At 71.7% G+C, this 55,943-nt stretch carries 49 protein-coding genes and 4 pseudogenes (1 of these 53 cut by a window edge); 31 read left to right on the top strand and 22 right to left on the bottom strand.

The features are described 5' to 3' along the window. Window positions 1-174 precede the first annotated feature (174 nt). The 6 genes and pseudogenes from paaA (at window position 175) to ACQEV8_RS02385 (ending at window position 4,199) form a co-directional block, all read left to right on the top strand. Entirely contained in the window at window positions 175-1,161 is a 987-nt protein-coding gene (gene paaA / locus ACQEV8_RS02410; protein ID WP_432956929.1) for a 1,2-phenylacetyl-CoA epoxidase subunit PaaA, read from the top strand. Further along, window positions 1,158-1,487, top strand: a complete 330-nt coding sequence (gene paaB, locus ACQEV8_RS02405) for a 1,2-phenylacetyl-CoA epoxidase subunit PaaB (protein WP_432956928.1) — start codon at window positions 1,158-1,160, stop codon at window positions 1,485-1,487. Before paaA ends, paaB begins: the two co-directional genes overlap by 4 nt. Before the next feature lie 11 nt (window positions 1,488-1,498). Then, window positions 1,499-2,326: a 1,2-phenylacetyl-CoA epoxidase subunit PaaC gene (paaC, locus tag ACQEV8_RS02400; RefSeq protein WP_432956926.1), complete on the top strand. Its 828-nt coding sequence runs from the start codon at window positions 1,499-1,501 to the stop codon at window positions 2,324-2,326. Then, entirely contained in the window at window positions 2,320-2,835 is a 516-nt protein-coding gene (gene paaD / locus ACQEV8_RS02395) for a 1,2-phenylacetyl-CoA epoxidase subunit PaaD (RefSeq protein WP_432956925.1), read from the top strand. The genes paaC and paaD overlap by 7 nt, the downstream gene beginning before the upstream one ends. Continuing rightward, a pseudogene (paaE, locus tag ACQEV8_RS02390) lies at window positions 2,835-3,949 on the top strand (1,2-phenylacetyl-CoA epoxidase subunit PaaE). Before paaD ends, paaE begins: the two are co-directional and overlap by 1 nt. Window positions 3,950-3,971: 22 nt before the next feature. After that, the gene (locus ACQEV8_RS02385; RefSeq protein WP_432956923.1) at window positions 3,972-4,199 is read left to right on the top strand and encodes a hypothetical protein; all 228 of its coding nucleotides are present in this window, start codon (window positions 3,972-3,974) and stop codon (window positions 4,197-4,199) included. 165 nt (window positions 4,200-4,364) lie between these two features. On the opposite strand, the gene ACQEV8_RS02380 is transcribed toward ACQEV8_RS02385, so the two are convergent. Further along, window positions 4,365-5,990 carry a PucR family transcriptional regulator gene (locus tag ACQEV8_RS02380; RefSeq protein WP_432956921.1) on the bottom strand — a complete coding sequence of 542 codons (1,626 nt, stop codon included), beginning with the start codon at window positions 5,988-5,990 and terminating at the stop codon, window positions 4,365-4,367. Window positions 5,991-6,223: 233 nt separating this feature from the next. Between ACQEV8_RS02380 and ACQEV8_RS02375 the strand changes: the two genes are divergently transcribed. Genes ACQEV8_RS02375 through ACQEV8_RS02365 form a run of 3 tightly spaced genes read left to right on the top strand, consistent with a single transcriptional unit; the run spans window position 6,224 to window position 11,792 of the window. Continuing rightward, window positions 6,224-7,492: an aspartate aminotransferase family protein gene (locus ACQEV8_RS02375; RefSeq protein ID WP_432956919.1), complete on the top strand. Its 1,269-nt coding sequence runs from the start codon at window positions 6,224-6,226 to the stop codon at window positions 7,490-7,492. After that, window positions 7,489-10,356 carry an FAD-binding and (Fe-S)-binding domain-containing protein gene (locus ACQEV8_RS02370; protein WP_432956918.1) on the top strand — a complete coding sequence of 956 codons (2,868 nt, stop codon included), beginning with the start codon at window positions 7,489-7,491 and terminating at the stop codon, window positions 10,354-10,356. The genes ACQEV8_RS02375 and ACQEV8_RS02370 overlap by 4 nt, the downstream gene beginning before the upstream one ends. Further along, window positions 10,353-11,792 carry an NAD-dependent succinate-semialdehyde dehydrogenase gene (locus tag ACQEV8_RS02365; protein WP_432956916.1) on the top strand — a complete coding sequence of 480 codons (1,440 nt, stop codon included), beginning with the start codon at window positions 10,353-10,355 and terminating at the stop codon, window positions 11,790-11,792. Before ACQEV8_RS02370 ends, ACQEV8_RS02365 begins: the two co-directional genes overlap by 4 nt. A 108-nt stretch (window positions 11,793-11,900) precedes the next feature. Here the strand turns inward: ACQEV8_RS02365 and ACQEV8_RS02360 are convergent, their stop codons facing one another. Further along, window positions 11,901-12,647: an IclR family transcriptional regulator gene (locus tag ACQEV8_RS02360; protein ID WP_432972341.1), complete on the bottom strand. Its 747-nt coding sequence runs from the start codon at window positions 12,645-12,647 to the stop codon at window positions 11,901-11,903. A gap of 245 nt (window positions 12,648-12,892) precedes the next feature. Here ACQEV8_RS02360 and ACQEV8_RS02355 point away from each other — a divergent pair, with 245 nt between their 5' ends. Next, the gene (locus tag ACQEV8_RS02355; RefSeq protein ID WP_432956914.1) at window positions 12,893-14,860 is read left to right on the top strand and encodes a heavy metal translocating P-type ATPase; all 1,968 of its coding nucleotides are present in this window, start codon (window positions 12,893-12,895) and stop codon (window positions 14,858-14,860) included. A gap of 5 nt (window positions 14,861-14,865) precedes the next feature. On the opposite strand, the gene ACQEV8_RS02350 is transcribed toward ACQEV8_RS02355, so the two are convergent. The 3 genes from ACQEV8_RS02350 to ACQEV8_RS02340 form a co-directional block, all read right to left on the bottom strand. After that, on the bottom strand, window positions 14,866-15,933 hold the full coding sequence (locus ACQEV8_RS02350; RefSeq protein ID WP_432956912.1) for a LacI family DNA-binding transcriptional regulator: 1,068 nt from the start codon (window positions 15,931-15,933) through the stop codon (window positions 14,866-14,868). An 87-nt stretch (window positions 15,934-16,020) separates the two neighbouring features. After that, window positions 16,021-18,411 (bottom strand): beta-galactosidase, encoded by a 2,391-nt coding sequence (locus ACQEV8_RS02345; RefSeq protein ID WP_432972338.1) that lies wholly within the window; start codon window positions 18,409-18,411, stop codon window positions 16,021-16,023. After that, complete coding sequence (locus tag ACQEV8_RS02340; protein WP_432956910.1) at window positions 18,405-20,171, bottom strand: beta-galactosidase; 1,767 nt, start codon at window positions 20,169-20,171, stop codon at window positions 18,405-18,407. The genes ACQEV8_RS02345 and ACQEV8_RS02340 overlap by 7 nt, the downstream gene beginning before the upstream one ends. Before the next feature lie 287 nt (window positions 20,172-20,458). Between ACQEV8_RS02340 and ACQEV8_RS02335 the strand changes: the two are divergent. The 3 genes and pseudogenes from ACQEV8_RS02335 to ACQEV8_RS02325 all read left to right on the top strand — a co-directional run. After that, a pseudogene (locus tag ACQEV8_RS02335) lies at window positions 20,459-21,094 on the top strand (maltokinase N-terminal cap-like domain-containing protein); the annotation flags it as partial. A 111-nt stretch (window positions 21,095-21,205) separates the two neighbouring features. Continuing rightward, complete coding sequence (locus tag ACQEV8_RS02330) at window positions 21,206-21,913, top strand: Type 1 glutamine amidotransferase-like domain-containing protein (protein ID WP_432972335.1); 708 nt, start codon at window positions 21,206-21,208, stop codon at window positions 21,911-21,913. Between the two features lie 418 nt (window positions 21,914-22,331). Further along, window positions 22,332-22,733: an SseB family protein gene (locus ACQEV8_RS02325; RefSeq protein WP_432956908.1), complete on the top strand. Its 402-nt coding sequence runs from the start codon at window positions 22,332-22,334 to the stop codon at window positions 22,731-22,733. A gap of 30 nt (window positions 22,734-22,763) precedes the next feature. Here ACQEV8_RS02325 and ACQEV8_RS02320 read toward each other — a convergent pair whose 3' ends face one another. The 5 genes from ACQEV8_RS02320 to ACQEV8_RS02300 form a co-directional block, all read right to left on the bottom strand. Continuing rightward, window positions 22,764-23,153 (bottom strand): MarR family winged helix-turn-helix transcriptional regulator, encoded by a 390-nt coding sequence (locus tag ACQEV8_RS02320; protein ID WP_432956906.1) that lies wholly within the window; start codon window positions 23,151-23,153, stop codon window positions 22,764-22,766. A gap of 104 nt (window positions 23,154-23,257) precedes the next feature. Then, entirely contained in the window at window positions 23,258-24,289 is a 1,032-nt protein-coding gene (locus tag ACQEV8_RS02315; RefSeq protein ID WP_432956904.1) for a LacI family DNA-binding transcriptional regulator, read from the bottom strand. Next, complete coding sequence (locus tag ACQEV8_RS02310; protein ID WP_432956902.1) at window positions 24,286-25,194, bottom strand: carbohydrate ABC transporter permease; 909 nt, start codon at window positions 25,192-25,194, stop codon at window positions 24,286-24,288. The genes ACQEV8_RS02315 and ACQEV8_RS02310 overlap by 4 nt, the downstream gene beginning before the upstream one ends. After that, window positions 25,191-26,117, bottom strand: coding sequence for a carbohydrate ABC transporter permease (locus ACQEV8_RS02305; RefSeq protein WP_432956900.1), 927 nt, complete (start codon window positions 26,115-26,117; stop codon window positions 25,191-25,193). Before ACQEV8_RS02305 ends, ACQEV8_RS02310 begins: the two co-directional genes overlap by 4 nt. After that, window positions 26,114-27,433 carry an ABC transporter substrate-binding protein gene (locus tag ACQEV8_RS02300; protein ID WP_432956897.1) on the bottom strand — a complete coding sequence of 440 codons (1,320 nt, stop codon included), beginning with the start codon at window positions 27,431-27,433 and terminating at the stop codon, window positions 26,114-26,116. The genes ACQEV8_RS02305 and ACQEV8_RS02300 overlap by 4 nt, the downstream gene beginning before the upstream one ends. A gap of 184 nt (window positions 27,434-27,617) precedes the next feature. Between ACQEV8_RS02300 and ACQEV8_RS02295 the strand changes: the two genes are divergently transcribed. The 15 genes from ACQEV8_RS02295 to ACQEV8_RS02225 all read left to right on the top strand — a co-directional run bounded on the left by ACQEV8_RS02295 (window position 27,618) and on the right by ACQEV8_RS02225 (window position 43,795). Continuing rightward, a complete protein-coding gene (locus tag ACQEV8_RS02295) occupies window positions 27,618-29,639 on the top strand; it encodes a beta-galactosidase (RefSeq protein ID WP_432956895.1) in 2,022 nt (673 codons plus the stop codon). Between the two features lie 113 nt (window positions 29,640-29,752). Continuing rightward, the gene (locus ACQEV8_RS02290; protein ID WP_432956893.1) at window positions 29,753-31,312 is read left to right on the top strand and encodes a glycoside hydrolase family 53 protein; all 1,560 of its coding nucleotides are present in this window, start codon (window positions 29,753-29,755) and stop codon (window positions 31,310-31,312) included. Window positions 31,313-31,473: 161 nt separating this feature from the next. Then, window positions 31,474-31,731, top strand: coding sequence for an ArsR/SmtB family transcription factor (locus ACQEV8_RS02285; protein WP_432956891.1), 258 nt, complete (start codon window positions 31,474-31,476; stop codon window positions 31,729-31,731). Window positions 31,732-31,779: 48 nt separating this feature from the next. Next, window positions 31,780-32,739, top strand: coding sequence for an SMP-30/gluconolactonase/LRE family protein (locus ACQEV8_RS02280; RefSeq protein ID WP_432956888.1), 960 nt, complete (start codon window positions 31,780-31,782; stop codon window positions 32,737-32,739). 169 nt (window positions 32,740-32,908) lie between these two features. Beyond that, entirely contained in the window at window positions 32,909-33,364 is a 456-nt protein-coding gene (crcB, locus tag ACQEV8_RS02275) for a fluoride efflux transporter CrcB (RefSeq protein ID WP_432956885.1), read from the top strand. Beyond that, window positions 33,361-33,741, top strand: coding sequence for a DUF190 domain-containing protein (locus ACQEV8_RS02270; RefSeq protein ID WP_432956884.1), 381 nt, complete (start codon window positions 33,361-33,363; stop codon window positions 33,739-33,741). The genes crcB (ACQEV8_RS02275) and ACQEV8_RS02270 overlap by 4 nt, the downstream gene beginning before the upstream one ends. Continuing rightward, entirely contained in the window at window positions 33,738-34,085 is a 348-nt protein-coding gene (gene crcB / locus ACQEV8_RS02265) for a fluoride efflux transporter CrcB (protein ID WP_432956882.1), read from the top strand. The genes ACQEV8_RS02270 and crcB (ACQEV8_RS02265) overlap by 4 nt, the downstream gene beginning before the upstream one ends. Window positions 34,086-34,169: 84 nt before the next feature. Beyond that, window positions 34,170-35,006, top strand: coding sequence for an undecaprenyl-diphosphate phosphatase (locus ACQEV8_RS02260; RefSeq protein WP_432956881.1), 837 nt, complete (start codon window positions 34,170-34,172; stop codon window positions 35,004-35,006). A gap of 175 nt (window positions 35,007-35,181) precedes the next feature. Further along, the gene (locus tag ACQEV8_RS02255) at window positions 35,182-35,859 is read left to right on the top strand and encodes a FadR/GntR family transcriptional regulator (RefSeq protein WP_432956879.1); all 678 of its coding nucleotides are present in this window, start codon (window positions 35,182-35,184) and stop codon (window positions 35,857-35,859) included. Beyond that, on the top strand, window positions 35,856-37,298 hold the full coding sequence (locus ACQEV8_RS02250; RefSeq protein ID WP_432956877.1) for an amino acid permease: 1,443 nt from the start codon (window positions 35,856-35,858) through the stop codon (window positions 37,296-37,298). The genes ACQEV8_RS02255 and ACQEV8_RS02250 overlap by 4 nt, the downstream gene beginning before the upstream one ends. Window positions 37,299-37,330: 32 nt before the next feature. Continuing rightward, on the top strand, window positions 37,331-38,347 hold the full coding sequence (locus ACQEV8_RS02245; protein WP_432972332.1) for an asparaginase: 1,017 nt from the start codon (window positions 37,331-37,333) through the stop codon (window positions 38,345-38,347). 130 nt (window positions 38,348-38,477) lie between these two features. After that, window positions 38,478-39,890, top strand: coding sequence for an aspartate ammonia-lyase (aspA, locus tag ACQEV8_RS02240; protein WP_432956875.1), 1,413 nt, complete (start codon window positions 38,478-38,480; stop codon window positions 39,888-39,890). Window positions 39,891-39,926: 36 nt separating this feature from the next. Further along, on the top strand, window positions 39,927-40,859 hold the full coding sequence (locus ACQEV8_RS02235; protein WP_432956873.1) for a glutaminase: 933 nt from the start codon (window positions 39,927-39,929) through the stop codon (window positions 40,857-40,859). Window positions 40,860-41,036: 177 nt separating this feature from the next. Continuing rightward, window positions 41,037-42,431 (top strand): polyprenol phosphomannose-dependent alpha 1,6 mannosyltransferase MptB, encoded by a 1,395-nt coding sequence (gene mptB / locus ACQEV8_RS02230; protein WP_432956872.1) that lies wholly within the window; start codon window positions 41,037-41,039, stop codon window positions 42,429-42,431. After that, window positions 42,428-43,795: a glycosyltransferase 87 family protein gene (locus ACQEV8_RS02225; RefSeq protein WP_432956870.1), complete on the top strand. Its 1,368-nt coding sequence runs from the start codon at window positions 42,428-42,430 to the stop codon at window positions 43,793-43,795. The genes mptB and ACQEV8_RS02225 overlap by 4 nt, the downstream gene beginning before the upstream one ends. A gap of 83 nt (window positions 43,796-43,878) precedes the next feature. Here ACQEV8_RS02225 and ACQEV8_RS02220 read toward each other — a convergent pair. From ACQEV8_RS02220 to ACQEV8_RS02205, 4 genes and pseudogenes are all read right to left on the bottom strand, one after another. After that, window positions 43,879-44,691: pseudogene (locus ACQEV8_RS02220) on the bottom strand (D-alanyl-D-alanine carboxypeptidase family protein); the annotation flags it as partial. A 144-nt stretch (window positions 44,692-44,835) separates the two neighbouring features. Beyond that, window positions 44,836-45,978 carry a transcription termination factor Rho gene (gene rho / locus ACQEV8_RS02215; protein ID WP_432956868.1) on the bottom strand — a complete coding sequence of 381 codons (1,143 nt, stop codon included), beginning with the start codon at window positions 45,976-45,978 and terminating at the stop codon, window positions 44,836-44,838. A 275-nt stretch (window positions 45,979-46,253) separates the two neighbouring features. Beyond that, window positions 46,254-47,081, bottom strand: a complete 828-nt coding sequence (locus tag ACQEV8_RS02210) for a class I SAM-dependent methyltransferase (protein WP_432956867.1) — start codon at window positions 47,079-47,081, stop codon at window positions 46,254-46,256. 25 nt (window positions 47,082-47,106) lie between these two features. Beyond that, on the bottom strand, window positions 47,107-47,505 hold the full coding sequence (locus tag ACQEV8_RS02205) for a nuclear transport factor 2 family protein (RefSeq protein WP_432956865.1): 399 nt from the start codon (window positions 47,503-47,505) through the stop codon (window positions 47,107-47,109). A 69-nt stretch (window positions 47,506-47,574) separates the two neighbouring features. Here ACQEV8_RS02205 and ACQEV8_RS02200 point away from each other — a divergent pair, with 69 nt between their 5' ends. Next, entirely contained in the window at window positions 47,575-48,138 is a 564-nt protein-coding gene (locus tag ACQEV8_RS02200; RefSeq protein ID WP_432956863.1) for a PadR family transcriptional regulator, read from the top strand. 4 nt (window positions 48,139-48,142) lie between these two features. Continuing rightward, complete coding sequence (locus tag ACQEV8_RS02195; protein WP_432956861.1) at window positions 48,143-48,868, top strand: class I SAM-dependent methyltransferase; 726 nt, start codon at window positions 48,143-48,145, stop codon at window positions 48,866-48,868. On the opposite strand, the gene ACQEV8_RS02190 is transcribed toward ACQEV8_RS02195, so the two are convergent. The 7 genes and pseudogenes from ACQEV8_RS02190 to ACQEV8_RS02160 form a co-directional block, all read right to left on the bottom strand. After that, window positions 48,865-49,611 carry a GntR family transcriptional regulator gene (locus tag ACQEV8_RS02190; protein ID WP_432956858.1) on the bottom strand — a complete coding sequence of 249 codons (747 nt, stop codon included), beginning with the start codon at window positions 49,609-49,611 and terminating at the stop codon, window positions 48,865-48,867. The genes ACQEV8_RS02195 and ACQEV8_RS02190 overlap by 4 nt on opposite strands. Before the next feature lie 130 nt (window positions 49,612-49,741). Continuing rightward, complete coding sequence (locus tag ACQEV8_RS02185; protein ID WP_432956857.1) at window positions 49,742-50,908, bottom strand: serine hydrolase domain-containing protein; 1,167 nt, start codon at window positions 50,906-50,908, stop codon at window positions 49,742-49,744. 112 nt (window positions 50,909-51,020) lie between these two features. Next, entirely contained in the window at window positions 51,021-51,989 is a 969-nt protein-coding gene (locus tag ACQEV8_RS02180; RefSeq protein ID WP_432956854.1) for an acetylxylan esterase, read from the bottom strand. 113 nt (window positions 51,990-52,102) lie between these two features. Further along, window positions 52,103-52,686, bottom strand: a pseudogene (locus ACQEV8_RS02175) (Rv1733c family protein). Between the two features lie 179 nt (window positions 52,687-52,865). Next, on the bottom strand, window positions 52,866-53,621 hold the full coding sequence (locus tag ACQEV8_RS02170; RefSeq protein ID WP_432956853.1) for a ferredoxin reductase: 756 nt from the start codon (window positions 53,619-53,621) through the stop codon (window positions 52,866-52,868). After that, a complete protein-coding gene (locus tag ACQEV8_RS02165; RefSeq protein ID WP_432956851.1) occupies window positions 53,614-54,219 on the bottom strand; it encodes a sulfite oxidase-like oxidoreductase in 606 nt (201 codons plus the stop codon). Before ACQEV8_RS02165 ends, ACQEV8_RS02170 begins: the two co-directional genes overlap by 8 nt. 74 nt (window positions 54,220-54,293) lie before the next feature. Further along, a complete protein-coding gene (locus tag ACQEV8_RS02160) occupies window positions 54,294-54,731 on the bottom strand; it encodes a MarR family winged helix-turn-helix transcriptional regulator (protein WP_432956848.1) in 438 nt (145 codons plus the stop codon). Window positions 54,732-55,020: 289 nt separating this feature from the next. Here ACQEV8_RS02160 and ACQEV8_RS02155 point away from each other — a divergent pair, with 289 nt between their 5' ends. Then, window positions 55,021-55,824, top strand: coding sequence for a putative protein N(5)-glutamine methyltransferase (locus ACQEV8_RS02155; RefSeq protein WP_432956846.1), 804 nt, complete (start codon window positions 55,021-55,023; stop codon window positions 55,822-55,824). Here ACQEV8_RS02155 and ACQEV8_RS02150 read toward each other — a convergent pair. Beyond that, window positions 55,814-55,943, bottom strand: partial view of a SpoIIE family protein phosphatase gene (locus ACQEV8_RS02150; protein WP_432956844.1) — the 3' portion only. It continues 1,967 nt past the right edge of the window; only the last 130 of its 2,097 coding nucleotides appear in the window; its start codon lies beyond the right edge, outside the window; its stop codon occupies window positions 55,814-55,816. The two genes, ACQEV8_RS02155 and ACQEV8_RS02150, sit on opposite strands and share 11 nt — an antisense overlap.

Below are 55,943 nucleotides of genomic sequence, written 5' to 3'. Positions count from 1 at the left end.
AGCGGTATGGGTCACCTCTCGCACCACCTTGTCTACCGACCGAACATTCGGTTAGCTTCGGCGTTGTCAAGTAATCCCATCCGCTCCGCGCATGTCAAGGGTCGGGGGCTTACCAAGGCGCCCGGGCCTGTCCTATCATGGACCGAACGAATGGTCGGTTGGGAAGTGGGACGGATGGATACGACACGCTCCAGCCCCGCTGGGACGGACGGCGCCGAGCCGGTTCTCCAGCAGCACTTCGACGCGACGATCGCGCGGGACCAGCGGATCGAGCCGCGCGACTGGATGCCGGAGGGCTACCGCAAGACACTGATCCGTCAGATCGCGCAGCACGCGCACTCGGAGATCATCGGCATGCAGCCGGAGGGCGAGTGGATCACCCGCGCGCCGTCGCTGCGCCGCAAGGCCATTCTCTTCGCGAAGGTCCAGGACGAGGCCGGGCACGGGCTGTACCTGTACTCGGCGGCGGAGACGCTGGGCGCGGACCGCGCGGATCTCACGGAGCGGCTGATCGAGGGCCGCCAGAAGTACTCGTCGATCTTCAACTACCCCACGCTGAGCTTCGCGGACGTCGGGGTGATCGGCTGGTTCGTGGACGGTGCCGCGATCTGCAACCAGGTGCCGCTGTGCAGGTCGTCGTACGGGCCGTACGCGCGCGCGATGGTGCGGATCTGCAAGGAGGAGTCGTTCCACCAGCGGCAGGGCTACGAGCTGCTGATGACGATGATGGGCGGCACCGCGGCGCAGCGGGAGATGGTGCAGGACGCGGTGGACCGCTGGTGGTGGCCGTCGCTGATGATGTTCGGCCCGCCCGACGATGCCTCGCCCAACTCGGCGCAGTCGATGGCCTGGAAGATTAAGCGGCACAGCAACGACGAACTGCGCCAGCGTTTCGTCGACATGACCGTCCCGCAGGCCGAGAAGCTCGGCGTGACGCTCCCGGACCCGGAGCTGCGCTGGAACGACGAGCGGGGACGCCACGACTTCGGCACTCCCGACTGGGACGAGCTGATGCGGGTCATCAAGGGTGACGGCCCCTGCAACGCCCAGCGGACGGAACGACGCCGCACGGCCCACGAGGAGGGCGCCTGGGTGCGCGAGGCGGCCACCGCCCACGCCGCCAAACAGGCGGCCCGCGCACAGAAGGGAGCGGTGGCATGACCCCCGAGAAGCCGTCCGAGGAACCGTCCGTGAAGCCGTCCGGCAAGCAGGGCTGGCCGCTGTACGAGGTGTTCGTGCGCGGCAAGCGCGGCCTGAACCACGTCCACGTGGGCTCGCTGCACGCCGCCGACGACCGCATGGCGCTCACCCACGGCCGCGACCTGTACACGCGGCGCAACGAGGGCGTCAGCATCTGGGTGGTGCGGTCCGAGCACATCACCGCCTCGACCCGGGACGAGAAGGACCCGTTCTTCGAGCCCAGCGCCGACAAGGTCTACCGCCACCCGACCTTCTACGACATCCCCGACGACGTCCCGCACATCTGAAGGAGAGGGGCATGAGTGACGACCACGTCTATCTGACCCTCGCCGAGGGACACGAGGACGACACCCGCTGGGCCTACGGCACCGGCTTCGAGGACCCCTTGCACGGCGTCGACACGGCCGTGCCCGACGGCGTCGACGCCGGTGAACTGGCCGCTCTCTGCGTCACCCTGGCCGACGACGCCCTGGTCTCGGCCCAGCGGCTCGCCGAGTGGACCACCCTGGCACCCGAGCTGGAGGAGGAGGTGGCCCTGGCCAACATCGGACTCGATCTGCTCGGCCAGGCCCGTCTGCTCTACGCCCGCGCGGGCCAGGTCGACGGCACCGGCCGCGGCGAGGACGCCTACGCCTACTTCCGGGACGCCGGCGACTTCCGCAACGTACGCCTGGCCGAACTGCCGGGCGGCGACTTCGCGTTCTCGACCGTACGGCTGCTGCTGTTCGCCAGTTGGCGCCTCGCGTGCTTCGAGCGGCTCACCGCCCACCGGGACCCGGTGCTCGCGGCGATCGCCGCCAAGGGCGTGAAGGAGCTGGCGTACCACCGGCAGTACGCGGCAGAGTGGGTGGTGCGCCTCGGCGACGGCACCGAGGAGTCGCACCGCCGGACGCGCCGGGCCCTGGAACAGGTGGCACCGTATCTGGGCGAGCTGTTCACGGCGTACGACGTACGGGACGAGGTCGTCGCCGTGATGCGCCAGGTCACCGAGGCGGCCGGACTGCCCATGCCTGTCTACCGGCCGCTCCCCGGCTCGGGCCGCACCGGGGAGCACACCGAGCATCTCGCTCCGCTGCTGGCCGAGTTGCAGGGCATCGCCCGCGCCCACCCGGAGGCGGCATGGTGACGACGCTCCTGGACGCGCGGCGGGCCCGGCGCATCGCCGAGGAGGTGCCCGACCCCGAGCTGCCCATGCTCACCCTGGCCGACCTCGGAGTGCTGCGCGACGTGTCCCTGAACCCGGACGGCACGGTGGTCGCGAGCCTCACTCCGACCTATTCGGGCTGCCCGGCGATGGCGGAGATGCGCGCCGCGGTGGCCGCCCGGCTCCGGGACGCGGGCTACGCGCGCGTGGAGATCCGCACCGTCCTCGACCCGCCCTGGACCAGCGACTGGATCACCCCGGCCGGCCGGCGCAAGCTCACCGAGCACGGCATCGCCCCGCCCGGTCCCGCGCCCGCCCGCACCACCGGCCCGGTCCCGCTCGTACTGTCGCCGGCCCGCCGCTCGGTGCCCTGCCCCCGCTGCGGTTTCCACGACACCGAGGAGACCTCCCGCTTCGCCGCCACGTCCTGCAAGTCCCTGTGGCGCTGCCTCGCCTGCCGCGAGCCGTTCGAGTACGTCAAGGAGATCTGATGGACGACCTGATGGAGCCGGCCCCCGCCCCGGCGGCACGCGCGCGTGCCCGCCGACGTCCGGTCTTCCACCCCCTGCGGGTCGCCGACGTGCGGCCGCTGTGCGAGGACGCGGCCGCCGTCAGCTTCGACATCCCGGCCGAGCTGGCCGAGGAGTTCGCCTTCGAGCCCGGCCAGTCGCTCACCCTGCGGCGCGACATCGACGGCCGGGACGAGCGCCGCTCGTACTCGATCTGCTCACCCGCCGGCACCGCCCCGCACATCGGCGTCCGGGTCGTACCGGGCGGACTGTTCTCCTCCTGGCTGGTGCGCGACGTACGCCCCGGCGACACCGTCGAGGTGATGGCACCCACCGGCGCCTTCACGCCCGACCTCACCGCCCCCGGCCACCACGTCCTGATCGCGGCCGGTTCCGGCATCACGCCCATGGTCTCCATCGCCGAGTCCGTCCTGGCCGCCGACTCCCGCTCGACGGTCACCCTCCTCTACGGCAACCGCCGCACCGGCACCGTGATGTTCGCCGACGAGCTCGCCGACCTGAAGGACCTGTATCCGACGCGGTTCCAGCTCGCCCATGTCCTCTCCCGCGAGCCCCGCGAGGCCGAGGTGCTCTCCGGCCGCCTCGACGCCGACCGGCTGTCGGCCCTCGTCGACGCGCTGGTGGACGTGGACTCCGCCGACCACTGGTGGCTGTGCGGCCCGCACGGCATGGTGCGCGCCGCCCAGCAGGTCCTGACCGGCCTCGGCGTGCCCGCCGACCGCGTCCACCAGGAGCTGTTCTACGCCGACGACGAGCCCGTGCGCGAGGTCCACCACGCCGAGACCGGCCCGACCGGCCCGGTCAGCCAGGTCACCGTCACCCTCGACGGCCGCTCCACGACCTCCGCCCTCCCCGGGAACGGAGCATCCTCGAAGGCGCCCAGCAGACCCGCCCGGACCTGCCGTTCGCCTGCAAGGGCGGCGTCTGCGGCACCTGCCGCGCCCTCGTCACCGACGGCAAGGCCGACATGCGGCGCAACTTCGCCCTCGAACCGGCCGAAGTCGACGCGGGCTACGTCCTCACCTGCCAGTCGTTCCCGGTCTCCGAAACCCTGACGGTGGACTTCGACACCTGAGCCGCCCGTCGCCTTCTCACACGTGGGTGCTTCTCAGCGGGACTCCACTTCGCCCGAACACTCCTGCGGCACAGCCACGCTCCCGACGACGACCGACTGGTACGAGACGTCCGGCGAGGCGTCGATCATGTCCTGCTGCTCGCGCCTGGCCTCGGCCCGGGCCTGCTCGATGGAGTCGTGGATCTCCTGGCAGTCCTACGCACCGGTCGGTGTGGCCTCCCGGGCCGGGGAGTTCGAATCAGCCGTGTAGGAAGCGGAGTTGAGAGTGGCGGTGGCGGCGAGCCCGGCCAGGCACGCCCCCGCCCAGACGGTGATGATCCGCCGGCGGGTATTCAAGTGCTGCCCCTTCCACCGCGCTCGACCTTCATCGAACCCCCCTCGAGAGATGATGCCGACGCCTTGGCAGAGGCATCTTTCACCCGGCGCGCAGAACGCGCAACGCCGTGAGCGCCACGTGGAGTTCGGTCCGCCGCTCCCCGGATTCCAGGTCGGAGTCGAGGAGGCGTTCGATGGTGCGCAGGCGCTGGTACATGGTCTCCCTGGACAGGCCGCCGCGACGGGCCGCTGTGGTCTTGTTGCCGGCGGCGTCGAGGTAGTGGCCCAGCGTCGTGAGCAGGTCGGTGCCGTGCCGGGTGTCGTGGTCGATGAGCCGGCCGAGGCGGCGCTCCGTGTAGTCCTGGACGCGCGTGTCCTCGCGCAGGGCGTACAGCAGGCGGCGCAGATCGATGTCCGGCAGCTCGTGGAAGGAACGGTCCGGGGGGAGGGGCTGGCCGGGCGGGGTGGCCTCTATGACACGGGCTGCCTCGCGGAAGGAGCGTGCCGTGCCGGCGAGGTCCGCCACCTCCGAGCCCACACCGACGATCGCCCCCGGGGCCAGACCCAGCGCGGTACGGCACAGCCGTTCCGCCACGGGGCGCCAGGGCCGGTCGGGGCGCAGGGCGGGCAGGATGCCGAGACGCCCGGGGGCGAGCTCGCCGACGAGGGCCGGAATCCCCGCCGACCGGAGCTCGCCGTGCAGCCGGGCCTCCAGCTCACCTCCCTCGGCACCCGGGCCCAGGTCGACGAGGATCGCCAGAAAGGCGACGCCTTCCGTGGGCAGGCCCAGCGCGGCGCAGCGGGCACGGGCGTCCTCGGGGGAGTGGTGGCGCTGCTCCGCCAGCTCCCGCAGGGCGGTGCGGTGAGCCGTGTGCTCCCAGGGCGTGGCGTGGATGAGCCGGGCGACGGTCAGGGCCATGGCCGTCCGCTCCAGGACGGTGATGTGCTCCGGCCCGAAGGCCGGTTGGCCGTCGGCGGGGGCCTGGAGCATGGCCAGGCGGCCCCAGCGTTCGCCCTGGTAGGAGACGGGCGCGGTGAGCCAGCCCTCCGGGCCGCCCGCCCCGGTGTGGTCGTCGGGCCCGGTGGCCCGGGAGCGCTGTTCCCAGTCGCCGAGCGCCTCCTCCACCGTGGTCCCCGACGGTTCGCAGATCAGTGCCTGGTGCACCAGGTTCTCCAGGACGACCGTGCGGCCGCTCATCTCCGCCGCCGCGCGCACCACGTCCTCCGGTCCCGCGCCGCGCAGGGTCAGCGCGGTGAACGCCTCGTGGATCCGCTGCGTCCGGCGCATCGCGTCGGCCTGGCTGCCGAGGATGAGGGCGTGGACGACCTGGGTGACCTCCAGGAAGTTGACGTCCCGCGCGAGGGTGATCAGCGGCAGCCCCCGGGCGTGGCAGGCCTGGACGAGGGCGTCGGGCGGCCGGTGGTAGCGCCGCACCAGCTCGATGACCAGGGCGGCCGCGCCCACATCCGTGAGTTCGTCGACGTACCGCCGGACCCCCGCCGTGTCGTCGGGCAGGGGCATGCCCGTGGTGAGGACCAGCTCGCCGCCCTTGAGGAAGGACGCCGGGTCCGTCAGCTCGGTGATGTGCACCCAGCGCACCGGCCGGTCCAGCCCGGCCGGCCCGGTGACGACCTGGGGCTGCCCGGCTGCCAGGACGGGCAGGGCCAGGACGTCGGCGACGGTCGGTGCGTGTCCGGCCGGGGCCTTCGGACGGTTCTCGTTCAAGGTGTCTCCCTGCTTGCCCGGTCACTCTGACAAGCGGCACTGACCTGCGCAAGAGCTGTCCACGGGAGGGACGGGCGGGATCAGGGGGGTCCGGTGGTTGACACAACGTCCGAACAACGCGTTCCGGCTGGACAGATCACGCGTTGTCGCGTCCCGCTGCGGCCCGGATGCTCGGGGTGTCGGATACAGCGGATCACCGCAAGCAGACCTCGACGTACGGCCGGGAGACGAACATGACCGCACTGTCGCCGCACCTTCGCCAGGCCACACCCGTGGTGGCCGCCCGGGGCGAGGGCGTCCACCTCTACGGTGAGGACGGCCGCCGCTACCTCGACTTCACCGCCGGCATCGGCGTCACCAGCACCGGGCACTGCCACCCCAAGGTCGTGGCGGCGGCGCAGGAGCAGGTGGGCACGCTCATCCACGGTCAGTACACGACCGTCATGCACCAGCCGTTGCGCCGCCTCGTGGAGAAGCTGGGCGAGGTGCTGCCGGCCGGCCTGGACAGCCTGTTCTTCACCAACTCCGGCAGTGAGGCCGTCGAGTCGGCGCTGCGGCTGGCCCGCCAGGCCACCGGCCGGCCAAACGTCCTGGTCTGTCACGGCGGCTTCCACGGCCGTACGGTCGCCGCCGCGTCCATGACGACCTCCGGGATCCGCTTCCGGTCCGGGTTCTCCCCGTTGATGAGCGGTGTGGTCGTCACGCCGTTCCCGACGGCCTACCGGTACGGCTGGGACGAGGAGACCGCCACCCGCTTCGCCCTGAAGGAACTCGACTACACCCTCCAGACGATCTCGTCGCCCGCCGACACGGCCGCGATCATCGTCGAGCCGGTGCTCGGCGAGGGCGGGTACGTTCCCGCGAACCGCGCCTTCCTCGAAGGGCTGCGGGAGCGGGCGGACCGGCACGGCTTCCTGCTGATCCTCGACGAGGTACAGACCGGCGTCGGCCGTACCGGACGCTTCTGGGGCCACGACCACTTCGGTGTCACCCCCGACATCCTCGTCACCGCCAAGGGAATCGCCAGCGGCTTCCCGATCTCCGGCATCGCCGCCTCCGAGGAACTGATGGCCAAGGCCTGGCCCGGCTCGCAGGGCGGCACCTACGGCGCCAACGCCGTCGCCTGCGCCGCGGCCTGCGCCACCCTCGACGTCGTACGCGACGAGAAGCTCGTCGAGAACGCGGAGACGATGGGCGCGCGGCTGCGCCAGGGCCTGGAGGCGGTCGCCGACCGCACCCCGGGCATCGGCGACGTCCGCGGCCTCGGACTCATGCTCGCCACCGAGTTCGTCACCGAGGACGGCAGCCCCGACCCCGAGACCGCCACCCGCGTCCAGCGCGCCGCCGTCGACGAGGGGCTGCTCCTGCTGCAGTGCGGCGCCTGGAACCAGGTGGTCCGCATGATTCCGGCGCTCGTGATCGACGAGGCGGGCGTGGACGAGGGCCTGCGGGCCTGGGCGAAGGCGGTCGAGGCCGGCACGTCGGGAGCCGGAGAGCGATGACCACCGCCACCCGCGACCTGGCGGGTCTGACGGCCCGGATCGCCGAGATCGCGCCCGGTCTGCGGGTGGAGACCGGCCCGGGGGCGACGGGCCCTTACGCCTACGACGCCTCCAACTACCGGGTGCTGCCGTGGGCCGTGGCCTTCCCGCGCACCGCCGACGACGTGGTCGCGGTGCTGCGGGCTTGCCGGGAGGCGGACGTGCCCGTCACGGCCCGGGGCGGCGGCACCAGCATGGCGGGCAATGCCGTCGGGCTCGGTGTCGTCCTGGACTTCTCCCGGCACATGAACCGGATCCTGGACATCGATCCCGCGGCCCGCACCGCACGCGTCGAGACCGGTGTCGTCCTCGACGCGCTGCGTGCCGCGACCGCCTCGCACGGGCTCGACTTCGGCCCCGACCCGTCCTCGCACAGCCGCTGCACCCTCGGCGGCATGATCGGCAACGACGCGTGCGGCAACCGGTCGGTGCGCGACGGCCGGACCAGCGGCCATGTCGAGGCCCTGGAGATCGTCACGGCCGACGGTGTGCGGGCCGTCGCCGACCGCACCGGCCTGCACCCGGTCGATCCCGGCGACGCCGGAATCATCGCGCGGCTCGAATCCGACCTCCGGAAGCTGATAGAGGACAACCTGGCGCCGATCCGTACCGAGCTGGGCCGGATCCCGCGCCAGGTCTCCGGCTACCAGCTGCACCGCCTGCTGCCGGAGAACGGCTTCGACATGGCCCGCGCGCTCGTGGGCACCGAAGGCACCTGTGCGGTCGTCACCGCCGCGACGGTCCGCCTGGTGGCGACCGCACAGGCATCGGCGCTGCTGACCCTCGGCTACGACGACGTCGTCGACGCGGCCGAGGACGTGCCGGAGATCCTGCGCTTCTCGCCCAGCGCCGTGGAGGGCATGGACGAGGCGATCGTCGCCACCATGCGCGTCCGCCGCGGCCCGGACTCCGTCACCGGCCTGCCCGAGGGCCGCGCCTGGCTCTACGTCGAACTCGAAGGCGAGGACCAGGCCGCGGTCGACGGCCGTGCCGCCGAGCTGCTCGACGTGCTGAAGGCACAGGGCCGGCTGACCGGCGGACGGGTCGTCGAGAGCCCGGCCGAGCGGCGCTCGCTGTGGCGGGTCCGCGAGGACGGGGCCGGGCTCGCAGCCCGGCTGGTGGACGGCGGGGAGTCCTGGCCCGGCTGGGAGGACGCGGCCGTCGCCCCCGAGAACCTCGCCGCCTATCTGCGCGACTTCCGCGCGCTGCTGGCCTCGCACGGGCTGACCGGTGTGCTGTACGGGCACTTCGGCGCGGGCTGCGTCCACGTGCGGGTCGACTTCGACCCGGCCACGGACACCGGCCGGGCCGTCATGCGGCGGTTCCTCTCCGAAGCGGCCACGCTGGTCGTCTCGCACGGCGGCACCCTGTCGGGCGAGCACGGTGACGGACGGGCCCGCAGCGAACTGCTGAAGGTCATGTACAGCCACCGCATGCTCGCCGCCTTCGCCGCGTTCAAACGGATCTTCGACCCGGACGGGCTGCTCAACCCTGGAGTCATCGTCGAGCCGGCCCCGCTGGACGCCGACCTCGCGCTGCGTGAACTCCCGCTCGTGGACACGTCGTTCACCTTCCCCCACGACCCGGACGGCTTCACGGGCGCGGTGCGCCGCTGTGTCGGCATCGGCCGCTGCCGCAGCGACTCCGGCGGGGTGATGTGCCCGAGTTACCGGGCCACGGGTGAGGAGAACGACTCCACCCGCGGCCGGGCCCGCATGCTCCAGGAGATGGTGCGCGGCGAGGCCGTCCAGGACGGCTGGCGCTCGACCGAGGTCAAGGACGCCCTCGATCTGTGCCTGTCCTGCAAGGCCTGCTCCAGCGACTGTCCGGTGGGCGTCGACATGGCGACCTACAAGGCGGAGTTCCTGCACCAGCACTACAAGGGCAGGCTCAGGCCACGCTCCCACTACTCGCTCGGCTGGCTGCCCAGGACCTCCGCCCTCGCCGGATACGCGGCCCGCCCGGTCAACGCCCTGCTGCGCGGACCGCTCGGCAGGCTCCTCGCCCGCCTGGGCGGCGTGACCACGAAGCGCGGGATCCCCGCCTTCGCCTCCCGGCGCGCCCTGAAGAAGACCCTGCGTGCGGCGGAGCCCTCCGGTCCGGCGAAGGCCCTGCTCTTCGTCGACAGCTTCACCCGGGCCTTCCGCCCCCAGGTCGCGGGAGCGGCGAGCCGTGTCCTCGCCGACGCCGGCGTTCCCTGCACCCCGCGGGACGGCCTGTGCTGCGGACTGACCTGGGTCAGCACCGGCCAGCTGTCCGTGGCCCGCAAGGTCATGGCCCGTACGGTCGCCCACCTCGACGACGGCGACGACCGGCCGATCATCGTGGCCGAGCCCAGTTGCGCCGCCGCCCTCAAGCGCGACGTGCCCGAACTGCTCGGCACCGAGGCCGCACAGCGCGTCGCCGACCGCGTCCACACCTTCACCGGGGCCCTCACCGACCTCGCCGACCAGGGCTGGACCCCGCCGCCGCTGCCCCGGGACGTCGTCCTGCAGACCCACTGCCACGAGTACGCCACCTTCAAGAGCCGCCGCCCCGCCGACCTGCTGCGCCGCCTCGGCGTCCACGCGGTCGACGAGGCCGAGGGCTGCTGCGGACTCGCCGGGAACTTCGGTTTCGAGGCGGAGCACTACGACACCTCGATGGCTGTCGCGGACCTGGCCCTGGGGCCTCGCATCGAGGCCCTCGACGGACGCCCCGTCGTGGCCGACGGCTTCAGCTGCGCCACCCAGATCGACCACCTCGCCGGTGACCGGGGCGTCCGAGCCCTGCACCTCGCGGAACTCCTCGACCCCTGCGCCGATCGACCAGGAGAGACATCATGACCGAGGTACTGAACCAGCTCTTCATCGGCGGTTCCTGGGTGGACGCCGCGGACGGCGCCACCCTGCCCGTCGACGACCCGGCCACCGGCGAGATCCTCGGCCATGTCGCCGACGCGGGTGCCAAGGACGCCAGGCTCGCGGAGGAGGCAGCCGTCCAGGCCCAGGCCGCATGGGCCCGCACGGCGCCCCGGGCGCGCAGCGAGATCCTGCGCCGCGCGCACGAGCTCATCCTCGAACGCACCGACGAACTCGCCCGCCTCATGACCTCCGAGATGGGCAAGCCGCTCGCCGAGGCCAGGGGAGAGGTGGCGTACGCCGCCGAGTTCTTCCGCTGGTTCTCCGAGGAGGCCGTGCGGATCGACGGGGGGTGCGGCACCCTGCCCGACGGCCGCAACCGCATGCTGCTCTCCCGCCGCCCGGTCGGCCCCTGCCTGCTGATCACGCCGTGGAACTTCCCGCTGGCCATGGGCACCCGCAAGATCGGCCCGGCGATCGCGGCGGGCTGCACGATGATCCTCAAGCCGGCCCCGCAGACCCCGCTGTCCAGCCTCGCCCTCGCCGGGATCCTGAAGGAGGCCGGGCTGCCGGACGGTGTGCTGAACGTCGTCACCACCTCCCGCGCCGGAGAGGTCTGCGAACCGCTGCTGCGCGGCGGCCGGATCCGCAAGCTGTCCTTCACCGGCTCCACGGCCGTCGGCCGGCTGCTGCTCGCACAGTGCGCCGACACCGTCGTACGGACGTCGATGGAGCTGGGCGGCAACGCGCCGTTCATCGTCTTCGACGACGCCGACCTGGACGTGGCCGTGGACGGCGCGATGGTCGCCAAGATGCGCAACATGGGCGAGGCCTGCACCGCCGCCAACCGTTTCTTCGTCCACCGGTCGGTCGCCGAGGAGTTCGGACGGCGGCTCGCCGGGCGGATGGGCGCGCTCGAGGTCGGCCCCGGCACCCGGGACGGCGTCGACGTCGGCCCGCTGATCGACACCGTCGGGCGTGCCAAGGTCGAGGAGCTGGTCGCCGACGCGGTGGAGCGCGGCGCCCGGGTGCTGGTCGGCGGCCGTACGCCCGAAGGGCCCGGCTGCTTCTACCCGCCGACGGTGCTCGCGGACGTCTCCCCCGAGAGCCGCCTGATGGACACGGAGATCTTCGGTCCGGTCGCCGCGATCCTCACCTTCGACGACGAGGACGAGGTCCTGCGCCGGGCCAACGACACGCCCTGGGGTCTGGTCGGCTACGTCTTCACCGAGGGGCTCGACCGAGGCCTGCGGGTCAGCGAGGGCCTGGAGGTGGGCATGGTGGGCCTGAACACCGGCCTCGTCTCCAACCCGGCCGCGCCCTTCGGCGGGGTCAAGCAGTCCGGGCTCGGCCGCGAGGGCGGCCGGGTCGGCATCGACGAGTTCCTGGAGTACCAGTACATCGCGGTTCCCGTCCGATGACCCCCTTCCCGCCTGAGGCGTCCGGGCGCGCGGGCGCCTGAACTCCGTGATGTGCCACGCCCCCTGGTGCCGGTCGTCACCAGGGGGCCTGTCACGCGTGCCGGGCCGTTACGCGCCCAGGCGGCGGCCGGTGATCTCCTGCGCCGTGTCGGCGACCAGACGGCCCCACTCGGGCAGCCGTGCCTCGTCGTAGCGCGAGTCGGGCAGCGAGACGGCCACGGAGGCGAGCGGTGTGCCGTCCTCGTCGAGGACGGGTGCTGCGATCGCGCAGACGTCCGGACGGTACTGGTTGCGGTTGAGCGCGTAGCCGTCGGTGCGCACCCGCTTCAGCTCGGCGCGCAGCTCTGCCGGATCGACGAGCGTCGCGTCGCTGTAGCTCTCCAGGCAGCGCTCCACCAGCTCCTCGACTTCGGCGGGCGGCAGGTGGGCCAGCACCGTGCGGCCCGTGGCGGTGGCGTGCAGCGGCGAGGTGTCGCCGATCGCGTGGAACGTCCGCACCGCGTGGTGGCGGTCCACCCGGTCCACGACCACCATGCACTGCAGCGCGTCCGGCACCGACAGGTGGATCGTCTCGTTCAGCGCGTCCCGCAGCCGGATCATGGGCTCCCGCGCGGCCGCGAACAGACTCGACCCCTGAAGCGCCGCCGGCCGCACGGCGAGCACGCGCGCGCCGATCTCCCAGCGCGTGGTGTCCTTGCGGTTCGCCCGCAGCCATCCGGCCTCGTTCAGAGTGACCAGCGTGCGCTGCACGGTCGGCTTGGGCAGCCCGAAGAGCTCGGTCAGTTCCCCCACCGTCACCGGCTGGTGCTGCGCGACCGCTTCCAGGATCCGCAAAGACCTGGTCACGCTCTTCATTTCCATCTGATTTCCCCGTTAACTCGCGGAATCCCTTGCGTACACCCCTTGACTCCCCTCCTCGCCACTGTCCTTCTCGTGCCAGATTCTAGTACAGCGTGCCACAATGCGGCACGGCAGGTGAAGTGGAAACGACCCCGTCCGGGATGCATGAAGGTGGCGCATGAAGGCATGAAGGCATGAAGGAGTCTTCATGTGTTCCTGTATGGTGAGGGTCTTACGCGCCCCCGCCAGAAGGACCCCTGTTGACTTCCACCCTCACGCCGCGCCCGGTCCACGAGGCGGAGCCCGCACGCCCCGGGACCGTGCCGCGACGCCGCACCCGTGCCCTCGCGCTCCCCGAGGCGCGCTGGGCCGCGGCGGCCACCGCCTTCTTCCTGCTCGCGCTGCCCCTCCAGCTGGCCGGCGCCCCCGCCTGGGCGTGGGGCCCGCTCTACGCGATGTCGTACGCCACGGGGGGCTGGGAGCCTGGATGGGAGGGGCTGAAGGCGCTCAAGGACCGCACCCTCGACGTCGACCTGCTGATGGTGGTCGCCGCACTGGGCGCGGCCTCGATCGGGCAGGTCATGGACGGCGCCCTGCTCATCGTCATCTTCGCCACCTCCGGCGCCCTGGAGGCACTGGCCACGGCCCGCACCGCCGACTCCGTCCGCGGCCTGCTGGACCTGGCCCCCGCCACGGCCACCCGGCTCTCTCCCGACGGCGGCGAACAGATCGTCCCCGTCGAGGAGCTGACGGTCGGCGACACCGTCCTCGTACGTCCCGGTGAGCGCGTCGGCGCCGACGGCCGGGTGCTGGACGGGGCGAGCGAGGTGGACCAGGCGACCATCACCGGTGAGCCGCTCCCCGTACCGAAGGAGCCGGGCGACGAGGTCTTCGCGGGCACCCTCAACGGCACCGGCGCCCTGCGGGTCCGGGTCGAGCGCGACGCGTCCGACTCGGTGATCGCCCGGATCGTCCGGATGGTGCAGGAGGCGTCCGAGACCAAGGCGCCCACGCAGCTGTTCATCGAGAAGGTCGAACAGCGCTATTCGCTGGGCATGGTGGCCGCGACCCTGGCCGTCTTCCTGGTGCCGCTCGCCTTCGGCGAGCCGCTCACCGACGCGTTGCTGCGCGCCATGACGTTCATGATCGTGGCCTCGCCGTGCGCGGTCGTGCTGGCCACGATGCCGCCCCTGCTCTCGGCCATCGCCAACGCCGGGCGGCACGGTGTGCTGGTGAAGTCGGCCGTGGTGATGGAGCGTCTCGGCCAGGTGGACGCGGTCGCCCTGGACAAGACCGGCACACTGACCGAAGGCAGCCCGCGCGTCACCGACGTCCGGCCGCTGCCGGGATCCGGCCTGGACGAGGACGGGTTGCTGACCCTCGCGGCGGCCGCCGAGCGGCCCAGCGAGCATCCGCTGGCCCGGGCGGTCGTCGGCGCGGCCCGCGAGCGCGGCCTCGACCTGCCCGAAGCGCAGGACTTCGCCTCCGCGCCCGGGGTGGGAGTGACCGCCGTCGTCGACGGCCACGCGGTCGCGGTCGGTGCCCCGGCCCGGCTGACGGGCGACGCCCTCGAAAGCATCGCGGAACTGGAGGAGTCCGGCCGTACCGCCGTCCTGGTCGTCGTCGACGGCGCCCCCGCCGGACTGCTCGGCATCGCCGACCGGCCGCGCTCGGACGCCGCCGCCACGGTCGCCGCCCTCGCCACGCTCACCGGCGCCGCACCGACACTCCTCACCGGCGACAACCCCCGGGCCGCCGCGCGCCTCGCCGCCGAGACCGGCATCGACGACGTGCGTGCCGGGCTGCTGCCGCAGGACAAACTGGCAGCCGTCCAGGAGATGGAGAGCGCGGGCCGCAAGGTGCTGGTCGTCGGGGACGGCGTCAACGACGCACCCGCCCTGGCCGCCGCCCACACCGGGATCGCCATGGGCCGGGCGGGCTCCGACCTCGCCCTGGAGACCGCCGACGCCGTGATCGTGCGCGACGAACTCGCCGCCGTCCCCGCCACCGTCGCCCTCTCCCGCCGCGCCCGCGGGCTGGTCGTCCAGAACCTCGTGATCGCCGGGGTGTTCATCGCCGGCCTCGTCGTCTGGGACCTCGCCGGCGACCTGCCGCTGCCCCTGGGTGTCGCGGGCCACGAGGGCTCCACGGTCCTCGTCGGACTGAACGGCCTGCGGCTGCTGAGGGAGTCGGCCTGGCAGAAGGCCGCCGCCGAGGGGAGTGCCTGAGCCCGTCAGCGCACCGTAGGCGGACCGCTGCTCGCGCGCACGACGAGGTCGACGGGGACGAGGCTGTCGACGCGGGGCCGCTCGCCCGGCCCGTCGATGCGGTCCAGGAGCAGACGCAGGGAACGCGTGCCGATCTCGGCGAAGTCGGTGCGGACGGTGGTCAGCGGGGGCAGCAGATGCGCGGCCTCGGGGATGTCGTCGTAGCCGACGACACTGACCTCCCCGGGGACGGACCGCCCGGATTCGTGCAGGGCGTGCAGCAGGCCAAGCGCCATCTGGTCGTTGGAGGCGAACACCGCCGTCACCTCCGGGCGCCGGGTCAGCCGGCGGCCCAGTTCGTAACCGGAGTCGGCGCCCCAGTCCCCGACGAGGGGTGCCGGGACGTCGGCACCGGCCGCCTGGAGCGTCGACTGCCAGCTCGCCAGCCGGTGGTCGGCGGAGGTCCAGCCGGTCGGGCCCGCGATGTGCCAGACGGTGGCGTGCCCGAGGCCCAGGAGATGCTCGGTGGCCTTGCGGGCGCCGGTGCGGGAATCACCCGTGACCAGGGGCGTACTGGCGTCGAGGGCACTCTCCAGCACCACCAGCGGAGTGCCGAGGTCGGTCTCCGCCAGTGCCCGGCCCACCCACTGCTGCGGGGCGATCGCGATGACGCCGTCCGCGCCCTCGGCCGACAGCCGGTTCACGGCCTCGACGACGGTCCCGTGGTCGGCCGTGTCCAGGGCGATGGAGCTGACGAGGTAACCGGCCTCCTGGGCCGCGGTGTTGATCGCGGTCAGGATGGAGGCGGGCCCGTACCGCGCGGCGTCGAAGGAGATCACCCCGAGCATCCGGGTCCTGCCGCTGGCCAGGGACCGCGCGCTGCGGCTGGGCCGGTAGCCGAGCGAGCGCATGGCCTCCAGGACCGCCTCGCGCGTCTCGGTGCGGACGGCCGGGTGGTCGTTCAGCACCCGTGAGACGGTCTGCTTGGAGACGCCGGCCAGCCGGGCCACGTCGGCCATCACCGGCCGCGTCCCCGCGAAATTGCGCCTGCTGCGGCCCTTGGGAACCGGGCCGTCGGTGGCGCTCGGTGTCATGGCGGGAGATTCCTCGACGTGGGGTACGGCGGTCCTGAACCCGCCCGGCAGGAGCCCAGCATAGGCGGCGCGGTGTCCGCAGCGGCGTCAGCCGGTCCGGACCGACCACACGCGTGTGACCACCCACTCCGCCTGCCCCACTCCAGCCGCCCGCCACCCATCGCCCTCCTGCCCCGGCACATGCACCGGCGCGCCGGCGGCCAGCGGCAGCACCTTCAGCCGCAGCCCCCGGGCACGCAACTCCCCGGCGGGCAGCCGGTCCAGGCCGATGTCCCAGACCCGCCCCGAGTAGAACTGGTCGGCGACCAGGACGTCCCCCACGTACGCCCGTGCCAGATCACCCGTCCAGCGCAGCCGCAGCAGAACACCGGCGGGCGCCCGCAGCAGTTCCTCCGGTACGTCGACCCGGTACTCGGCGGCCACGGTGTCCATGTGCTTGTCGGCGGGCATGCTCGCCCGGCCCCGCACCCCGGTCACGGGCTCCGGAGCCGGACCGGCGGGTCTGACCAGGGTGACGCGCGCGGCGGATTCGCCGAGGGGCCCGGCCCCCACGGTGTAGCGCCTGAACACACCGTCCGCCTCCTCCCGTACCCGTTCCCCCTCCACCACCAGGGCGGAACCGGGCGCGGGCAGTACTGCGAACGACGGCTCCGCGGCCGGGCTGTGCAGCCGTACCTCCTCACCGTCGAAGACGACCCCGTCCCCGCAGAGCACCAGCCGCTCGGCGCCCCACGCGACGCCCCGGTAGGCGGTACGGGCCGTCGCCGCGTCCAGGACCAGCAGACCGACGCGGGAGCCGTCGGCCGCGTCCACCTCGACCAGGGCATCGGTGCCCGGCCGCAGACCGGTGACCAGGACCCGGCCGTCGACGGGCGTGACCTCGCCGTCCCCGGACGGCACGGCGACGGACGCCACCGTGTCCGCGTCCAGGGCGAGTTCGGGCGCGATGCCGTCGGTCGCGGCCAGCACCAGGACCGTACGGCCGTCCGCCTCGACCGTGCAGACCGGCTGCACGGTGGCCCACTCCAGCCGCAGCCCGGCCACGTCCCATCGCAGCGGCCAGCAGAAGTAGGAGCCGGAGGGCACCGTCACGGGAGCGCCCGGCAGCGTGAGCGCACGCGCGTCCGGGAAGTCGATCGTGAACGTCGTGCCCGGGTGGTCCGGTAGCGGCTCGTGCGGCTGATGGTTGGTCACGAACAGGAAGCCTGAGGCGCCGTCGGTGCGGACGGCCCAGCGCAAGGTGTCACGATCGTGCTGCCCGGTCGGCAGCCGCTCGGGCAGCACGGACTCCATGGGCGCGATCCGGTGCCCGAAAGCCGCCAGCAGCAGATGCTGGAGCCGCAGTTCGTGGTACGAGGGCCGCACCTGGCCGTACTCGCCGAGCGGGGCCTGGAAGTCGTAGCTCAGGACCGGCAGGTCGTTGGGGTAGCCGGTGGCGTGCGACTCCTGAAGGGTGGTCAGCTCTCCGGGCGGATTCGTACCGCCGTGGAACATGTAGTAGCCCTGCCACACCGAACCGCAGCCGATCTTGGTCAACGCGAGCGCGCCCACGTCGGCGGCCTCCACACGGGGCCGCCGGTGATACGCCACCGCCATACCCCCTCCCAACTCGCAGGTGGCCCACGGGAACCGGTCCGTCGGGGCCGGTCCGGCGCCGCGCACGGTCGTGGGCCGCAGGTCGGCTCCGATGCCCTCGTCGTCGCGCTCGTGGGTGAAGAAGAAGTGCTTGCGGCAGGTGTCGGGCCAGCCGCCGTCCGCCTCCGTCCAGAACGCCTCGGGATACCCGCCGTACAGCGGAAGCAGCTCCTCGCCCGGAAGTCGCACCCCGCCCCAGGCGGTCGCCGTCCACAGCGGTGCGCTCAGCCCGGCCTCCTGGGCCAGGCGCTTGAGCGTGCGCAGATGGCCGGGCTGGTCGTAGAGCTCGTTCTCGATCTGGATCGCGACGATCGGACCGCCGTGTGCCCGGTCCAGGCCTCGCAGTTGCTCCGCGACAGCCGTGAACCAGGTGCGTACGGGCTCCAGATAGGCCGGGTCGTCGGTGCGTGGCGTGCGGGCGCGTGCGAGCAGCCAGTCGGGCAGGCCGCCGTTGCGGACCTCGGCGTGCGACCAAGGGCCGATGCGGGGAACGAAGTCCAGGCCGTGGCGGGCACACAGCCCGGCGAAGCGCCTCAGGTCGAGGTCGCCGTCGAAGCGGACCCCGCCCTCGATCTCCTCGTGGTGGATCCAGATCACGTATGAGGCGACGGCGGTCACACCGCCCGCCTTCATCTTCAGCAGTTCCTCCTCCCACTCCCCGTTCGGGTAGCGGGAGTAGTGGAACTCGCCGGAGACCGGGAACCAGGGGCGGCCGCCACGGGTGAGCCGGCGGCTGGTCACTTCGATCGGGTCGGGCACGCCCGGCGCGTCCGCGAAGGGCAGATGGCCGGTGAGCGGGGGAGCGGATGGCGCGGGCACGCGCAGCCGGTGCGGGGTCACCAGGTGTTCTCCGGGCCGAGGTCGGGGGTGTCGGTGAGCTGGGCGCGGGGGGCGGTGGTGCCGTGCAGCTCCAGCAGGACCAGCTCGTTTGCGCCCGGCCGCAGCACGGGGGCGGGGACGTACAGGGTGTGCTGCGGGCCCCGGTTCCAGTAGCGGCCCAGGTGGAAGCCGTTGACCCACGCCTGGCCCTTCGTCCAGCCGGGCAGGGAGAGAAAGGCGTCGGCGGGCGTGTCCACCTCGAAGGTGCCGCGGTGGAAGGCCGGCACGATGACCGCGGCGTCCCCGGCCGGTGCGAACGGCACCGCGCTCAGGTCGTCCAGCGCCAGCGGGTGGCAGTCCCAGCCCCGCAGGGTGGTGCCACTGAAGGAGACGGGCCCGAGCAGCCCCTTGGGCGCGCCGATACGGGGCCCGTAGTTGACGCCGCCCATGTTCTCGACGAGGACCTCCAGCGTCGCGCCGGAGCGGGGGACACGCACGGGCAGTGTCTCGTCGTGTCGTTCGCGCTCCAGTACGCCGACCGGGGCGCCGTCGACGAAGACCTGGGCGCGGTCGCCGACACCGCCGGAGAAGTGCAGCAGGCCGTCTCCCGCAGCGGGGAGGGTGGTGCGGTAGAGCGCGTAGCCGGTGCGCTGCCCGAGCTCGTCCATGGTCACCGGGTCGTCGGCGTGCACGGACGCGGCGAGCGTGCCGACGAGTGGAAGCAGAGATGCCCGGCGGTCCAACTCCACATCGGTGGGCGGAAGTTTGGGCCCGGGTGCCGGGGCAGGCTCGTCGGGAACGCCGGCATGACGGGCGATGACCTCGCGGAAGGCGTGGTACTTCGGCCCCGGATCGCCGCACTCGGTCAGCGCGGCGTCGTAGTCGTACGACGTGATGGTCGGGGTGTAGGCGTGCTTGTGGTTGGCGCCATTGGCGAAGCCGAAGTTGGTGCCGCCGTGGAACATGTAGACGTTCACGGACGCCCCGGCGGACAGCAGCCGGTCCAGGTCCGCGGCGGCGTCGGCCGCGTCCCGCACATGGTGCGGACCGCCCCAGTGGTCGAACCAGCCGATCCAGAACTCCGCGCAGAACAGGGGCCCTTCGCTCCGGTGCTCGCGCAGCCGCCCGAGGCACTGCTCGACGCGACTGCCGAAGGTGCCGGCCACCAGGACGCCGGGCAGGCTGCCGGCGGCCAGATGTTCCGGGTCGGCCTGGTCGCAGGTGAACAGCAGCTCCTCGACGCCCCGGGAACGGAACGCGTCGGCCAGGTGCTTCAGATACGCGCTGTCATCGTCGTAGGCGCCGTACTCGTTCTCCACCTGCACAGCTATGACGGGACCGCCCGCCGCGGCCATGTAGGGGCGGAGCGCGGGCAGCAGCAGGTCGAGGTAGCGGTCGACGGCCCCGGTGAAGCGCGGATCGCTGGTCCGCAGCCGGATGTCCGGGTCCGAGGTCAGCCAGTCGGGCAGGCCGCCCCCGTCCCACTCGGCGCAGATGAACGGACCTGGACGCAGCAGCACCCGCAGCCCCTCGTCCCGGGCGAGCCGCAGGAACCGGGGCAGGTCCAGGAAACCGTCGAGCACGAGGGGCCCGTCGGGATCCGGCTGGTGGTGGTTCCACGGAAGGTACGTCTCCACCGTGTTGAGGCCCATCAGGCGGGCCTTGCGCAACCGGTCGGCCCACAGGTCGGGGTGGACACGGAAGTAGTGCAGCGCGCCGGAGAGGATCCGGAACGGCTCGCCGTGCAGCAGGAATCCGTCGGACGTCGTCGTCAGAGCGGGCATGCGGAGGCTTCCCTTCGAGGCAGGGGGAGTCAGTGGGAGCGGGGCGGCTGGTCGGTCACGCGGACTCCGGAGGACGGCCCACCAGGGTGGGGTGGGCGGAGTACACAGTCGCGTACGGCGGAAGCGATTTGATGTTACCGGTAACATCCTGCCCGTCAACATCCCCGGCAGCACGGAAGAGAAGCTCCGGGACGGCCGATCGCGGCGCCAGTACGGGCAAGACGGGTTCCGGGCGGTGGGGGACCTGGCCGTTGCCGACGGTGTCAGCGCTGGGCAGGATGACGGGCATGGCCGTCATCCACCACACCACGCTCAAGCCGTCCAAGCTGGAACTGCTCACCTCCTGGCTGCCCTCCCGCCCCTGGTACCGCGGTGGCGCGGCCGAACCGAAGCTGGTCAAGGCCGGCGGGTTCCGGCTGGACGATCCGGAAGGCGAGGTCGGGATCGAGTACCTCGTCGTCACCGACGCCTCCGGCCCCGGGCCGACCAGCTACCTCGTGCCGCTCACCTATCGCGACGCCCCGCTCGACGGTGCGGAGCATGCCCTTGTCGGCACCATGGAGCACGGCGTGCTCGGGCCGCGGTGGGCCTACGACGGCTGTCACGACCCCGTGATGGTCACCCAGCTGTCGGCCTTGATCGAGGGGCAGGTGCGGGCCCAGGACCAGAACAGCAGCGATCTCCCCGATCGCGAGGTCACGGTCTCCCGCACCGGTGAAGGGCCCCTCCCCGCGGACTTCATCGCCACCGACGACCGGAACGGCACCCGACTGACCACGCCCCAGGGCACCACCCTCCGCCTGCACCGGGTCCTCCAGCCCGCCCCGGACGGACCGTTGACTCCCGCGCAGGGAGCGACCGGCCACGTCACCGGCTCCTGGCAACTGCCGGACGGCACACGGGCCCGGGGGTGCTGGTCGATCTGTACGGTGGTCCCCGCACCTAGCCCCTGCATCAGGGCCCAAACCGATTGCCCGAACGTCCAGGCCCGGCACCGTACTTCACACACCCACCCCGTGCAGGAAGGCACCGCCGTGGCCGTACACCCCCCGCAGCGCCTGGCCCTGCTCGGCGGTGGCTTCTCCACCGACGACGACGGTCTGCTGGACGACTGGGTGCTGTCCCAGGCGCGCGTGTCCCGACCCAAGGTGTGCTTCGTGCCCACGGCCAGCGGAGACGCACCGGCCTACATCGAACAGTTCCACGCGGCGTTCCGGTCACGCCCTGGCTGCGAACCCTGCGTCCTGCCCCTGTTCCGCCGGGAGCTGGGCGATGACGCCCTGCGCTCCTTCCTGCTCGCCCAGGACATCGTGTACGTGGGGGGTGGCAACACGGCCAATCTCCTCGCGGTCTGGCGCACCCACGGTGTGGACCGGCTGCTGCGGGAGGCCTACGACCTCGGCACGCTGCTGTGCGGCATCAGCGCCGGCGCCAACTGCTGGGCCGAGGGCTCACACACCGACTCCTTCGGGCCGCTGACGTACCTCCCCGACGGCCTGGGGGTGCTGCCCGGCTCCGTCTGCCCGCACTACGACAGTGAACCGGGCCGGCGGCTCTCGTACCGTGCGGCCGTGGCGGCGGGTAACCTCCCGGCGGGCTGGGCCGGAGTGCTTTTCACCGACGGTGTGCTGACGGAGACCGTCACCCGGATGCCGGGAGCAGGGGTGTATCGGGTGGAGGCGGACGCGAAGGGTGGGGTGCGTGAGCATGGGCTGCCCTGCCGGGCCCTCGGGCCTGCTTGACGTAAATGGGCATGGGGGTCACTCCCGGCATCCTCGGTGGGAGGTGGAGGGATCCCGGCCGCCAGGACCGGCAGACGGTGGTGACGCTGTCGCCTCACGACATCGACTGGCATCGACCACTGTCCAGACGCCCGATCAGCGTGGCCCGACACAACGCCGAACAGCACACGGCACTGCTGCTTCCGGGATCCCGCCATCTACTGGATGACGCACATCGGCCCCACCCAGGCCGAACCCCTGGCCGGGCCGGCCGGCCGAACTGCCCCGGGCTGCCCTGTGGCCACATCCCACTGATCCCTTGAACCTCAGTGATCCACCAGGATTGCTTCGGGCCCGATCGGGTACGCGAGCAGGACCGTGCCCGGGGCGGATCATGTCCCGGGTGGGCCGCAAGACCGCCGCTATCAGGGAATCTGCCATGGAGACACCCGCAAACGACCCCACGCCCACGCCCGCCCAGCGGGCTCTGGACGTCCTCGCCGAGAACACCGAGGACGCGGCGGCTCTGAACGCGCTCGCCGACAGCGACGTGCTCATCCCCGTGCCCGACGACGCGAACGACGCCGACGCCGCCAACCCCTCGGCGGTGGCGCTGCCGGTGCTGGAGCAGCCGGGCGGCGAACCGGTGGTGCCCGTGTTCACTTCCGAGGTGGAGATGGCCGGACTGCTGCCGTTCGTCTCCCGCTACCGCATGGTGCCGCTCGGCGCCCTGGCCGCGCAGTGGCCGGCCGACGACCTGTCGCTCACCATCGACGGCAGCTCGGAGCACCGCCTGACGCTCACCTCGGAGGGAGTCCGCACCCTGCTGGCACGTCACTAGGGTGACCGGCCCGGTCCGGGCCTGGGCCGCCTACGCGCCCAGCGTCCGGGCCAGCGCCGCCCGCTGCAGCGGCAGCACCTCGGCATGCAGGTCACGGCCCCTGGAGGTCAGAGCGACCCACACGCCGCGCCGGTCCTCCACGCACACGGTGCGTGTCACGAGACCGTCCTTCTCCAGCCGGGCGATCAGCCGCGACAGCGCGCTCTGGCTCAGATGGACCCGCCCGACCAGATTCTGCACCCGGCACTGCTCGCCCTCCTCGGGCGCAGCGGTCACCAGCATGTCCAGGACCTCGAAATCGGAGGCGCCGAGGCCGTGCGGATGCAGTGCCCGGTCGATCTCGCACATCGTGCGCGCGTGCGCCGACAGGATGTCCCGCCACCGTTCCTCGAGCCGCGCACCAGCCGTTTTCGCTGCCATAACCGAACGGTACACCGGTCCGAGGTTCAATGACTGTGCATGGAGTGGCCTTCCTCGGCGCGCCCCTCAGGGGCCGTCCTCAGAGGTCGGCACAGGGCAGGGACCTACGTCGACTCCCGCTTCACCAACTCCGTCGGCAGGATCACCGCCGCCGGATCCTCGCCCCCGATCTGTGCGAGCAGCACCCGCACCATCTCGGTGCTGATGCGGTCCCACGGCTGCCGGATGGTCGTCAGCTCCGGGACGGCGCCCAGCGCCGCCGGTGAGTCGTCGAACCCGCCGACCGCGACGTCCTGCGGCACCCGCCGCCCCGCCCGCTGCAGCGCCGCCAGCACCCCTTGGGCCATCAGGTCCGAGGCGACGAACACCGCGTCCATGCCCGGGGCCTGCCCCAGCAGCCGCTCGGCCCCCGCCTCGCCGCTGGCCCGGCTGTAGTCGCCGGAGACGACGAGCCGCTCGTCGAACTCCAGGCCCGCGTCCGCGAGCACCTCCTTGTAGCCGGCGAGGCGCTCGACACCGCCCGGCGTGTCCAGCGGACCGGTCACCATGCCCACCCGCTGCCGCCCGAGCGAGAGAAGGTGACGCACCATGTCGCGGGCACCGTCGCGGTCGTCGGCGGCCACGTAGCTCACCTTGGAGGCCAGCCCGATCGGCTTCCCGCACGCCACCAGCGGCACCCCGGCCCCGCGCAGCTGCTCGGCGACGGGATCGCCGGAGTGGCTGGAGACCAGCAGCACCCCGTCGACATGCCCGGCGGTGATGTACCGGGTGATGCGCCGCCGTTCGTCCTCGGTGCCGGCCAGCATCAGCAGCAGCGGGATGTCGTGTGCGGCGAGCGCCTGGGTGCAGCCGCGCAGCAGGACGTTGAAGTTGGGGTCCTCGAAGAACCGCTCCTGCGGCTCCGTGAGCAGGAAGCCGATCGAGTCGGACCGCCCGGTGATCAGGGAGCGGGCGTGCCGGTTGACGACGTAACCCGTCCTGCGGATGGCCGCGTTGACCGCCTCCTGGGCGGCCGGGCTGACGTAGTGGCCGCCGTTGAGCACCCGAGAGACGGTGCCGCGCGAGACCCCCGCCTCGCGTGCCACGTCGTGGATCGTGGGCGGCCTGCGCCTGCCTCCCGCAGCGTTCATGGTCATGACTTTACGGCTCCGGACAGCAGATCCAGACTCCAGAAGCGCTGGATGACCAGGAAGAGGGCGATCAGCGGGAGCACCGCGAGGAACGCGCCCGTGATCACCAGCGTGTACAGGGCCGGGGTGTTGGCCCCCTGCTCCAGCAACGTGAACAGACCGAGCGTGATCGGGAACTTCTCGTCGTCGCTGAGCATGATGTACGGCAGCAGGAAATTGTTCCAGATCGCCACGAACTGGAACAGGAACACCGTCACCAGACCGGGGACCATCATCGGCAGGGCGATCCGCGTGAAGATCCGCCACTCGCTCGCCCCGTCCATCCGCCCGGCCTCGACCACGTCGGCGGGGACCGCGGCGGCGGCGTAGATCCGCGCGAGGTAGACGCCGTACGGCCAGAGGATCTGCGGCAGCAGGACGGACAGGTACGAGTCGGTGACGTCGGCCTTCGCCAGCAGCAGATACTGCGGGATGGCCAGGATCACGGGCGGCATCAGCACCCCCGCGAGCAGCACGTTGAAGATCGTCTCGCGGCCCCGGAAGCGGTACGTCGCCAGCGCGTAGCCGCTGAACGCCGAGACGCACGTCGACAGCAGGGCGCCCAGGCCTGCGTACAGGGCGGAGTTGCCCATCCACGCCCAGTACACGCCGTCGCGGTAGGAGCTCAGGTCCCGGAAGTTCTCGGAGAATCCCGAGCCCGGCAGGAACGTGAACGTGGAGAACAGCTCACGGCCGGACTTGGTGGCCGCGATGACCACCCAGGCCACTGGCAGCAGGCAGTAGACCGCCCCCAGGAGCAGGGTGACCGTCGGGATCAGCGCGATGCGGCGGCGCAGCGGCGGGCGGCCCTGGACGGTCCCGGGCGTGCTGCCCGCCACGGGCTCGGCCTTCGGCACGGCAAGGGAACTCATCGAGTGGCCTCCTGCTTCTGACGACGGTTCGCGGCTCGCAGGAAGCCGAAGGACAGCAGCAGCGTGGCGAAGGCGATGATCACGGCCTGCGCGGCGGCGCCGTGGATGTCGCCCTCGCCGAAGGCGTCCCGGTACACCTTCATCAGCGGACTCCATGTCGTGGACACGGAGTTGGTGAGAGGCTTGAGGGTGGTCGGCTCGTTGAACACCTGGAGCGTGGCGATGATCGAGAAGAAGAAGGTCAGCACCAGCGAGGGCGCCACCATCGGGATCTTGATCCGCAGCGCGATCTGCGTCGGCGTGGCGCCGTCCAGCTTCGCCGCCTCGTACACCTCCGCCGGGATCGCCTGGAGCGAGGTGTAGATGACGATCATGTTGAAGCCGGTGCCGCCCCACACCGCGATGTTGGAGAGGGCGAGATACAGCGGCCCGCCGTCCAGCAGATCCGGCTGCGGCATGCCCAGCTTGTCGAGCACGAAGTAGAAGGGGCTCACGTCCGGCAGGTACAGGAAACCCCACAGCAGCGCCGCCACCACACCGGGGACGGCGTACGGCAGGAAGATCGCGAGCCGGGTGAAGGGCGCCAGCCGCACCTTGTCCGAGTCGAGCATCAGCGCGAACAGCAGGGCGAGGCCGAGCATGACGGGTACGACGATGCAGCCGTAGCCCAGCACGCGCAGCGCCCCGTGCATCAGCTCGCTGTCGGTGAGGGCGTCGGTGTAGTTCTCCAGACCGGTCCAGACCTCCTTGCGGGCCCCTGATCCGAGGCCGAGGCCGGAGACCTTCACCTTGTGGAGGCTGAGCCAGATCGCGTAGCCGATCGGCAGTGCGAAGAACAACGTGAAGAGGAGTGTCGCGGGGAGAAGGAAGGCGTACGGGGCGGCCTTGGCCCCGTACGTCTGCCGGCGTGCCGTGCTTTTCACCGAGCGACCCCGAAGCCCTGCTTCTTCATGTCGGCGACGGTGTCGTCCTGCATCTTCTTCAGGGCGGCGCCGAAGTCGGACTTGTTCTTCGCGGCGGCGCCGAAGGCGTCCTTGAAGGTGGTGTAGGCGACGTTCACGTTGGGGCCCCAGGCGGACGGTGCCGTGGTCTCCGCGATGTCGGCGGCCTTGGTGTAGAAGTCGGCCTGGTTCGAGAAGTAGGCCGGCGGCTTGAGGAAGGCGCCGCTGATCTGGGCGGTCTTGGCGGCCGGGTAGATGCCGCTCTCCTTCGCCAGCGCGTTGAGGGCCTCGCTGTCGGTGTTCAGCCAGGCGGCGAACTTGGCGGCGGCCCCTTGGTGCTCGGAGTCCGTGGTGACGGCGGTGGAGGAGCCGCCCCAGCTGCCGGTGCGGGTCTCGCTCGCGGACCACTGGGGGAGCGGGGCCATGGCCCACTTGCCCTTGGTGTCGGGAGCCGCCGTGGTCAGGGTGCCGGGCGCCCACACAGCGCTGACCCAGGCGATCTGCTTGCCGGTGTTGAGCGCCTTGTTCCAGGACGGTGTGTACATCGGCTGGTTGTCGACGGCGCCCTCCTCGACCAGACCGCCCCAGAACTTCGCGACCTTCTGTGTCGCCGCGTCGTCGATGGAGACCTTCCACCGGTCGCCGGAGGTCGTCCACCACTTGGCGCCCGCCTGCTGTGCGAGGCCTGCGAAGAGTCCGGAGTCGTTGGCGGAGAAGGTGGTCAGGTCCTTGTCGGGGGCCGCCTTCTTGAGCTTGCGGGCGGTCTCGGCGAACTGCTCCCAGGTCGTCGGCACCGTCAGGCCGTACTCCTTGAACAGGTCCTCGCGGTAGTAGAACATCATCGGCCCGATGTCCTGCGGGACCGCGTAGACCGCGTCCGTGCCCAGCGTCGTCTGCTGCCAGACGCCGTCGGCGAAGCTGCCCTTCGCGTCGCCCACGTTCTTCGATATGTCCGCGAGCGCGTCATTGCTGACCAGGGTGGGCAGCGCCTGGTACTCCGCCTGCACCAGGTCGGGGGCCTTGCCCGCCTTGTGCGCGGTGAGGATCTTGGTGACCAGTGTGTCGCCGGACGCCTGCTTCTTCACCGTGACGGTGATCCGGTCCTTCTTGCCCGGGCCCTTGTTCCACAGGTCCACGACCTTGTCCATGCCGGGCGTCCAGGTCCAGTACGTCAGCGACGCCGGGCCCGACTCGGTCTCGCTGTCCGCGTCCTCCGTGCCGCAGGCGGCGAGTGTGGTGGCGCCGAGCGCGACGGCGACGGCGGTTCCCACGAGGCGGCGGCGCTTCGTGTACGGCATGGATCTCTCCCCTGACCTGGGGTCCTCGCCTGCTGCGAAGACCTGCCATGCTTCTGTGAGCGTTCACAGTAGAGAAACATCTCGGACACTTGTCAATGGTTGTTGCTGTGCGGTTATGTTGGGCTCTGCACTGCGTCGCTGTGTGTGCACGTTCCCAATTGATCGATCGACCGGGAGACCATCCATGCCGGAGACCACGCCCAAGGGCCTCACCAGGCTCGCCTTCGGCGGGGACTACAACCCCGAGCAGTGGCCGGAGAGCGTCTGGCAGGAGGACGTCCGGCTGATGCGGGAGGCCGGCGTCACGATGGTGAGCGTCGGGATCTTCTCCTGGGCGCTGCTGGAGCCGTCGCCCGGCGTCTACGACTTCGGCTGGCTCGACCGCGTGCTCGACCTGCTGCACGAGAACGGCATCCGCGTCGACCTCGGTACGCCCACCGTCTGCCCGCCGGTCTGGTTCTACCGCGCCCACCCCGAGGCCCTGCCCGTGACGCCGGAGGGCGTGCGCCACGAGTTCGGCTCCCGCGCCGCGATCTGCCACAGCAACGCCGACTACCGCTCGGCTGCGGCGGCCATCACCACCAAGCTCGCCGAGCACTACGGCGACCACCCGGCCCTGGCCATGTGGCACGTGCACAACGAGTACGGCGTTCCCGTCTCGGCCTGCTACTGCGACTCGTGTGCCGCGCACTTCCGCCGCTGGCTGGAGACGACGTACGGCACGGTCGACGCCGTCAACGAGGCCTGGGGCACGGCCTTCTGGGGCCAGCGCTACGCGGACTTCGAGCAGATCAACCCGCCCCGGCTCACCCCGACGTCCGTCAACCCGGGCCAGGCGCTGGACTACAAGCGGTTCGCCGACGCCACCATGCGCGAGAACTTCGTGGCGGAGCGGGACATCCTGCACCGCCTCTCACCGGGTGTCCCGGTCACCACCAACTTCATGACGGCCCTGAGCCAGTGCGACTCCGTCGACTACTGGGCCTGGGGCCGCGAGGTCGACATCGTCACCAACGACCACTACCTGATCACCGACGGCCGCCGCACCCACGTCAACCTCGCCATGGCCGCCGACCTCACCCGCTCCGTCGCGGGCGGCGCCCCCTGGCTGCTCCTGGAGCACTCCACCTCGGGCGTCAACTGGCAGCCCCGCAACCCCGCCAAGGCCCCCGGCCAGATGGCCCGCAACTCCCTCGCCCACGTGGCGCGCGGCTCCGACGGAGCCATGTTCTTCCAGTGGCGCCAGTCCCGGCGAGGCGCCGAGAAGTTCCACTCGGCGATGCTCCCGCACGGCGGCACCGACACCCGCGTCTGGCGTGAGGTCATCGAACTCGGCGCGACGGTCGACGCGTTGGCCGCAGTGCGCGGCACCCGCACCGTCGCCGACGTGGCCGTGCTGTGGGACTGGCACTCCTGGTGGGCGCAGAACCTCGACTGGCGCCCCAGCGCGGACCACGACGCCCGCGAACGCGCCGACGCCTTCTACGAGGCCCTCTACGACCACCACCTCACCGTCGACTTCGCCCACCCGGAAGCCGACTTGTCGAGGTATCCCCTTGTCGTCGTACCGGCCCTGTACCTGATGACGGAGTCGGCCGGGAACAACCTCAAGGCCTATGTCGAGCACGGCGGCACGCTGGTCGTCTCGTACTTCTCCGGCATCGTCGACGAGCACGACGCCGTCCACGAGGGCGCCTACCCGGGCCCGCTGCGGGACGTCCTCGGCCTCACGGTCGAGGAGTTCTCGCCGCTGCTGCCCGGCGAACGGGTCCGCGTCTCCGGCCCCGACGGATCCGAACTGAGCGCCGACGTGTGGACCGAGTTCGTGGTGCCGCGCGGCGCCGAGACCGTCTGCACCTATGCCGACGGCCTCACCGCGGACCACCCGGCCGTCACCCGGCACAGCCTCGGCGAGGGCACCGCCTGGTACGTCTCCACCCGGCTCGGAACCGACGGCCTCGACACGCTGCTCGGCCTGGCGATCGAGGACGCGCGCCTCGCCCCGCGGGCCGACCTGCCCCGGGACGTCGAAGTGGTACGCCGCGGCGGCGAGTCGGGCACCTACCTGTTCGTCCTCAACCACACCGGCTCGGACGTCAAGGTGCCGCTGGAGAAGCCGGGCACCGAGCTGCTGACCGGTGAACACGCGGCGGGCCGCCTGGCGGTCCCGGCCGGAGCCGTCCGGGTCGTCCGGCTCGACGGCTGAACCGACTCCCTCCGCCCGTGCGAGCCGCACGAGCCGCGGGCGGAGGGGCCCCTCACAGGCCCCCTGGTGAGGGGCACCCCCCATCCCCGACGTCGAAGGGACGACGGACGACGATGTTCCATCCCAGACGCACGCTCCAAGCCCTGCTGCTCCCGCTCGCAGCGGGGCTCGCCCTCACCGCCCTGCCCGCGCAGACCGCCCACGCCGCGAGCACCCTCGCCAACGGAGGCTTCGAGAGCGACGGTTCGGGCGCGGCCACGCCGGCCGGATGGTCCGAGTACGGCGACACCGGCGCCTCGTTCGCCGAGTCCGGCGGCCACGGCGGCGGCTACCGTCTGAGCCACTGGGCCGCCACCGCCTACAAGGCGGAGACTTATCAGTACCTGTCCGGACTCAGTAACGGCAGCTACAAGCTCACCGCCTGGGTGCGCTCCGGCGGAGGACAGAAGTCCGCGTACATCGCCCTGAAGAACTGCGGCGGCGCCGACCAGCGCACCGATCTGCCGGTCTCGGCCAGTGGATGGATCCGGATCGTCGTGCCGGTCAATGTGACCGGCAACCAATGCACCATCAGCATCAACAGTGACGCGAACGCGGGCAACTGGATCAATGTTGACGACCTGACCTTCACATCGGGCACGTCCGGTACGTCGATCAAGGGTGCCGACATCTCGTCCCTGGCCAAGAGCGAGGCCAGGGGCGGCCTCTACCGCAACAGCTCCGGGACGGCCGGCGACGCGCTGACCGTCCTCAAGTCGTCCGGCATGAACTACGCGCGCCTCAAGGTGTGGGTGAATCCGGCGGACGGCTACAACAACAAGGCACGAGTCCTGGCCATGGCCAAGCGAGTCAAGGCGCAGGGCATGAGGCTGCTGGTCGACTTCCACTACTCGGACTTCTGGGCCGACCCCGGCCGCCAGGACAAGCCCGCCGCCTGGGCCGGACACTCGTACGGTCAACTCAGGACGGACGTGTACAACCACACGTACGACGTGTTGAACGCCTTGAAGGCGCAGGGGACCACCGCCGACATGGTCCAGGTGGGCAACGAGATCAACGGCGGCATGCTGTGGACCGAGGGCTCCACCTCCAACTGGACGCAGCTGGCCGGTCTGCTCAACTCCGGCTACGACGCCGTCAAGGCGGTCGACTCGTCCACCACCGTCGCCCTGCACCTCGCCGAGGGCGGTGATCTGGAGGGCACCCGCTGGTGGTTCGACAGCGCGCGGTCCCACGGCGTGAAGTTCGACGCGATCGGCCTGTCGTACTACGGCTACTGGCACGGCACACTGGCCGACTTCCAGACCACCCTCGACGACGCCGCCTCCCGCTACGGCAAGCCGGTGTACGTCGCCGAGACCGCCTACCCGTTCCGCCTGGACAGCGAGGACGCGCACGAGAACATCATCGACCTCACCGGCGAACTGGTCCCCGGCTATCCGGCGAGCGTGTCCGGCCAGACCCGGTGGATGAACGACGTGGCGAGCATCGTGGAGGCCGTCCCGAACGGCCGGGGCCTCGGGATCTTCTACTGGGAGGCCACCTGGACCGCGGTGGGAGGCAACGGCTGGGACCCGACCGACGCCTCCTCCGGCAACGGCTGGGAGAACCAGGCGCTGTTCGGCTACGACGACCGGGCACTCTCGTCGATGTCCTGGTTCCGCCACCGCTGATCCCCTGGGAGGGGCAGGCGACGCCCAGCCCCGAACTTCGCCAGGGTGTACGGCAGTTCGGTATCGGTCAACGATGCCGACTGCCGTACGCGGCGGCTTGGGCTGCGAGACAGTGGGAAGAACGCGGTGAGAGGGCGAGAGCCGCGAGGCAGGGGCACGACATGCTGAGGACTCCCACGGACGAGACACGGCTGCGCATCCTGGCCTGGCTGAAGGAACCCGGCCCCGCCGAGGGCGGGGTCACCGCGGACGTCGTCGCCGAGAAGTTCTCGCTGGCCCGACCGGTCGCCGTCACCCACCTCCGGCTGCTCGAAGCCACCGGCATGCTGCGCACCAGCCGGTCCGGAGGCCGCGTGCACTACCACCGCGACGAGGTACGGATCGCCGAGGTCGCCCGCATGTTTGAAAAGGGCTGGTAGGCGACCCGGTACTGCGGCATCCACCCGACTGCGAAGGACACGCGCACCATGAACCGTCCCACGGCACTCGTCCCACGCCACTACATCGCGATGGGCCACGGCCCCGAGGACGTGGTCGCCGACCCGCGCGGCCGTGTGCTGACCGGCGTGGCGGACGGCCGCATCCTGCGCCTGGACGGTCTGGCGGACCCGGTCACGGCCCGTACCGAGGTGATCGCCGAGACCGGCGGCAGACCGCTGGGGCTCGAACTCCTCCCGGATGGCGACCTGCTGGTGTGCGACGCCGAACGCGGCCTGCTGCGCGTCGACACCGGCGACGGCACGGTCCGCGTCCTCGCCGACTCGGTGGCGGGGGAGCCGCTGCGGTTCTGCAGCAACGTCGTGTCCCTCTCCGACGGCACCGTCTACTTCACCGTCTCCAGCCGCCGCCACCCCCTGGAGCACTGGATCGGCGACATCGTCGAGCACATCGGGACGGGACGGCTGCTGCGCCTGGCTCCGGGCGACGACACCCCCGAGGTGGTGCTGGACGGCCTGCAGTTCGCCAACGGGATCGCCGTCGGCGCCGACGAGTCCTTCCTCGTCGTCGCCGAGACCGGCGCCTGCCGGATCGTCCGCCACTGGCTCACCGGTCCCGAGGCCGGACGCAGCGAGCCCTTCGCCGAGGACCTCCCGGGCATGCCCGACAACCTCTGGCGCGGCGCCCCCGACGGACCGGTCTGGGTCGCGCTGGCCGGACCCCGCGTCCCGCCCCTCGACCTGCTCCACCGCAGCGCGCCCGCGGTGCGCCGCGCCGCCGCCCGCGTGGCCGTACACGCCCCGTTCCGCCCCACCGGCACGATCGCCGTGCTGGCCTTGGACGACGAGGGTCGCGTCGTCCACCAGCTCGCCCGCCGCCGCTCCGGTTACCGCATGGTCACCAGCGTGTGTGAGGCGGCCGGGCACCTGGTGCTGGGCAGCCTCTGGGAACCGGGCGTGGCGGTCTGCGAGCCACCCGCCCCGAAGTGACCCCGGCCCGAAGCCGGGGCTAGTCTGAACTCCGGCCGCGACACCGCTCGCGGCGCGGCGGTGGGGCCCGCCGTACCCGAACCGCGGCGGAACGCCGCCAACGGTCCCTACTTGCGACGGCACACGCCCCGGACGACTCCGGGTCCCGGCGAGTAGGAGACACCGCACCATGACAGCCCCAGAGAGCCTCCGGGTGCAGGCCTCCACCCCACGCCGGACTTCCTGGCGTGCCCAGGCGCCCGTCGTCACCGTGGTCGCGCTCGGCGGGGCGGTGGGGGCCGCAGCCCGGTACGCGGCGTCGTCGTGGTGGCCCGCCCCGGCGGGCGGCTTCCCCTGGACGGTCCTCTGGGTCAACATCGCCGGTTGTGGCGTGATCGGCGTGTTCATGGTGGTCATCACCGAGATCAGGGCCGCCCACCCCCTTGTCCGCCCGTTCTTCGGCACCGGTGTCCTCGGCGGCTTCACCACCTTCTCGACGTACGCCGTCGACATCCAGAAGCTGATCGACGGCGGCCATGCCGGCACCGGCCTGGCCTATCTCGCGGCGACGCCGCTCGCGGCCCTGACGGCGGTATGGCTCGGGGCCCGGACGACCCGCCGCGTCCTGAAACGGAGGCAGCCATGACGAGGCTGACCGGCAGGGCTCTGCGTCTGACCGTCTTCGTCGGCGAGAGCGACATCTGGCACCACAAGCCCCTCTACTCGGAGATCGTCCACCGGGCCCACGCGGCGGGCCTCGCGGGCGCCAGCGTCTTCCGCGGTGTCGAGGGCTTCGGCGCGTCCTCCCTGATCCACACCTCGCGGCTGTTGTCCCTGATCGAGGACCTGCCGATCGCCGTGGTGATCGTCGACACCGAGCCTCGCGTGCGTGCCTTCCTCCCGCAGCTGGACGAGCTCGTCACCGAGGGGCTGGTGACCCTCGACGACTGTGAGGTGATCAGGTACACCGGCCGGGACGACCCGCCCGGCACAACGGATACGAAGGGTAAGAAGTCGTCGTGAACTGGCTGCTGGTCATCGGTGGCGCGATGGTCGGCGCCCCGCTCCGCTACCTGACCGACCGGGCGGTCCAGTCCCGCCACGACTCCGTCTTCCCCTGGGGCACCTTCGCCGTGAACGTCACCGGCTGTCTGATCCTGGGCCTGCTCACCGGTGCCGCCACGCAGGTCCAGCTGCTGCTCGGCACCGGTCTGTGCGGGGCCCTGACGACGTACTCGACGTTCTCCTACGAGACGCTGCGGCTGGCGGAGACGGGGGCCCGGCTCCAGGCGGCCGTCAATGTGGCGGCGAGTGTGGCGGCCGGTCTCGGGGCTGCGTGCGCCGGGGTCGCGCTCGCACGCCTGTGACCGGTGTGGATGAGATCTTTTCTCGCCCGCCTGTAGTAAGACGGTCCTCTCCGCTCCCGCCTCCCCCGAGCAGAACTGGATCCCATGAGCGTCATCAGCGTCGGTCAGGCCATCGTCCTCGGAGCCGTGGAGGGGGTGACCGAGTTCCTGCCCGTCTCCTCCACCGGCCATCTGAAGATCGTCGAGGGGCTCATGGGCATCCCCGTCGACGACCACGCCGTGGTCGGGTTCTCGGCAGTCATCCAGGTCGGCGCGATCGCCGCGGTGCTCGTGTACTTCTTCAAGGACATCGTGCGGATCCTCTCCGCCTGGGGGAGGGGCCTGCGCGACCGTGAGGAGCGGTACCACCACGACTACAAGTTCGCCTGGTGGGTCATCTACGCGACCATCCCGATCGTCCTCGTCGGACTCGCCGCCAAGCCGCTCATCCAGGGCCCGCTCGCCTCACTGTGGGTGGTGGCCGGCTCGCTGATCGCCGGCAGCGGGGTGATGTGGGCCGCGGACCAGATGGGCCGGCACAAGCGCGGCGAGGACGACACCTCCTTCAAGGACGCCATGCTCGTCGGCAGCTCCCAGATCCTCGCCCTGCTGTTCCCCGGCTTCTCCCGTTCCGGCGCCACCATGTCCACCGCGTTGATCCTCGACCTGGACCGCGTCGCCGCCACCCGCCTGTCGTTCTTCCTCGGCATCCCCGCCCTCACCGGCGCCGGCATCTACGAGCTCAAGGACGCCCTCGGCACCGGCGTGGGCGCCGCTCCGCTCGCGGTCGGCACGATCGTGTCCTTCGTCGTCGCCTACGCCTCCATCGCCTGGCTGCTGAAGTTTGTCGCCAAGCACTCCTTCAACGCGTTCGTGATCTACCGGATCGTGGTGGGGGTGCTTTTGTTCGGCCTGCTCGGAGCGGGTGTGATCAGCAGCTGAGCGTTTCGCCGGGGGCGCCGTCGTTCGTCTGCGGCGCCTTCGTGGCCGGTCGCGCCGTTCCCCGCGCCCCTTTGGGGCGCCCCCTTGACAGCCGCCTCCTGTGGCCCGGAGTATCTCTCCCGTGAACCTGTCAGACAGCCGGACAGCCGGACAGCCTGTGCGTCGCATCAGTGCCATGGAAGCGGTGCTGGCGCACCTGCGCGGCGCCATCGAGCGGGGCGAGTACGCCATCGGCGACAAGCTCCCCTCCGAGGCGGAGCTGTGCCGCACCCTGGAGGTCTCCCGGCCCGTGCTGCGCGAGGCCCTGCGGGCCCTGCAGACCATGGGCCTGACCGTCTCCAGGACCGGCAAGGGCACCTTCGTCGTCGCCAGTACCGTCGAGGACCCCACCTTCGGCGACTACTCGGCGAGCGACCTGCTGGAGGTGCGCCGCCACGTCGAGATCCCGGTCGCGGGGTACGCGGCCCGGCGTCGTACCCCGGAGAACCTCGACCACCTGGCCCACATCCTGGACCGGATGGAAAAGGAGACGGACACCACCGCGTGGGTGGCCATGGACACGCTGTTCCACCTCGCCGTGGCCGAGGCCGCCCAGAACCCGGTCTTCCGCCGGGTCATCGAGGAGATCCGGGACGCGCTGGCCCGCCAGTCCGCCTTCCTCAACGAGCTGGGCGGCCGCCGTGAGCAGTCCAACCGCGAGCACCGGGCGATCGTCGAGGCGCTGATCGACGGTTCCGAGAACGACGCGGTGGAGGCCATGGCCCATCACCTCGACCGCGTCGAGACCACCCTCACCGACATCGTGCGTTCCGCGCGCACGGACACCCCCACGGAAGGCGGAACCGAGGCGTGAGCGAGCAATCCCTGCACGAAGGCGTGCAGAAACGTTCCGGCCATGTCGATGCCGGAGACGCGGGTTACAGCAAGTCACTGAAGTCCCGGCACGTCAACATGATCGCCATCGGCGGAGCCATCGGCACCGGCCTCTTCCTCGGCGCCGGCGGCCGCCTCGCCGACGCGGGCCCGTCCCTCTTCATCGCCTACGCGGTCTGCGGCCTCTTCGCCTTCCTCGTCGTACGCGCCCTCGGCGAACTCGTGCTGTACCGGCCCTCCTCCGGCGCCTTCGTGTCGTACGCCCGTGAGTTCATGGGAGAGAAGGGCGCCTACACCGCGGGCTGGATGTACTTCCTCAACTGGGCGACCACCGGCATCGCCGACATCACCGCTGTCGCCACCTACACCCACTACTGGGGCATGTTCTCCGACATACCGCAGTGGGTGATCGCGCTCATCGCACTGGCCGTCGTCCTCACCGTGAACCTGATCTCGGTGAAGATCTTCGGCGAGCTGGAGTTCTGGTTCGCGATCATCAAGGTCGGCGCGCTCGTCCTCTTCATGTGCATCGGCATCTTCCTGCTGGTCACCCAGCACCCTGTCGACGGCCACAGCCCCGGCCCCTCCCTCATCGGCGACAGCGGTGGCGTCTTCCCGAACGGCCTGCTGCCCATGCTGCTGATCATCCAGGGCGTCGTCTTCGCCTACGCCTCCGTCGAGCTGGTCGGCGTCGCCGCCGGTGAGACCGAGAACCCCGAGAAGATCATGCCGAAGGCGATCAACTCGATCATGTGGCGCGTCGGCCTGTTCTACGTCGGCTCGGTCGTCCTGCTGTCGATGCTGCTGCCGTGGAACAAGTACACCGCCGGCGAGAGCCCCTTCGTGACCGTGCTGGGCAACATCGGCATCCCGGCCGCCGGCGACGTGATGAACCTCGTCGTCCTCACCGCCGCGATGTCCTCTCTCAACTCCGGCCTCTACTCCACCGGCCGCATCCTGCGCTCCATGGCCATGGCCGGATCCGCGCCCAAGTTCACCGCCGTGATGAGCCGCAGCCAGGTCCCCTACGGCGGCATCCTGCTCACCAGCGGCATCTGTGTCCTGGGCGTCGGCCTCAACTTCGTCGTGCCCGCCGAGGCGTTCGAGATCGTGCTGAACTTCGCCGCGATCGGCATCCTCGCCACCTGGGGCCTGATCATGATCTGTCACCTCCTCTTCTGGCAGAAGACCCAGAAGGGCGAGCTGACCCGCCCGGACTACCGTCTCCCGGGCTCCCCCTGGACCGAGATCGTGACGCTGGTGTTCCTCGCCTCCGTCCTGGTCCTCATGTACGCCGACGGCGGCGCGGGACGCACCACCGTGCTGTGCCTGCCGCTGATCGCCGGGGCACTGGTCGTCGGATGGTTCGGCATCCGCGGCCGTGTCGCCGCCAAGTCCACCACCGGAGCCGACGCGTGACCGACGCGCCGCTCCCCGAGAAACAGGCAGTGATGTACAGCAGTTCCCCAGCGGACGCACCCCTTGTCCGTGAACCCGTCCACGCCCCCGTCGCCCACCTCATCCGCGGTGGGATCGTCGAAGGCATCCACTACGGCTCCGTCGTCGTCCTCGGCGCCGACGGAGAGATACAGCTTCAGCTCGGCGACATCGAGGCGGCCTTCTACCCGCGCTCCGCGCTCAAGCCCCTCCAGGCCGTGGCCATGGTGCGGGCCGGGCTCCCGCTCGACGGCGAGCTGCTGTCGCTGACCGCGGCCAGCCACTCCGGCGAGGAACGCCACCTCGCCGGCTCCCGGCGCATCCTCGAACTCGCCGGGCTCACCGAGGGCCATCTGCGCAACGTCACCGACATGCCGTTCGACCCGGTCGTCCGGGACGCCTGGGTGCGTGAGGGCCGCATGCCCTCACGGCTCGCCCAGAACTGCTCCGGCAAGCACGCGGCGATGCTGTACACCTGCATGCTCAACGGCTGGTCCCTGGAGGACTACCTCGACCCGGGCCATCCGCTCCAGCAGGCCGTCGCCGAGATCGTCGAGGACCTCACCGGGCAGCGCATCGCCCGGGTGACCGTCGACGGCTGCGGCGCGCCCCTGTTCTCCGTCTCCCTGCACGGCCTCGCCCGCGCCACCGCCCGCATCACCACCGCGGCGCCGGGCACGCCCGAGGCCCAGGTGGCCGACGCGATGCGCGAGCACGCCGAGATGGCCTCCGGCTCCGGCCGGGACGTCGCCGCGCTGATGCGGGCCGTGCCCGGGCTGCTCACCAAGGACGGCTTCGAGGGCGTCCAGGTCGCCGCCCTGCCCGATGGGCGGGCCGTCGCCGTGAAGATCTCCGACGGTGCGAACCGGGCGCGGGTGCCGGTGGCTGCCGCCGCGTTGGCCCGGGCGGGCGTCGACCCGGAGCTGCTCACCGAGTTCGCGGGTGAGCAGCTGCTCGGCGGTGGCGAGCCGGTGGGCTGTGTGCGGCCGGTACGTGCACTGGACCCGGTTCCGTCCACGGCGTGCGTGTAACCGCGCCGAACCGATGGGGGACTGCGGGTGGTAGCCGGTCCGCAGGCCGTTCGTGGTTGATCGCGCAGTTCCCCGCGCCCCTATGGGGCGCGACTCACCCTCGCCCCTGAGAAAGAGGACCCGCACCCTCATGACCGCCGCCACCCGCTCCGAACACGACCTGCTCGGCGACCGGGATGTCCCCGCCGAGGCGTACTGGGGTGTCCATACGCTGCGTGCCACGGAGAACTTCCCCATCACGGGTATGCCGATCTCCGCGTACCCGCATCTGATCGAGGCTCTGGCCGCCGTGAAGGAGGCGGCGGCCCTGGCGAACGAGGAGCTGGGGCTGCTGGAACCGCGGAAGGCCGCCGCCATCGTCGCGGCCTGCCGTGAGATCCGCGAGGGCAGGCTGCACGAGCAGTTCGTGGTCGATGTCGTGCAGGGCGGTGCCGGGACGTCGACGAACATGAACGCCAACGAGGTCGTGGCCAACCGGGCGCTGGAGCTGCTGGGCCATGCCAAGGGCGAGTACCGGTATCTGCACCCGAACGAGGACGTCAACCTCGGCCAGTCCACCAACGACGTCTACCCGACCGCCGTCAAGATCGCGACGGTGTTCGCGGTGCGCGGGCTGCTCTCGGCGATGTCCGTCCTGCAGGACACCTTCGCCGGCAAGGCCGTCGAGTTCCACGACGTGCTCAAGATGGGCCGTACGCAGTTGCAGGACGCGGTGCCGATGACGCTCGGCCAGGAGTTCTCCGCGTACGCCGTCATGATCGACGAGGACCGCTCCCGTCTCGCCGAGGCCGTCGAGCTGATCCATGAGATCAACCTCGGCGCCACCGCGATCGGCACCGGCCTCAACGCGCATGCCGGATACGCCGAGGCGGCCCGCCGTCATCTGGCCGGGATCACCGGCCTGCCCCTGGTCACCGCCGCCAACCTGGTCGAGGCGACCCAGGACTGCGGTGCCTTCGTGCAGATGTCGGGCGTGCTCAAACGCATCGCGGTCAAGCTCTCCAAGAGCTGCAACGACCTGCGGCTGCTGTCCTCCGGTCCGCGCGCCGGCCTGGGCGAGATCAACCTTCCGCCGGTGCAGGCCGGTTCCTCCATCATGCCCGGCAAGGTCAACCCGGTGATCCCCGAGGTCGTCAACCAGGTCGCCTTCGAGGTGATCGGCAACGACGTCACCATCACCATGGCCGCCGAAGCCGGACAGCTCCAGCTCAACGCCTTCGAGCCGATCATCCTGCACTCCCTGTCGGAGTCGATCACCCATCTGCGCGCGGCCTGCCTCACCCTCGCCGAACGCTGCGTGGCCGGCATCACCGCCAACACCGAGGCACTGCGCGCCACCGTCGAGAACTCCATCGGCCTGGTCACCGCCCTCAACCCGCACATCGGCTACACCGCCGCCACCGACATCGCCAAGGAGGCCCTCACCTCCGGCCGGGGCGTGGCCGAACTCGTCCTGGAAAAGGGCCTGTTGCCCGCCGAGACACTCGCGGCACTACTGCGCCCGGAGGTCCTGGCGGGCAGCGGCCCGGCTCCGACGGCCTGACGCGGCCGAGCGCACCGGGACCGGCACGGAGAGACAATGGTGATCATGACATCGCCGTCGACCTTCCAGCCGGTCCTGGAGCGCATCGCGGAGGAGGTCGAACGGACCCCCGGTCGCGGCCGGCCCGCCGACTACATCCCGGCCCTCGCGGCCCGCGATCCGCGCCGGTTCGGCATGGCCGTCGCCGAACCCGACGGCACGGTGTACGGCGTGGGGGACTGGCGGGAGCCGTTCTCCGCGCAGTCCCTCACCAAGGTCTTCACCCTCGCCCTCGATCTGGCCCGCGAAGGCGATGCCCTGTGGGAGCACGTGGGCCGCGAGCCCTCCGGCAACCCCTTCAACTCCCTCGTCCAGCTGGAGTACGAGAACGGCATCCCGCGCAACCCGTTCATCAACGCCGGCGCCCTCGTCGTCACCGACCGGCTGCACACCCGTACCGGCGACGCCTCGGGCGAACTGCTGGCGTTCCTGCGGGCGGAGAGCGGCAACCCCGGCCTGGCCTTCGACGAGGAGGTCGCCGCCTCAGAGACGGCGCACGGCGACCGGAACGCCGCCCTCGGCCACTTCATGGCCGCGTACGGCAACATCGACAACCCGGTGCCGGTCCTGCTCGACGAGTACTTCCGGCAGTGCTCGGTCACCGCGTCCTGCGCCGACCTCGCCCTCGCCACGACCTTCCTGGCCCGCCACGGCGTCCGCGCCGACGGCACCCGGCTGCTCACCCGCAGCCAGGCCAAGCAGATCAACGCGATCATGCTGACCTGCGGCACGTACGACGCGGCGGGCGACTTCGCCTACCGCGTGGGGCTGCCCGGCAAGAGCGGCGTCGGCGGCGGCATCATCGCCGTCGTCCCGGGCCGCTGCACCCTGTGCGTGTGGAGCCCAGGCCTGGACGAACGGGGCAATTCGGTGGCGGGCGTGGCGGCCCTCGACCGATTCACGACACTCACAGGCCTCTCCGTCTTCTGAAGGCGGTCGTCCAGCGCACCTCAGGGGGGCGGGGAACTGCGCGACAAGCCCCCACCGGCCGGCACTTGATCACCGGCCGGCACCTGATCACCGGCCGGTCACACCCTGGCTTTCCTCCGGAGAGCCCCGCGTCGTTCGAACGCCACCCCGCGTTGACACGCTGCCCGAGTGTTGGCCATGGCTTTCCCCGTCGATCTCCGCCGCTGCCAGATACTCGGTCTGGCCGGTACCGCCTTCCTCGCGGCGGGCGGTGAGACGGCCGGTGCCCTGCCCGTGCGGGACCTCCTCCCCCCGGCCTCCGCAGGCGCGGCCCTCGGTCTGGTCGGGGTGTACTTCGGTGTCGTCCTGCTGATCGCGGCCTGGGCGCTGCTGGGCCGGCTGGTGCGCGGGCCTCGGCCGCCCACTCCCCGTGCCCTTCTGCTCGTCCTCGCAGTCTGGGCGGCACCGTTGCTGCTCGCCCCGCCGCTGTTCAGCAGGGACATCTACAGCTACCTCGCCCAGGGGGCGATGGTCGACGCGCACATGGACGTCTACGCGCACGGGCCGTCCCGGCTCGGCGGCCCGCTCGCCGACGAGGTCGCCCCGCTCTGGCGGCACACCGGAGCCCCGTACGGCCCGGTGTTCCTCGCCGTCGCGGCGGCCCTGTCCGGTCTGACCGGAGGGGAACTGCCCGCCGGGCTGTTCGGGATGCGGCTCGTCGCGCTCGCCGGCGTGGCCCTGATGGCGGCCGCACTGCCCCGGCTCGCCCGGCACAGCGGCGCCGACCCGTCCGCAGCACTGTGGCTGGGTGCCCTCAACCCGCTCGTCCTGCTGCACCTGGTCGCGGGCGCCCACAACGACGCCGTCATGCTCGGCCTGCTCGGCGTCGGCCTGGTGGCGGCGCTCGGCCGGTGGCCGGTCCTCGGCGCCGTCCTCGTCACACTCGCCGCCCTGGTCAAGGCGCCCGCCGTACTCGGCCTGGCCGCCGTCGTCGTCCTCCAGGTCCGCGCGGGCCGCGCTCCGGCGAAGGCGGTGCTGACCACCACCGCCGCGGCCGCGGGGACGACCGTCGTAGCCACGGCCGCGGCCGGCACCGGATACGGCTGGATCGGCGCCCTGAACACCCCCGTCTCACCCCAGAACTGGGCTCTGACCACCCTGCTCGGCCGCGCCACCCGGGCCCTGCTGCAACATCTGGGCAGCGATCTCGCGCCCCTGGCGATCCCCGCCTGGCACGCGCTCGGCATCGCGGCGGCCGTGGTCGCGATCGTGCTGATATGGCTCCGGCTGCGCCCACGACCGGTCTACGCGCTGGGCCTGAGCCTCGCCGCGGTGGCCGCACTCGGCCCGGCGATCCGCCCCTGGTACGCACTGTGGGGCCTGTTCCTCATCGCCGCCGCCACGCCCAGTACGTCCGTACGCCATCGCATGGCGGCCGTGACCGGTGTGCTCGCGCTCTGCGTCCTGCCCAGCGGCGACGCGGCGGACACGGGGCAACTCGTCCTCGCCGTCTCCGGCGGCGCGCTCGCGGTCGTCGTGCTGTGGCAGGCCCGCCAGGCCGAACTCGCCCCGGCGCTGGGACGCGCGGCATGACCCCGGGCCTGCCGCGCACCGACCGCGGACGACTGCTGCTCCTGCTCGTCCTCGCCACGGTGGTGACCGTCTTCACCGCCACCGTGCCCCTGCTGCGCGACTGGTTCGACCTGCGTGTCTACTACGGCAGCATCGACACCTGGGTCCACCACGGCGGCCGGATCTACGACTACCGGGTGCCGGGTACGACGTACGGCTTCACCTACCCACCGTTCGCCGCCGTCGCCATGCTGCCGATGGCACTCCTGGACCTGCGCACCGCGATCGCCGCCGCCCTGCTGCTCAACCTGGCGGCCCTGGCCGTGATCCTGCGCCTGCTCAGCGGACCCCAGTGGCGGCGCCACGGCTGGTACGGCTGGGCCCTGATCGCCTGCCTGCTCGCACTGTTCGAACCGTTGCGCGACACCTTCAGCTTCGGGCAGGTCAATCTGCTCCTGCTGGCCCTCGTGCTCACCGACGCGGCGCTGCTCGCCGGCGGACGCGGACGCCTGGCGGGCACCGGCATCGGGCTCGCTGCCGCGATCAAGCTCACTCCGGCGCTGTTCATCGGACTGCTGCTGGTGGCCCGGCGGTGGCGCGCGGCGGCTCTCGCCACTGCCGTCGCCTTCGGGGCCACGGCCCTCGCGGCCTGGATCGACGCCGACGCCTCGCGCTTCTACTGGACCGACGCGCTGTGGGACACGAACCGCATCGGGCGCCTCGGCTACGTCTCGAACCAGTCGGTGCAGGGCATCCTGGCCCGGCTCGGCGAACCGGACCGGGCGGTGTGGGCGGCGGCGGTCCTGCTGATCCTCGGCGTCTGGGCGGTGCGGGTGCGGCGGGCGGTCGCCGCGGAGGACTGGACGGCCGCGTTCGCCCTGTCCGGCCTCGCCGCCTGTCTCGTCAGCCCGATCACCTGGGTGCACCATCTGGTGTGGCTGCTGCCGTCCTTCGCCGTGCTGGTCCGTACGGGACACCCGCGGATCGCTGGCGCCCTGTACGCCGTGCTGTGCACCAGCGTGGTGTGGCTGTGGTTCGACGACGCGTCCGGCGTCGACGGTTTCCTGGGCAGCAACACCTACGCATGGATCACCCTGGGCCTGCTGCTGTGGCTGCCGGCCGGTCAACTTCCTTCCGACCGGCGGACCGGGAGCCGCAGCACCAGCACCACGACCGCCGCGCCCAGCCCGACGGCACCCACGATCAGGCCCGCCTCGGTCCAGGCGGAGGCGGGCTCTTGCGGCACGGCCGCGGCGGCGGCCGCGGGCAGCGTCGTCGCTCCCGGCCGCGCGGAGGCCCGCCGCGAGGTCTCGAGCGAGCCCACCGGTTCGACCCTCGCGGCAGACCCGAACCCCCAGTCGAGCAGCGAGCGTGCCTCCTCGTAGACGGCGGCCCCGCCGCCCTGCTGAGGGTTCATCACCGTCACGACGAGGGTGCGCCCGCCCCGGCGTGCAGCCGCGACGAGCGTGCTGCCCGCCTTGCTGGTGTAGCCGTTCTTGATGCCGATCAGCCCCCGGTACGGCTTCACCCCACGGGTGCCGCTCAGCAGCCGGTTGGTGTTGCGGATGGCGTACGACCAGCCCCCGCCGCCCGGGAATCTGGCCTCGACCGTGGCGCAGTACCGGGCGAAGTCCGGATTGCGCAGCCCTGTCCGGCCGAAGATCGCCAGGTCGAACGCCGACGACACCTGGCCCGGCGTGTCGTAGCCGTCCGGCGACATCACGCGCGTGTCGAGGGCGCCCAGGGAACGGGCCTCGGCCTGCATCCGCCGGGCCGTGGCTCGCCAGCCACCGTTCATTTCGGCCAGGACGTGCACGGCGTCGTTGCCCGAGTTGAGGAAGACACCGCGCCAGAGGTCGGCGACCCGGTAGGTACGGCCCTCCGCGACCCCGACGAGGCTGCTGCCTGCACCGATGCCCCGGAGTTCCTCCGCACGGACCGTGTGCCGGACGCGCCCCGGCAGCGCGGGCAGCACCGTGAGGGCGAACAGGGTCTTCAGGGTGCTGGCCGGGGGGAGCCTGCGGTGCGCGTTGTGGGCGGCGAGCACCTCGCCGCTGCGGGCGTCGGCCACCAGCCACGACAGGGCGGAGACCTCCGGGAGACGGGGCACCCCGGCACGCGGGCGGACATGCGTGCCGGGGCGGTGCAGCAGCGAGGGGTGCGGGGCCGCCGCCCTCGGCACGGCCGGCGCACTGAGCTCCGCCCTGCCGGAGACGTCCGCCGCGGCGGGCACCACCGCCAGGAGCCCCACGGCACAGAGCACACCGGCCGATACGGCCATCCGGAAAGAAAATCCGAGGATCATATGATTAACGTAGAAACGGATGCGCTCCGCACGGCGATGACCGGGCCGAACAGCGTCCGCGAGCACCCGGATGCCACACCGGTGGCGTACCGGCACGGCACGGGGCCTGGGGCATGTCCGTCAGCCCGAGGGCAGGGTCGGCTGGACGCGCCGCAGGAACGTCGCGTTGTCCGGTGTCTCGCGCATCCGCTCCAGCAGAGTCTCCAGACCGCCCTGGCCGTCCCGGCCCTGCAGTACACGACGCAGGCCGTGCACGGCCTGCAACTCGGCCGGGGGCAGGAGGAGTTCCTCGCGGCGGGTGCCGGAGGGGGTGATGTCGACGGCCGGGAACACGCGCCGGGACGCCGGGTCGCGACTCAGACGCAGCTCCATGTTGCCGGTGCTCTTCAGCTCCTCGAAGTAGAAGTCGTCGGCCCGGGAGCCGGTCTCCACCAGGGCGGTGGCGAGGATCGTGAGGGAGCCGCCCTCCTCGGCGGCCCGGGCGGCGCCGAAGAACCGCTTGGGGCCGATCAGGGCGGACGCGTCGACACCCCCGGTGAGGGTGCGGCCACCGGACGCGGCCGCGTTGTTGTGGGCCCGGCACAGCCGGGTCAGCGAGTCGAGGAGGACGACGACGTCCTCACCGGCCTCGACGAGCCGCTTGGCCCGTTCGATCACGAGCTCGGCGAGCGCGATGTGCTGCTTGGCGCTGCGGTCGAAGGTCGAGGCGTACACCTCGCCCCGCACACTGCGCCGCATGTCGGTGACCTCCTCGGGCCGCTCGTCGAGCAGCAGCACCATCAGCCGGCTCCCGGGATGGTTGCCGGCGAAGGCGGCGGCGAGTTGCTGCAGGATGACGGTCTTGCCGGTCTTGGGCGGGGCCACGAGGAGCCCGCGCTGGCCCTTGCCGACCGGCGCGATCAGGTCGACGACCCGTCCGGTCACTCCGGCGGCCGGGTGCTCCAGACGCAGCCGCTCGTGCGGATGCAGCGGTGTCAGGTCCCGGAAGTGACGCCGGCCGCGCACTTCTCCGGGCTCGCGGCCGTCGACCCGTACGACGTCGGTCAGGCCGCGACGGTCGCCGCGCACGCCCTCGACGAGGTCGCCCTTGCGCAGGCCGTACCGGCGGATCAGCGCGGGGGAGACCGCAGGGTCGGCGGGTGTGGGCAGGAGGCCCTCGTCGCGCAGCTGCCCCTTCCCGGCCGCGTCGATGTCGAGGACACCGGTCGCGGTCTGGGCCTGGGCCTGCTGCTGGACGGGTGGGTTTTCGAGCGTGGTGGTCATGGTGGTGTGTCCTTTCACGGACGGAAGGCATGGGACATGCGAAGGGGAGGGGAGAGAGCCGCGAAGGGAGGGGCCTGGGCACGCCTCCGGGCGGCGGGAACAGCACAGCACCGTGGCTACGACGAAGAACGTCCTGCTCAGCGAGGTGGTGCTGGAAATGAAGAGAAGAAAAGAAACGAACTGGCACCGGCGCCCGAAACTCGGGCGTGCACGAGTGCTGTTGACACTCTACCACCGGGCGCGATGCCGTGGGAGTGAAACGTGCCTCAGAAGCCTCAGCGGCCGGCCAGCAGCCCGTACAGCAGGGGGATCCGCGGCTCGGGCAGCCGCCACCACCCGGACTCCGTACGCACCATCTGCGGCCAGCGCGGCCAGGGGAGTTCGTCGCCCTCCCGCAGCCGCCGCACAGTGAGTCCCGCCCCGGTCAGCGCGTTGACGACCTCACCCATTCCGTGCATCCACTCGTAACTGTCCGTGGCGCCCTCGACGGCCGGGCCGTCCGTGTAGGTGCGGGTCGCGTCCCGGTGCACCGGACCGCCGCCGCTCAGGTAGTCGTGGCGCAGCGACAGCTCGGGGCCTTCGCCCGGAGCGGGCTTCGGGCCGAGGGAGTTGAGCAAGGGATGGAACTCGACGACGTACAACCGTCCGCCCGGCCGGAGCAGCCGGCGGACGACCTCCGCCCAGCGGTCCAGGTCGGGCAGATAGCACAGGGCGCCCTTGCCGGTGTAGACGACGTCGAACAGCCGCCCGTCCAAGGCCTCGACGGCGTCGTACACATTGGCCTGTACGTAGGTCACGTCCGCCCCGGTCCGCGCGGCGATGCCGGTCGCGGCCGCCACCGACGCCCCGGAGAAGTCGAGGCCGACGGCACGCGCTCCGCGCCTGGCGAAGGCGATCGTCTCTGTGCCGAGATGACACTGCAGATGCAGCACGTCACGCCCGGCCAGCTCGCCGAGGTCCTCCCACTCGAAGGAGGCGAACCAGCGCTCGGGATCGAGGTCCTGGTCGAGGCCGTAGAACCGGCTGGCGAGATGGACGGGCGTGCGGGCGTCCCAGTTGGCCTGGTTGGCACGCATCAGCGCGTCGTGCTCGGCGGACGTCATGGGGTCATCCAACCAGACGAGTTGCTCACACCGAGCGTGCTCGTGCCTCCTCGGTGATCCGCTCGAACTGCGCGCCCATGGCCGCCGCGAGCGCCTGCGCCCCCGACAACGGGCGCACCATCACGGTGAATTCGTCGATCAGGCCGTTCTCGTCGACATGGATGAAGTCGCAGCCGCTGATCTCCCGGTCGCCCACCCGCGCGCTGAAGACGAGGGCGTGGTCACGGTCGTCCGTGTCGTTGATCTCGCGCACGTAGCGGAAGTCCTCGAAGACGCCGGCGACGGCGCGCAGGATCGCCGCCGTGATCGCCTTCCCGGCGTACGGCTTGAAGACGACCGGGCTGGTGAACACGACGTCCGGCGCCAGGAGTGCCTCGGCGGCGTCGAGATCGCCTGCCTCGATGGCCTCACGGAATGCACGCATCGAACCTGCCTTAGTCAATTAGTTGAGTAGGTGCGGATGAGATTAATCAACCGCTGTTACGGTGTCCACATGTCTCTGAAGTACGCCGTCCTGGCCGCCCTCCTGGAAGGAGAGGCCTCGGGCTACGAGCTCGCCAAGGTGTTCGACGTGTCGCTCGCCAACTTCTGGGCCGCGACGCCGCAGCAGCTCTACCGGGAACTGGAGCGCCTCGCACAGGACGGGCTGATCGAGGCCAGGGTCGTACGCCAGGAACGGCGGCCCGACAAGCGGATGTTCACGCTCACCGAGCCGGGCCGTGCCGATCTGTGCGCGTTCGCGGCCACACCGCCCCGGCGCCCCACCGCCATCCGGGACGAACTCCTCATCAAGGTCCAGGCCATGGACGGCGCGGACCCCGAGGCCACCCGCGCGCTCGTCGAGGAGCGCGGGGCCTGGTCCCGCGGCAAGCTCGCCCGCTACCGGCGCGTCCGCGAACGGCTCCTGGCCGGCCGCAGCGAGGAGGAGTACCTGCGGGAGACCGACCGCGTCGGCCCGTACCTCACGCTGATGGGCGGCATCGGCTTCGAGGAGGAGAACCTCCACTGGTGCGAGCGCGTACTCACCGTCATCGAGCAGCGAGCTCCCCTAGGCTGAGCCGATGTTCAGCCCCGAAGGTCCCACGCTGCGTGAACTCGCCGTCCAGGCGCTGTCCTCCGTCGAGCGCGGCTACGACCTCCTCGCGCCGAAGTTCGACCACACCCCCTTCCGGACACCCGACGCGGTCCTCGACGCCGTCGGGTCGGCGCTGCGGCGCCTGGGTCCCTTCGGCGCCGGCCTCGACCTGTGCTGCGGCACCGGCGCGGGGGTCGGCGTGCTGGCGGGGGTGTGCCGGGAGCGGGTCACCGGTGTCGACTTCAGCGCCGGCATGCTCGACATCGCGCGGGAGCGGGTGCGGCCCGAGGGTCCGCCGGTCTCCTGGGTCAGGGCGGACGCCCGCTCCTTGCCCTTCGCTCCCGCCTTCGACCTGGTGGTCAGCTTCGGGGCCTTCGGACACTTCCTGCCCCGTGAGCTGCCCGGCCTGTTCGCGCAGGTCCGCTCGGTCCTGCGGCCGGGCGGCTGCTTCGCGTTCCCGCTGGTCGCCCCGCCCCGCCCGGGCTCACTCGGCTACTGGATGCTGCTCGGCTTCGACACGGTGATGCGGCTGCGCAACGCGCTGTGGCGGCCTCCGTTCGTCATGTACTACCGCGCGTTCCGCTTCGGGGACATACGGCGCGAGCTGGCACGCGCCGGCTTCCGGGTGGACCTCCACGCCCTGCCGGAGTTCGGACCGCGACGGGACGGCAGTCCACGGGTACGGCTCGTCGTGGCCCGGTTGCCGTTCTAGTCGGCGCGGCCCGGCAGGGTGAACTCGTAAACCAAGGCGTCCTGTCGTGCGTCCACCACCAGGTCGGTGATCTCCAGCGGGCGCGCGTACTGATCGTGCACCTGCCGGGTGACCCGCACCGACGGCGTGCTCGCCAGGCGGGTGATGGCGTCGCGGTGGTGCAGGGTCAGGCCCGCCCGGCGCATCCAGTCGTAGGCCCGTCGGAGTTGTGCGGCCGCGGTGCCGTCGGCGCGGTCGCGGTAGCGGGCGAGCTCCTCCACCTCCGCGAGAGCCACGGCCGAGAAGGACGTCACGGCGGTCCGCAGTCCCCGGCCGTCGGCGGTCGCGTACCGGTAGTCGTGGACGAGGGTGGGCCGGCCCGGGGCCAACCCCAGGGCCTCGGCGTGGTCCGGTGGGGGCGGCTCCCACTTGACGGTGGCGCGGGCGACCGTGCCCGGAGCGGCGGCCGCCGCTCCGACCGGGAAGGCGAGCGAAGCCGGGGTCTCCAGCGGCACGCCCGGCAGCGTGGCGTGGCTGCCGCGCCGGTCGGTGGCGACCAGACCGTCACGGCGCAGCAGCTCCAGCGCCTGCCGTACGGTCTCCCGGCTGACCCCGAAGTGCTCGGCGAGCCGCCGTTCGCCCGGCAGTCGTTCACCGGGCGGGACGGTGCCGTCGCGCAGTTCGCCCAGCAATCTCGTCGCGATCCGCCGGTACAAGGGCTCTTCCTCGGCCGGCGGGTGGTCGTGCGGGGTGGTGCGGGCCATGCCGCGCCTCCTGGTGGTCACGTGCGGTAGTGATACGGGCTCGGTGCGCCACCAGATCTAGCATTGGTCTAAACCAGACGGGAAGGGGGGCCGGGCGGTTCGGCCGAAACCGGACCGCCCGAGCCCGCCGTCACAGCGCGCTGTACAGGGCGTCGACCAGTGCCGTCTTCCGCGGGTCGTCAGCGATATGAGGCCCCATGCGGTTCATCACATACCCCAGGGACACCTCCGCCTCCGGGTCGGCCAGCCCGCAGGAGCCGCCGAAGCCGTCATGACCGAAAGCGCGCGGGTTGGGTCCGTAGGAGCCGTTGGCTCCGCTGAGCCACAGCCCGAGCCCCACCTCCGTCTCGTTCTCGAACCCGGCGCCGAGCACCAGGTCCCGGCAGCTGCCCTGCCCCTCGCGCACCCGCTCGGCCGCCTCGGGGGACAGGACGCGGTGGTCTCCGTAAGACCCGCGCCCCGCGAAGACGCCGTAGAGCTCGGCGACCGCGAGCGCGGTGCCGTGCCCGTTCGCCGCGGGAATCTCGGCGGCCCTCCACCCCGGGGTCCCGGCTCCGATGGCGGACACCGGCGGGTTCGTCAGTGCCGCGATCGCCGCCGGTGGCAACTGGGCGAAGACGGCGGCCTGTTCACTGCTCGCCGCGACCGGCCGCTGGACCAGCTCGGCCACCCGGCCGGTGTCCTTCGCCGGCAGTCCGATGCGGAAGTCGATCCCGAGCGGCGCGGTCACCTCCCGCTCCAGGAAGGCCCCGGGCCGAAGCCCCGAGACCCGCCGGACGACCTCGCCGACCAGATGGCCGTAGGTGAGCGCGTGGTAGCCGGACCGGGTTCCCGGTTCCCACCAGGGCTGCGTCGCCGCGAGCCGCCGCGTGGTCAGCTCCCAGTCGCAGAGCTGCTCCAGCGAGTGCGGTTCGCGCAGCCCGGCCAGACCCGCCCGGTGGGACAGCAGGTGCCGTACGAGGACCTTCTCCTTGCCCGCCGCCGCGAACTCGGGCCAGTACTCGGCGACCGGCGCGTCGAGGTCCAGCAGCCCCCGGTCGGCCAGGATGTGCGCGCACAGCGCCACCGGGCCCTTCGTCGTGGACCACACGTTGACCAGCGTGTCCCGCTCCCACGGCCGGGAGCGCTCCGCGTCGGCCCAGCCGCCCCACAGCTCCACCACCGTCGCGCCGCCGACGGTGACGGCCACCGCGGCGCCCAGCTCGCCCCGCTCCCGGAAGTTCCCCTCGAACGCCCTGCGTACCGCCGTGAACCGCGTGTCGCAGTGCCCGCGCACCTGTGTCTCGTTCTCGGACATGAGCCCCTCCGCCGACCGTCTCGGGGCCGGGCCGCCGTGGAGCGGCCCGGCCGCGAAGAACGTACCGACTGGTCGGGACCGCGTGGAAGCCCGCCGGCGGTGAACGGCCGGATCAGATGTACGAGCGCATCCAGCGCAGCTTGGCCGCCTGCTGGAAGGGGCCGCCGCCCTCGTGGTCGTTGAAGTCGTACACCTCGATCTCCTTGTCCTCGTGGCGCCAGGCGTTGAAGGCCGCGAAGACCGTCGAGGGCGGGCAGGTCTGGTCCTCCAGGGCCGCCGAGAAGAGCGCGGGGGCCCTGCCGCGCGTGGCGAAGTGGACGGCGTCGAAGTAGGAGAGCGTGCGCAGGGCGTCCGCGGCGCGACCGCGGTGCGTCTTGAGGTACAGGCCGATCTCCCGGTACGGGTGCCGGTCCGTGAGCGTCGCCGCGCGCGGATAGTCGCACAGGAACGGCACGTCCGGCGCGATCGCCGCCAGGTCGGGGACCAGGCCGCCCACCGCGATCGTGATGCCGCCGCCCTGGCTCGCGCCGACGGCCACCGTGCGCGTGGCGTCGGCGAGGGGGTGCGAACGGGCCGCCTCCACGGCCCGCACGGCGTCCGTGAACACCCGGCGGTAGTAGTAGTTCTCCGGCGCGTCGATACCGCGCGTCATGAAGCCAGGGAAGGCCGGCGCGCCACCCACCGGGTCCGCCGTGCCGCCGCCCGCGCCCCAGGCGCTGCCCTGCCCGCGGGTGTCCATCACGAAGTGCGCCCGGCCCGAGGACGCCCACAGCAGGTGCTCGTGCGGCAGTCCGCGGCCTCCGCCGTAGCCGATGAACTCCACGACCAGCGGCAGCGGTCCGTCCGCCCCGGCCGGCAGCGTCAGCCAGCCCTTGACCGGATGACCACCGAAGCCGGCGAACGTCACATCGAACACCTGCACCGTGGACAGGCCCGCGTCGACCGGTTCGAAGCGGGCGTCCAGATCGTGCTGACGGGCCTCCTGGAGCGTCTTGGACCAGAACGCGTCGAAGTCCTCCGGCTCGGGGGAGGCGCTGCGGTACTCGCGGAGTTCATCGAGAGGAAGGTCGAACAGGGCCATGCAGGACCGCCTTGGGTGAGGAACAGCTGCGGAGACAGAGCGGATGATCACACTATGGCGGCGGCCGGCGAACTCGCCAGGCATTTTGTCCTGCTGCCGCACATCGGGGTCCGTCACGCGCGGCGGTGCGTCCACTCCGGTTCCGTACGGGCCCACGCCCGGTCCCACTCGGCGAGCCTGCGGCGCAGCGCCACCCGGCGGACGGCCAAATGACCGAGAAGCACCACGAGTACCGCACCGCCCGCGGCACATGTGCCGATGGTGAGGGTGTGCTGCCAGACCGCGGTGCCGTCCACCGGCGGGGGAACGTTCCGCCCCGGGAGTCCAACCAGACGTCCACTACCTCGCCCTGCCGGGTGCCCGCCGCGACCCGTGCCGTCGCGGTGCGCGTCCCCTCGCCCGGCTCCGTCCAGCGCACGGTCGCGCGGAACGCGTGCTGTCCGCCGGACTCCGCCGACGGCAGCGGATCGCCCTGCCTGCCCACTACCTCGGCACGGACACGGTGCCGTTCGGCACGCTGCTCCGCCGATACCGACTTCGCCTCGTCATGGGCCCACCAGGCCGCCGCCGCTCCCGCCAGAGGCGCGCCCACCAGCATCAGCACGGCGACCACCAGCACCGTCCACGCCTCGACGACGTCGGACCGGCGCCGCAGCGGACTGCGCCGCCAGCGCCAGCCGCGCACCCGGGTTCGCATGTCGACCTCCTCGCCGTCCCCGCGGCCGGAGGGCCGGGCCGGCCGTACAGTGGCGGTGCCGCTCCCTCCGCGTCATGCCACGCCTGCGAGTACCACGGACCGGGTACCCCCTCCGACGCGCATCGATCGCTCGTCGTGGCCCCGGTACGGGGCGCCGGGCCGTCGGTCCGCTTCCGAGATCAGCCGAAGCGCTCGATCCGGATGCGCTCCACGGGCTGACCGGCTGTCACCAGCAACCGTGAGGCGTGCTCGGCGAAGGAGTTGGAGCCGCACACATAGGCCTCCCACCCACCGGACGGCCGCTCGGCCAGGAGCGGCGCCACATGGGCTGCGGCCATACGTCCCACCGGCACACCCTCCGGCGCGCCGCGGGTGAAGACGGGTGTCGTCTCCGCACCGAACTCCCGGGCGTAGATGAGCTCCTCGGGGCCGCGCGCGGACACCACCAGCCGCAGCGGCACGGTCAGGTTCCGTGCCCGGTGGTGCCGGACCATCGACATCAGCGGTACGACACCGGAGCCGGCGCCGATCAGCAGCGCGGGCCGGTCGCCGGGCCAGGCGAAGAATCCGCTCACCGGGCCCCGTACCTCGACCCGGTCGCCGGGCCGGGCGACGGTGTGGAACCAGCCCGAGACCTCGCCCCCGTCGACGTGATCCAAGGTCAGCTCGACATGCCCGGAGTCGTCCGGGGCGGAAGCGATCGAGTAGTGGCGCTGGGCCGCGTAGCCGTCCTCGGCGGTCAGCCGCACCATCAGGTGCTGGCCGGGCAGGTGCCCCGGCCAGCCGGGCACGGCGAACCGGAAGGTGGCGGCACGCGCGGTCTCACGGCGGATCTCGGTCAGCGTGGCGGTCTGCCACACGGAGGCGGCCTGCTCACTCACGGCGATGCGCCCGGGCACGGCGAAGCGCGTCGGAGGCACGAACGTCTCAGTCACCGGAGTACCTCTGCTCCTCCCAGGGGTTGCCCCGCTCGTGGTAGCCGTTCCGCTCCCAGAAACCCGGCTCCTCATGGTCGAGGATCCGCAGGCCCGCGATCCACTTGGCGCTCTTCCAGAAGTACAGGTGCGGCACCAGCAGCCGCGCCGGGCCGCCGTGCTCGGGGGCGAGCGGGCCGCCGTCGTACTCCCAGGCGATCCAGGCACGCCCGCCGGTCAGGTCGGCGAGCGGTAGGTTCGTGGTGTAGCCGGTGTGCGAGTAGGCGACGGCGTGAGTCGCCGATCCATGGGGCCGGACCACATCGAGGAAGGCGTCCAGGGAGACGCCCGAGAACCGCACCCCGAACTTGGACCAGCTCGTCACGCAGTGGATGGCGCCCTCGTACACCGACGGCGGCAGCCGGTGCGCCTCCTCCCAGTCCCAGGTGCGGGGCTCGTCCACCAGGCCGTCGACGCGAAACGTCCAGTCGGCGGGTGCCAGGTCGGGAGTGACCTCGGCGGACAGGACGGGCCAGTCGTCGCCGGCGTCGTACTGGCCGGGCGGCAGACCGGGGTCGTCGACGCGCGGTCGCCCGGTGAAGCCTCTGGTGATGTGCATGGCGGTGCTGCCTCCGGACCGGGCCGACGGGTGCCCGTCAGTGATTGCGTATTCAACCGTACGTGCGGTGCGCCCTACTCCTGCCGACCGGGCCCGGAGTCCGCGTTGTAGCGCACGAGGCAGTCGGCGAACATCGACAGATCCTCGGCCGGCCAGTCCGCCAGCCGCTCCCGGAAGGCGCTCCGGCGGCTCTCGGTGACCTGGGCCAGGATGTGCCGGCCGGTCTCCGTCAGATGCAGCACCAGGACGCGCTGGTCCTCCGGGTCGGGGCGGCGTTGGATGAGACCGGCGCGTTCCAGGGCGGCCACCTGGCGGCTGACGGTGGACTTGTCCAGGGCGTAGTGCGCGGCCAGGTCGGTGGCACGGCAGCCGCCGCTCTCCTCCAGATGCCCGAGCAGCGTGTACGACACCAGCGACAGCTCGGGGTGCATTCGCCCCGCCGCGGCACGGGCACGGCGGGCGAAGACCGTCATCTCCCGCTGGATGGTCTCCACGGCGTCGGCTGCGTCCACCTGGCCTCCTTCACGGCGTTTCCGCACTTCGCTGCGGTTCACCATCCATGGTTGCATAACCCAACCATTGCCCGTGGGTGCCCGGTCCCCGTCCCGTACCGGGCGGCCGGTCCGTCACGTCAGGTAGTGTTGCCGTCCGGCTGCGGACCATCCCGGCCTTCGGAAGACGAGGAGGTGAGACCCATTACCGCTGTGTCAGCTCGGGTGCTCGCTCCTCGATGTCGCGCGGATCGCCGCCTGTAGGCGACCGCCGGAGCGCCCTTCGGCTCTCGAAAGGCTCCTGTCTTCCATGCCGTCCGTGTCTTCTGTCCCGTCCTCCACGCCGTTGTCCCGTGCCTCCGTGGCCGACGTCCTGCGCACCGCCGGGTGCGTCTTCGCCGAGGACGAGGCCGACTTGATCCTCTCCACCGCGCGCACCCCGGCCGAAGCGGCCGCGATGGTCGAGCGCCGCGTCGAGGGGCTGCCCCTCGAACTCGTCGTCGGCTGGGCCGGGTTCCGGGGCCTGCGCGTCACGGTCGCCCCCGGTGTCTTCGTGCCACGCCGCCGCACCGAGTTCCTGGTGGAACAGGCCCTCGCCCAGGCGCCCGGCGCCACCGTCGTCGTGGATCTGTGCTGCGGCTCGGGCGCCGTCGGCGCGGCGCTGGCCGCCGGGCTGGGCCGCGTCGAACTGCACGCCGCAGACATCGATTCCGTCGCCGTGGACTGCGCCCGCGGCAACGTCGCCGCCGCCGGTGGTCACGTCCACCAGGGCGACCTGTTCGAGGCGCTGCCCGGTGAGCTGCTCGGCCGCGTCGGCATCCTCGCGGCCAACGTGCCGTACGTGCCCAGCGACGAGATAGGCCTGCTGCCCCTGGAGGCCCGTGACCACGAGCCGCTGGTCGCCCTCGACGGCGGTACGGACGGCCTCGACGCCCTGCGCCGGGTCGCGGCCGAGGCCCCCCGCTGGCTCGCCCCCGGCGGCTGTGTCCTGGTGGAGACCGGCCGGCACCAGGCACCGAACGCGGTCGCCGCCTTCGAACGCAACGGCCTGACGACCCGCCTGGCCGTCTCGGAGGAGCTGTACGCGCATGTGGTGATCGGGGTCAGGCAGTAGGTGCCGATCGGTCCGGGGCCGTCGCCCGTGCGATGAGCAGGGCCACGTCGTCGAAGTTGTCCGGCTCGTGGAGTGTGCGCAGGAGCAGGTCGCAGACCTCCTCCAGGGGGCGGTCGGGG

Source organism: Streptomyces sp. CA-179760, assembly GCF_050937045.1.
Lineage (GTDB): Bacteria > Actinomycetota > Actinomycetes > Streptomycetales > Streptomycetaceae > Streptomyces.
The sequence above is the reverse complement of the archived record's forward strand: the minus strand, read 5'-3'. Positions and strand labels throughout refer to the sequence as shown.

Excerpts from the sequence above, each read along its gene's own strand:
- paaA (WP_432956929.1), top strand. The coding sequence starts at position 175 with ATGGATACGACACGCTCCAGCCCCGCTGGGACGGACGGCGCCGAGCCG.
- paaB (WP_432956928.1), top strand. The coding sequence starts at position 1,158 with ATGACCCCCGAGAAGCCGTCCGAGGAACCGTCCGTGAAGCCGTCCGGC.
- paaC (WP_432956926.1), top strand. The coding sequence starts at position 1,499 with ATGAGTGACGACCACGTCTATCTGACCCTCGCCGAGGGACACGAGGAC.
- paaD (WP_432956925.1), top strand. The coding sequence starts at position 2,320 with ATGGTGACGACGCTCCTGGACGCGCGGCGGGCCCGGCGCATCGCCGAG.
- ACQEV8_RS02375 (WP_432956919.1), top strand. The coding sequence starts at position 6,224 with ATGACCGCACTGTCGCCGCACCTTCGCCAGGCCACACCCGTGGTGGCC.
- ACQEV8_RS02370 (WP_432956918.1), top strand. The coding sequence starts at position 7,489 with ATGACCACCGCCACCCGCGACCTGGCGGGTCTGACGGCCCGGATCGCC.
- ACQEV8_RS02365 (WP_432956916.1), top strand. The coding sequence starts at position 10,353 with ATGACCGAGGTACTGAACCAGCTCTTCATCGGCGGTTCCTGGGTGGAC.
- ACQEV8_RS02360 (WP_432972341.1), bottom strand. The coding sequence starts at position 12,647 with ATGAAGAGCGTGACCAGGTCTTTGCGGATCCTGGAAGCGGTCGCGCAG.
- ACQEV8_RS02350 (WP_432956912.1), bottom strand. The coding sequence starts at position 15,933 with ATGACACCGAGCGCCACCGACGGCCCGGTTCCCAAGGGCCGCAGCAGG.
- ACQEV8_RS02340 (WP_432956910.1), bottom strand. The coding sequence starts at position 20,171 with ATGCCCGCTCTGACGACGACGTCCGACGGATTCCTGCTGCACGGCGAG.
- ACQEV8_RS02325 (WP_432956908.1), top strand. The coding sequence starts at position 22,332 with ATGGAGACACCCGCAAACGACCCCACGCCCACGCCCGCCCAGCGGGCT.
- ACQEV8_RS02320 (WP_432956906.1), bottom strand. The coding sequence starts at position 23,153 with ATGGCAGCGAAAACGGCTGGTGCGCGGCTCGAGGAACGGTGGCGGGAC.
- ACQEV8_RS02315 (WP_432956904.1), bottom strand. The coding sequence starts at position 24,289 with ATGACCATGAACGCTGCGGGAGGCAGGCGCAGGCCGCCCACGATCCAC.
- ACQEV8_RS02310 (WP_432956902.1), bottom strand. The coding sequence starts at position 25,194 with ATGAGTTCCCTTGCCGTGCCGAAGGCCGAGCCCGTGGCGGGCAGCACG.
- ACQEV8_RS02300 (WP_432956897.1), bottom strand. The coding sequence starts at position 27,433 with ATGCCGTACACGAAGCGCCGCCGCCTCGTGGGAACCGCCGTCGCCGTC.
- ACQEV8_RS02295 (WP_432956895.1), top strand. The coding sequence starts at position 27,618 with ATGCCGGAGACCACGCCCAAGGGCCTCACCAGGCTCGCCTTCGGCGGG.
- ACQEV8_RS02290 (WP_432956893.1), top strand. The coding sequence starts at position 29,753 with ATGTTCCATCCCAGACGCACGCTCCAAGCCCTGCTGCTCCCGCTCGCA.
- ACQEV8_RS02285 (WP_432956891.1), top strand. The coding sequence starts at position 31,474 with ATGCTGAGGACTCCCACGGACGAGACACGGCTGCGCATCCTGGCCTGG.
- ACQEV8_RS02280 (WP_432956888.1), top strand. The coding sequence starts at position 31,780 with ATGAACCGTCCCACGGCACTCGTCCCACGCCACTACATCGCGATGGGC.
- crcB (WP_432956885.1), top strand. The coding sequence starts at position 32,909 with ATGACAGCCCCAGAGAGCCTCCGGGTGCAGGCCTCCACCCCACGCCGG.
- ACQEV8_RS02270 (WP_432956884.1), top strand. The coding sequence starts at position 33,361 with ATGACGAGGCTGACCGGCAGGGCTCTGCGTCTGACCGTCTTCGTCGGC.
- ACQEV8_RS02260 (WP_432956881.1), top strand. The coding sequence starts at position 34,170 with ATGAGCGTCATCAGCGTCGGTCAGGCCATCGTCCTCGGAGCCGTGGAG.
- ACQEV8_RS02255 (WP_432956879.1), top strand. The coding sequence starts at position 35,182 with ATGGAAGCGGTGCTGGCGCACCTGCGCGGCGCCATCGAGCGGGGCGAG.
- ACQEV8_RS02245 (WP_432972332.1), top strand. The coding sequence starts at position 37,331 with ATGTACAGCAGTTCCCCAGCGGACGCACCCCTTGTCCGTGAACCCGTC.
- aspA (WP_432956875.1), top strand. The coding sequence starts at position 38,478 with ATGACCGCCGCCACCCGCTCCGAACACGACCTGCTCGGCGACCGGGAT.
- ACQEV8_RS02235 (WP_432956873.1), top strand. The coding sequence starts at position 39,927 with ATGGTGATCATGACATCGCCGTCGACCTTCCAGCCGGTCCTGGAGCGC.
- mptB (WP_432956872.1), top strand. The coding sequence starts at position 41,037 with ATGGCTTTCCCCGTCGATCTCCGCCGCTGCCAGATACTCGGTCTGGCC.
- ACQEV8_RS02225 (WP_432956870.1), top strand. The coding sequence starts at position 42,428 with ATGACCCCGGGCCTGCCGCGCACCGACCGCGGACGACTGCTGCTCCTG.
- rho (WP_432956868.1), bottom strand. The coding sequence starts at position 45,978 with ATGACCACCACGCTCGAAAACCCACCCGTCCAGCAGCAGGCCCAGGCC.
- ACQEV8_RS02210 (WP_432956867.1), bottom strand. The coding sequence starts at position 47,081 with ATGACGTCCGCCGAGCACGACGCGCTGATGCGTGCCAACCAGGCCAAC.
- ACQEV8_RS02205 (WP_432956865.1), bottom strand. The coding sequence starts at position 47,505 with ATGCGTGCATTCCGTGAGGCCATCGAGGCAGGCGATCTCGACGCCGCC.
- ACQEV8_RS02200 (WP_432956863.1), top strand. The coding sequence starts at position 47,575 with ATGTCTCTGAAGTACGCCGTCCTGGCCGCCCTCCTGGAAGGAGAGGCC.
- ACQEV8_RS02195 (WP_432956861.1), top strand. The coding sequence starts at position 48,143 with ATGTTCAGCCCCGAAGGTCCCACGCTGCGTGAACTCGCCGTCCAGGCG.
- ACQEV8_RS02190 (WP_432956858.1), bottom strand. The coding sequence starts at position 49,611 with ATGGCCCGCACCACCCCGCACGACCACCCGCCGGCCGAGGAAGAGCCC.
- ACQEV8_RS02185 (WP_432956857.1), bottom strand. The coding sequence starts at position 50,908 with ATGTCCGAGAACGAGACACAGGTGCGCGGGCACTGCGACACGCGGTTC.
- ACQEV8_RS02180 (WP_432956854.1), bottom strand. The coding sequence starts at position 51,989 with ATGGCCCTGTTCGACCTTCCTCTCGATGAACTCCGCGAGTACCGCAGC.
- ACQEV8_RS02165 (WP_432956851.1), bottom strand. The coding sequence starts at position 54,219 with ATGCACATCACCAGAGGCTTCACCGGGCGACCGCGCGTCGACGACCCC.
- ACQEV8_RS02155 (WP_432956846.1), top strand. The coding sequence starts at position 55,021 with ATGCCGTCCGTGTCTTCTGTCCCGTCCTCCACGCCGTTGTCCCGTGCC.